The 56,672-nt window shown below is 59.5% G+C and carries 53 protein-coding genes (2 of these 53 only partly in view); 31 read left to right on the top strand and 22 right to left on the bottom strand.

Annotated features, from left to right (window positions below):
• The 12 genes from O7B34_RS03960 to O7B34_RS03905 form a co-directional block, all read left to right on the top strand.
• Window positions 1–480 carry the 3' portion of a hypothetical protein gene (locus O7B34_RS03960; protein WP_337144955.1) on the top strand. Its footprint begins 603 nt before the window's first position, so 480 of the gene's 1,083 nt are visible here — the last part of the coding sequence; its start codon lies beyond the left edge, outside the window; the stop codon is at window positions 478–480.
• Window positions 470–1,495 (top strand): site-specific integrase, encoded by a 1,026-nt coding sequence (locus O7B34_RS03955; RefSeq protein WP_337144954.1) that lies wholly within the window; start codon window positions 470–472, stop codon window positions 1,493–1,495. Before O7B34_RS03960 ends, O7B34_RS03955 begins: the two co-directional genes overlap by 11 nt.
• A 208-nt stretch (window positions 1,496–1,703) precedes the next feature.
• Complete coding sequence (locus O7B34_RS03950; RefSeq protein ID WP_337144953.1) at window positions 1,704–1,904, top strand: hypothetical protein; 201 nt, start codon at window positions 1,704–1,706, stop codon at window positions 1,902–1,904.
• Window positions 1,905–2,192: 288 nt separating this feature from the next.
• The gene (locus O7B34_RS03945; protein ID WP_337144952.1) at window positions 2,193–2,357 is read left to right on the top strand and encodes a hypothetical protein; all 165 of its coding nucleotides are present in this window, start codon (window positions 2,193–2,195) and stop codon (window positions 2,355–2,357) included.
• A gap of 127 nt (window positions 2,358–2,484) precedes the next feature.
• Entirely contained in the window at window positions 2,485–4,422 is a 1,938-nt protein-coding gene (locus tag O7B34_RS03940) for a GmrSD restriction endonuclease domain-containing protein (RefSeq protein WP_337144951.1), read from the top strand.
• 92 nt (window positions 4,423–4,514) lie between these two features.
• Window positions 4,515–5,204 carry an AlbA family DNA-binding domain-containing protein gene (locus O7B34_RS03935; protein WP_337144950.1) on the top strand — a complete coding sequence of 230 codons (690 nt, stop codon included), beginning with the start codon at window positions 4,515–4,517 and terminating at the stop codon, window positions 5,202–5,204.
• Between the two features lie 364 nt (window positions 5,205–5,568).
• A complete protein-coding gene (locus tag O7B34_RS03930; RefSeq protein ID WP_337144949.1) occupies window positions 5,569–6,915 on the top strand; it encodes an AAA family ATPase in 1,347 nt (448 codons plus the stop codon).
• 676 nt (window positions 6,916–7,591) lie between these two features.
• Complete coding sequence (locus O7B34_RS03925) at window positions 7,592–8,389, top strand: hypothetical protein (RefSeq protein WP_337144948.1); 798 nt, start codon at window positions 7,592–7,594, stop codon at window positions 8,387–8,389.
• A 14-nt stretch (window positions 8,390–8,403) separates the two neighbouring features.
• Window positions 8,404–8,667 (top strand): hypothetical protein, encoded by a 264-nt coding sequence (locus O7B34_RS03920; RefSeq protein WP_337144947.1) that lies wholly within the window; start codon window positions 8,404–8,406, stop codon window positions 8,665–8,667.
• 509 nt (window positions 8,668–9,176) lie between these two features.
• Window positions 9,177–9,830: a hypothetical protein gene (locus tag O7B34_RS03915; protein ID WP_337144946.1), complete on the top strand. Its 654-nt coding sequence runs from the start codon at window positions 9,177–9,179 to the stop codon at window positions 9,828–9,830.
• A complete protein-coding gene (locus tag O7B34_RS03910; protein WP_337144945.1) occupies window positions 9,827–10,438 on the top strand; it encodes a hypothetical protein in 612 nt (203 codons plus the stop codon). The genes O7B34_RS03915 and O7B34_RS03910 overlap by 4 nt, the downstream gene beginning before the upstream one ends.
• On the top strand, window positions 10,435–12,837 hold the full coding sequence (locus tag O7B34_RS03905) for a nucleoside triphosphate pyrophosphohydrolase (RefSeq protein WP_337144944.1): 2,403 nt from the start codon (window positions 10,435–10,437) through the stop codon (window positions 12,835–12,837). The genes O7B34_RS03910 and O7B34_RS03905 overlap by 4 nt, the downstream gene beginning before the upstream one ends.
• Window positions 12,838–13,258: 421 nt before the next feature.
• On the opposite strand, the gene O7B34_RS03900 is transcribed toward O7B34_RS03905, so the two are convergent.
• The 6 genes from O7B34_RS03900 to O7B34_RS03875 all read right to left on the bottom strand — a co-directional run bounded on the left by O7B34_RS03900 (window position 13,259) and on the right by O7B34_RS03875 (window position 17,507).
• Window positions 13,259–13,660, bottom strand: a complete 402-nt coding sequence (locus O7B34_RS03900) for a hypothetical protein (RefSeq protein ID WP_337144943.1) — start codon at window positions 13,658–13,660, stop codon at window positions 13,259–13,261.
• Window positions 13,661–14,162: 502 nt separating this feature from the next.
• A complete protein-coding gene (locus tag O7B34_RS03895) occupies window positions 14,163–14,390 on the bottom strand; it encodes a hypothetical protein (RefSeq protein ID WP_027142838.1) in 228 nt (75 codons plus the stop codon).
• A gap of 7 nt (window positions 14,391–14,397) precedes the next feature.
• Complete coding sequence (locus O7B34_RS03890; protein ID WP_337144942.1) at window positions 14,398–14,706, bottom strand: hypothetical protein; 309 nt, start codon at window positions 14,704–14,706, stop codon at window positions 14,398–14,400.
• Window positions 14,707–14,728: 22 nt separating this feature from the next.
• Complete coding sequence (locus O7B34_RS03885) at window positions 14,729–15,430, bottom strand: Crp/Fnr family transcriptional regulator (RefSeq protein WP_337141973.1); 702 nt, start codon at window positions 15,428–15,430, stop codon at window positions 14,729–14,731.
• A 230-nt stretch (window positions 15,431–15,660) separates the two neighbouring features.
• The gene (dgoD, locus tag O7B34_RS03880) at window positions 15,661–16,809 is read right to left on the bottom strand and encodes a galactonate dehydratase (protein ID WP_337144941.1); all 1,149 of its coding nucleotides are present in this window, start codon (window positions 16,807–16,809) and stop codon (window positions 15,661–15,663) included.
• Between the two features lie 8 nt (window positions 16,810–16,817).
• Window positions 16,818–17,507, bottom strand: a complete 690-nt coding sequence (locus tag O7B34_RS03875) for a FadR/GntR family transcriptional regulator (protein WP_337142276.1) — start codon at window positions 17,505–17,507, stop codon at window positions 16,818–16,820.
• 258 nt (window positions 17,508–17,765) lie between these two features.
• On the opposite strand from O7B34_RS03875, the gene O7B34_RS03870 reads away from it, so the two are divergent.
• The 4 genes from O7B34_RS03870 to O7B34_RS03855 all read left to right on the top strand — a co-directional run bounded on the left by O7B34_RS03870 (window position 17,766) and on the right by O7B34_RS03855 (window position 22,103).
• Window positions 17,766–18,755, top strand: a complete 990-nt coding sequence (locus O7B34_RS03870; protein ID WP_337144940.1) for an arabinose ABC transporter substrate-binding protein — start codon at window positions 17,766–17,768, stop codon at window positions 18,753–18,755.
• 71 nt (window positions 18,756–18,826) lie between these two features.
• Window positions 18,827–20,338, top strand: a complete 1,512-nt coding sequence (gene araG / locus O7B34_RS03865; RefSeq protein ID WP_337144939.1) for an L-arabinose ABC transporter ATP-binding protein AraG — start codon at window positions 18,827–18,829, stop codon at window positions 20,336–20,338.
• Window positions 20,339–20,348: 10 nt separating this feature from the next.
• Window positions 20,349–21,299 (top strand): L-arabinose ABC transporter permease AraH, encoded by a 951-nt coding sequence (araH, locus tag O7B34_RS03860; RefSeq protein ID WP_337144938.1) that lies wholly within the window; start codon window positions 20,349–20,351, stop codon window positions 21,297–21,299.
• Between the two features lie 24 nt (window positions 21,300–21,323).
• Complete coding sequence (locus O7B34_RS03855; RefSeq protein ID WP_337144937.1) at window positions 21,324–22,103, top strand: SDR family oxidoreductase; 780 nt, start codon at window positions 21,324–21,326, stop codon at window positions 22,101–22,103.
• Window positions 22,104–22,320: 217 nt separating this feature from the next.
• Here O7B34_RS03855 and O7B34_RS03850 read toward each other — a convergent pair whose 3' ends face one another.
• Window positions 22,321–22,995, bottom strand: coding sequence for a GntR family transcriptional regulator (locus tag O7B34_RS03850; RefSeq protein WP_337141968.1), 675 nt, complete (start codon window positions 22,993–22,995; stop codon window positions 22,321–22,323).
• A 268-nt stretch (window positions 22,996–23,263) separates the two neighbouring features.
• Between O7B34_RS03850 and O7B34_RS03845 the strand changes: the two genes are divergently transcribed.
• On the top strand, window positions 23,264–23,749 hold the full coding sequence (locus tag O7B34_RS03845) for a hypothetical protein (RefSeq protein WP_337144936.1): 486 nt from the start codon (window positions 23,264–23,266) through the stop codon (window positions 23,747–23,749).
• A 73-nt stretch (window positions 23,750–23,822) separates the two neighbouring features.
• Here the strand turns inward: O7B34_RS03845 and O7B34_RS03840 are convergent, their stop codons facing one another.
• Window positions 23,823–24,482: a TetR/AcrR family transcriptional regulator gene (locus O7B34_RS03840; protein ID WP_337144935.1), complete on the bottom strand. Its 660-nt coding sequence runs from the start codon at window positions 24,480–24,482 to the stop codon at window positions 23,823–23,825.
• A gap of 275 nt (window positions 24,483–24,757) precedes the next feature.
• On the opposite strand from O7B34_RS03840, the gene O7B34_RS03835 reads away from it, so the two are divergent.
• Complete coding sequence (locus O7B34_RS03835; RefSeq protein ID WP_337144934.1) at window positions 24,758–26,197, top strand: aldehyde dehydrogenase family protein; 1,440 nt, start codon at window positions 24,758–24,760, stop codon at window positions 26,195–26,197.
• A 64-nt stretch (window positions 26,198–26,261) separates the two neighbouring features.
• Window positions 26,262–26,837, top strand: coding sequence for a DUF1349 domain-containing protein (locus tag O7B34_RS03830; protein ID WP_337144933.1), 576 nt, complete (start codon window positions 26,262–26,264; stop codon window positions 26,835–26,837).
• Between the two features lie 345 nt (window positions 26,838–27,182).
• On the opposite strand, the gene O7B34_RS03825 is transcribed toward O7B34_RS03830, so the two are convergent.
• The 3 genes from O7B34_RS03825 to O7B34_RS03815 all read right to left on the bottom strand — a co-directional run bounded on the left by O7B34_RS03825 (window position 27,183) and on the right by O7B34_RS03815 (window position 31,023).
• Window positions 27,183–28,712 (bottom strand): mercuric reductase, encoded by a 1,530-nt coding sequence (locus O7B34_RS03825; RefSeq protein ID WP_337144932.1) that lies wholly within the window; start codon window positions 28,710–28,712, stop codon window positions 27,183–27,185.
• A complete protein-coding gene (locus O7B34_RS03820) occupies window positions 28,702–30,042 on the bottom strand; it encodes a glucoamylase family protein (protein ID WP_337144931.1) in 1,341 nt (446 codons plus the stop codon). Before O7B34_RS03820 ends, O7B34_RS03825 begins: the two co-directional genes overlap by 11 nt.
• Before the next feature lie 228 nt (window positions 30,043–30,270).
• Complete coding sequence (locus O7B34_RS03815; RefSeq protein WP_027142850.1) at window positions 30,271–31,023, bottom strand: SDR family NAD(P)-dependent oxidoreductase; 753 nt, start codon at window positions 31,021–31,023, stop codon at window positions 30,271–30,273.
• Window positions 31,024–31,344: 321 nt separating this feature from the next.
• On the opposite strand from O7B34_RS03815, the gene O7B34_RS03810 reads away from it, so the two are divergent.
• Complete coding sequence (locus O7B34_RS03810) at window positions 31,345–32,640, top strand: O-antigen ligase family protein (protein ID WP_337144930.1); 1,296 nt, start codon at window positions 31,345–31,347, stop codon at window positions 32,638–32,640.
• A gap of 361 nt (window positions 32,641–33,001) precedes the next feature.
• On the opposite strand, the gene O7B34_RS03805 is transcribed toward O7B34_RS03810, so the two are convergent.
• Both O7B34_RS03805 and O7B34_RS03800 read right to left on the bottom strand, forming a co-directional pair.
• Window positions 33,002–34,258, bottom strand: coding sequence for a polysaccharide biosynthesis/export family protein (locus O7B34_RS03805; RefSeq protein WP_337141960.1), 1,257 nt, complete (start codon window positions 34,256–34,258; stop codon window positions 33,002–33,004).
• A gap of 84 nt (window positions 34,259–34,342) precedes the next feature.
• Window positions 34,343–35,020: a sugar transferase gene (locus O7B34_RS03800; RefSeq protein ID WP_337144929.1), complete on the bottom strand. Its 678-nt coding sequence runs from the start codon at window positions 35,018–35,020 to the stop codon at window positions 34,343–34,345.
• 600 nt (window positions 35,021–35,620) lie between these two features.
• On the opposite strand from O7B34_RS03800, the gene O7B34_RS03795 reads away from it, so the two are divergent.
• Window positions 35,621–35,896 (top strand): exopolysaccharide production repressor exox, encoded by a 276-nt coding sequence (locus tag O7B34_RS03795; protein ID WP_337144928.1) that lies wholly within the window; start codon window positions 35,621–35,623, stop codon window positions 35,894–35,896.
• Window positions 35,897–35,919: 23 nt separating this feature from the next.
• Here the strand turns inward: O7B34_RS03795 and O7B34_RS03790 are convergent, their stop codons facing one another.
• The 6 genes from O7B34_RS03790 to O7B34_RS03765 form a co-directional block, all read right to left on the bottom strand.
• A complete protein-coding gene (locus O7B34_RS03790) occupies window positions 35,920–37,764 on the bottom strand; it encodes an ABC transporter ATP-binding protein (protein ID WP_337144927.1) in 1,845 nt (614 codons plus the stop codon).
• Entirely contained in the window at window positions 37,757–38,734 is a 978-nt protein-coding gene (locus tag O7B34_RS03785) for a serine kinase (RefSeq protein WP_337144926.1), read from the bottom strand. The genes O7B34_RS03790 and O7B34_RS03785 overlap by 8 nt, the downstream gene beginning before the upstream one ends.
• Window positions 38,731–40,653: a lasso peptide isopeptide bond-forming cyclase gene (locus O7B34_RS03780; protein WP_337144925.1), complete on the bottom strand. Its 1,923-nt coding sequence runs from the start codon at window positions 40,651–40,653 to the stop codon at window positions 38,731–38,733. Before O7B34_RS03780 ends, O7B34_RS03785 begins: the two co-directional genes overlap by 4 nt.
• Window positions 40,650–41,042 (bottom strand): lasso peptide biosynthesis B2 protein, encoded by a 393-nt coding sequence (locus tag O7B34_RS03775; protein ID WP_245262077.1) that lies wholly within the window; start codon window positions 41,040–41,042, stop codon window positions 40,650–40,652. The genes O7B34_RS03780 and O7B34_RS03775 overlap by 4 nt, the downstream gene beginning before the upstream one ends.
• A gap of 109 nt (window positions 41,043–41,151) precedes the next feature.
• The gene (locus O7B34_RS03770) at window positions 41,152–41,451 is read right to left on the bottom strand and encodes a PqqD family protein (protein WP_337104494.1); all 300 of its coding nucleotides are present in this window, start codon (window positions 41,449–41,451) and stop codon (window positions 41,152–41,154) included.
• A gap of 134 nt (window positions 41,452–41,585) precedes the next feature.
• The gene (locus tag O7B34_RS03765; RefSeq protein WP_084636520.1) at window positions 41,586–41,738 is read right to left on the bottom strand and encodes a lasso peptide; all 153 of its coding nucleotides are present in this window, start codon (window positions 41,736–41,738) and stop codon (window positions 41,586–41,588) included.
• Window positions 41,739–42,172: 434 nt separating this feature from the next.
• Here O7B34_RS03765 and O7B34_RS03760 point away from each other — a divergent pair, with 434 nt between their 5' ends.
• The 5 genes from O7B34_RS03760 to O7B34_RS03740 all read left to right on the top strand — a co-directional run bounded on the left by O7B34_RS03760 (window position 42,173) and on the right by O7B34_RS03740 (window position 47,479).
• A complete protein-coding gene (locus tag O7B34_RS03760; RefSeq protein WP_337144924.1) occupies window positions 42,173–43,303 on the top strand; it encodes a nucleotidyltransferase family protein in 1,131 nt (376 codons plus the stop codon).
• 65 nt (window positions 43,304–43,368) lie between these two features.
• Entirely contained in the window at window positions 43,369–44,391 is a 1,023-nt protein-coding gene (locus tag O7B34_RS03755; protein ID WP_337141953.1) for a glycosyltransferase family 2 protein, read from the top strand.
• A 297-nt stretch (window positions 44,392–44,688) separates the two neighbouring features.
• Entirely contained in the window at window positions 44,689–45,090 is a 402-nt protein-coding gene (locus O7B34_RS03750) for a hypothetical protein (protein WP_337144923.1), read from the top strand.
• A 148-nt stretch (window positions 45,091–45,238) separates the two neighbouring features.
• Window positions 45,239–46,099 carry a family 16 glycosylhydrolase gene (locus tag O7B34_RS03745; protein ID WP_337144921.1) on the top strand — a complete coding sequence of 287 codons (861 nt, stop codon included), beginning with the start codon at window positions 45,239–45,241 and terminating at the stop codon, window positions 46,097–46,099.
• Window positions 46,100–46,147: 48 nt separating this feature from the next.
• Window positions 46,148–47,479, top strand: coding sequence for a UDP-glucose dehydrogenase family protein (locus O7B34_RS03740; RefSeq protein WP_027142864.1), 1,332 nt, complete (start codon window positions 46,148–46,150; stop codon window positions 47,477–47,479).
• Between the two features lie 266 nt (window positions 47,480–47,745).
• Here the strand turns inward: O7B34_RS03740 and O7B34_RS03735 are convergent, their stop codons facing one another.
• From O7B34_RS03735 to O7B34_RS03725, 3 genes are read right to left on the bottom strand one after another with little or no spacing between them, the layout of a single operon-like run.
• Entirely contained in the window at window positions 47,746–48,894 is a 1,149-nt protein-coding gene (locus tag O7B34_RS03735; RefSeq protein ID WP_337144920.1) for an acyltransferase family protein, read from the bottom strand.
• A 34-nt stretch (window positions 48,895–48,928) separates the two neighbouring features.
• Window positions 48,929–49,903 carry a glycosyltransferase family 8 protein gene (locus O7B34_RS03730; protein ID WP_027142866.1) on the bottom strand — a complete coding sequence of 325 codons (975 nt, stop codon included), beginning with the start codon at window positions 49,901–49,903 and terminating at the stop codon, window positions 48,929–48,931.
• Window positions 49,900–51,405 (bottom strand): lipopolysaccharide biosynthesis protein, encoded by a 1,506-nt coding sequence (locus tag O7B34_RS03725; protein ID WP_337144918.1) that lies wholly within the window; start codon window positions 51,403–51,405, stop codon window positions 49,900–49,902. The genes O7B34_RS03730 and O7B34_RS03725 overlap by 4 nt, the downstream gene beginning before the upstream one ends.
• A 61-nt stretch (window positions 51,406–51,466) precedes the next feature.
• Here O7B34_RS03725 and O7B34_RS03720 point away from each other — a divergent pair, with 61 nt between their 5' ends.
• The 5 genes from O7B34_RS03720 to O7B34_RS03700 form a co-directional block, all read left to right on the top strand.
• Window positions 51,467–52,675: a polysaccharide pyruvyl transferase family protein gene (locus tag O7B34_RS03720; protein ID WP_337144916.1), complete on the top strand. Its 1,209-nt coding sequence runs from the start codon at window positions 51,467–51,469 to the stop codon at window positions 52,673–52,675.
• Window positions 52,672–53,526: a glycosyltransferase family 2 protein gene (locus tag O7B34_RS03715; RefSeq protein ID WP_337144914.1), complete on the top strand. Its 855-nt coding sequence runs from the start codon at window positions 52,672–52,674 to the stop codon at window positions 53,524–53,526. Before O7B34_RS03720 ends, O7B34_RS03715 begins: the two co-directional genes overlap by 4 nt.
• Window positions 53,527–53,613: 87 nt before the next feature.
• Window positions 53,614–54,537, top strand: coding sequence for a glycosyltransferase family 8 protein (locus O7B34_RS03710; RefSeq protein ID WP_337144913.1), 924 nt, complete (start codon window positions 53,614–53,616; stop codon window positions 54,535–54,537).
• A 303-nt stretch (window positions 54,538–54,840) separates the two neighbouring features.
• The gene (locus tag O7B34_RS03705; RefSeq protein ID WP_337144912.1) at window positions 54,841–56,013 is read left to right on the top strand and encodes a glycosyl transferase family 1; all 1,173 of its coding nucleotides are present in this window, start codon (window positions 54,841–54,843) and stop codon (window positions 56,011–56,013) included.
• Window positions 56,014–56,028: 15 nt separating this feature from the next.
• Window positions 56,029–56,672: the 5' portion of a glycosyltransferase family 2 protein gene (locus tag O7B34_RS03700; protein ID WP_337144911.1), read on the top strand. 346 nt of this gene lie beyond the right edge of the window; only the first 644 of its 990 coding nucleotides appear in the window; its start codon is at window positions 56,029–56,031; its stop codon lies beyond the right edge, outside the window.

Here is a 56,672-nt window from a genome sequence, read left to right as displayed (position 1 = left end):
ACAGGTCATCCCCACACGCTGGTGGAGGTTGCGCGGGAAGGTTTTCGAAGAACCGGGCAGGTCCTGTGCCCGCTGGTTGTTCTGTTGGCATCACTTAAGCCCTCGCAGCCAGCGGTGATCGGGGAAGATGACTTTCCTCCCGAAACCTTGTGCGGCCCGCTGCCGAGTTGGGCGCTGGACGTGTATTCGCGTGAAGGGCAACAGGCGCTAAGACAGTTTGTCGGACGCGACTGCGACACGGCACGCTGGGTTCGAAGTCACGTCCCGCCTGCGCAGCGGATCAAGTTTATCGGCAATGTCCTATTCGCGGCGGAGGGTGGGCTGCTGCAGAACCACTATCGCTGGCCGTTGGCGGACGAACTACGGCGATCTTGGGAAATCGAATGTCAGGGACCGTTCTGCCCAGACGCAACCGAAATCATCTCACTGCTGCGTAGCGACATCCCGCTTCTGAACGAGGAGCGCCAACATGTCCTATAACCGTCTAACTCGTGATAATCCCCTCTTATCGCGATCTAAAACTGGCAAACCTGATCTAAACGAAAGCCAATCGACAGGAGCTGAAACGCCTTTAGATTTTTGTGAAATTAACTTCACAAACGGGCTGTCAGAAAAGGTCGCCGCCTATGTCGAGCAGGGATTGGCAGAAAACACGAAGCGCGCTTATGCAGCCGATCTAGCTCATTTCGAGAGCTGGGGCGGCAGCATCCCGGCAACCGACACTGTAATTGCCAGCTACCTGGCAGAACACGCCGAAACGTTGGCCGTGGCCACACTTTGTCGGCGTATGGCAACTCTCTCAAAGGCTCACGCTGCGAGGGGTCTCACCAGTCCAACATCGTCCGAACTCGTCAAAGCGACGATCAAAGGGATTAAACGCAGTCTGGGAACCGTCCAAGCTGAAGCAAAGCCTCTCCTGCGCGAGGACCTGTTCGCAGTGTTGGATCGCACGAGCGATGACATAAAAAGCATTCGAGACCGTGCCTTGCTTCTGATCGGTTTCGCGGGCGGGTTCCGACGATCAGAGCTGGTCGGTCTCGACGCGGAGGACATCGAGCATGTCCGGAAGGGGATTGTCGTCCACTTGCGGCGTTCGAAGACAGACCAAGAAAGCGTTGGCCGGAAGATCGGCATTCCGTTCGGTCGAACCCGATGGTGCCCCATCAATGCTCTCGATCAATGGGTCAACCGGGCCGGCATCGAGGCGGGGCCAATCTTTTTGCGTGTTGACCGACATGGCAGCGTCAAGGGCCAACGTCTGTCTGGTGAAGCTGTATCACTCGTGTTGAAGGACCGGATGGCGGCGGCGGGTATCGCTCCTGCGGGCCATTCTGGCCACAGCATTCGGGCCGGTTTTGTCACCAGCGCGGCCATGGCTGGGGCATCAACCTGGAAAATCAGGGCGCAGACAGGCCATGCCAGTGACGCAATGTTGGCACGATATATTCGAGATGCAGAAATTTTTGAGAATAACGCGGTAGGGCTCTTGTTGTAAGATTTGTGCTGGCCGCACCGTCAGCTCCGCCAGAAGGCTATACAGAGTTCTGGCGGTCTTCCCTCCAAGCGATGAACAATTCTTGCTAAGTTGCGGTTGATAGCCTTGTAGTGGTTTTGATCGCTTGTTTTACGGCTTCTGAGGTGCACGACTGACAGCGCGAGACCGACCTAGGCTATGACGTGTTTGACCGCGAGGAGATTAGAGAATGAGTGGAATACCGCTAGGAGAGTGGAGTGGCAGCAGTGCAACTCGCGAATTGCACGAAACGATCAAGCAGTTCACGGAAAGCTCTGACAAACAGGCGCAGGCTATGATTAAGCTCACGTGGGCCATTCTTCTCCTGACAGCGCTCATGTTCGGAGGTCTTATCGTTCAGATTGGTCTTGCCATGTCGCATTCGCGCTGAGAGCGGCGGGGGTTGCTTCTGTAGGTTTTGCGGAAGAGACCGGATCGCTTCCAGCTGGCAACGGCCCCCCTCAGATTTGTTGGCGGCCGCGAGAACAGGGTGCGGGGAGACCAGACAGAATATGCTGATCGTCCTGCGGGACATCGCTGACGCAGCCAAGAAGCATGACCATACTGGCCTGCGCGATGGAGGCCGGCATGACGGCTGGCGGTTCCTCCACATTGGCAGGTCCAGGATCGACGGGTACGGTAGGTCAAGACGTGCGCCGGCGGTTCTCCGGGGCGATCGATGAAGGTCTCTCAGGTCTTCGAAAGCGTCGTTGCAGAACTCAACCGCGCCAAGGGAGTGACCTTCCGCATCTTGCTCGAAATTCAGGCAGAAAGCGACGGTTTCCCGAAGGATGTCGAGGACGATGTGCTCCTTGGACACCATGCCCGCAGTAGCTGCCCATGAAGAATGCTCAAAGCACCCTATTGGAGAGTTCTTGGGGGCAATTGCAGCAGATGGTGGAGAAAGTTTGCAGATGGTCGCGTCGTGTGCTTAAGACCTAGATCAATTCTGACGGGGGATTTGGGCGGGAATGGGTGCGATTAGGATCGTAGAGCTCGGCATTGCTGAGGTGCTCGAAAACTTGAGGAAAGGCACTTGGCAGGTCCCAAAATTTCAACGGGAGTTTGTTTGGGATACGTCCGCTGTTGCTGAATTGGCGACCTCAATTATTGACGCCTATCCAATCGGCATGGCCACTCTGTGGCAGCAGTCGCACCTGAACCCGCTTGATCTCGAACGCGTATCGATAGCGGACTACGATGTTGTCAACAAAAAACACAGCATAGCCTACTTTGGCAAAGATACAGGTGATCCCAATCTGCTCGCCATTCTGGATGGTCGCCAGCGCTGTACGGCAATTGCGATGGCCTTTGCTGGCTTCGCTCCCTCCTTTGGTCGGAGTAAATACTGCGGCTCGTACTTTCTCAATGCATCGCAACCTGACCCCCTTGAACGGGTGATTTTCATAAAGCGGTCCGATCTTCAGCGCAGGGGGCTCACCAGCACTTCTAGCTGCATCGGCCAGGGATTGTTCCCCCTCGCTAGCGATCAGTCCGATGAAAGCGTTATGCGGCAATGGTATCGATATGCGCAGGAAATCAAAAACCCCGCTAATTACCCGCACGGTCAGCTGCCCGAGCCGGGTGAGCTTGCGCGTCGAGACGCGATAGTCCAGGCCGCCTTCGACGGAATAACTTCCACCAAATTGGCTGCCTGCATAGTACCTGAGGACTATGATCTCGGAAAAATATGCGAGATATTTGAAACACTTAATTTATCGGGCATGAAGGTCTCAACTGTCGATCTAATCAACGCCTGGGTATACCGTGAGACTGAGCATCTTGGTGACGAAGCCATCCAAATCAGAGAATGGATGAAAGAACTGGGCGACCTCGATGGCGCGGCAGGCTGGGCAGTTCCAGAAAAGCGGCCTGAGCTAATCGCGCAGATGGTTACTGCGTGCTTTGTCGCGGCGGACGACTTGGCCGATAAACCGAAGCCGCGCGTATTTAGCGGCACGAGAAAAGTCGGAAAAATCACCTCGGTCAAATCCCCCGATCTTTTGGCTACGCCCTATCAGCATTGGCAAAATGTAGTTAGAAACGACGCCAAATTTGCACTGTTCATCGGCGAATTTCAAACCTGTGTTGCTGGTGGAATGTTTCCCTACGACAGCGCTCCCTATCCAATTTCGGGCGCGATCTATGTGGCCCTGAGATGGCACAAGGAGTTCGACCCCCCCGCAAGCCATTCGGGGTGGAGTGTCGAAAATTTGCATTCCCTGTTCCGAGGCTTTTATTGGCGCAATGCGCTTTCTCGCAGGTACGACCAGGGTTTCCTTACTACCTTGGGATCAGACCTATCATTTTTGAAGGCTCTTCTTAATCGCCGGACTTCCTTCCCATCGACGTCGAAATGGCTTGAACACTGTGAGGCACGCATTTCGGAAGATCTGATCGAGAAAGACGATCTACCCACCAAGGAGGACCTTGTAGAGCTATTGACTAACGGGAAACCGGGGGGCGCAATTCAAGCTGCCTTGCAGCTTCCGATGGTAGCTGGAACCAAGCGAGACGTCGACGGTATCGATATATCCTACAAAACGGAAAAGACCGCAGAGCTTCACCACATTTTTCCAAGGAAGTGGTGTGCAGACAACGCGTTCGGGCAGCTCAAAGAATACCTGGACCGAGAACAAGCGGCTCGAGACTGGGTTAATGGGATTTGCAATCTCATGCCGCTGTCGCGCGAAACAAACAATAAATGGAAGAGCCAGTATCCGGCGCAGTACTTGGGCGACAGCGGCATAAGCTATTCTAGCGCAAAGGCCTATTTTGATAGCGTGTTTATTGGGCCCGAGGAGTTCACGTTGTTAACCGGCGGACCAGAAAACATCCCCTACTTCTGGCGCTCCCGCGCCAATAAAATGGCTGAAAAGCTTGTGTCGCTGATGACGTTTACCATCTAGGTCGCCCAATGGGACGGTTTAAGTCCGAAGTAGAATTCGTCGCAGCGGCGCTGACGCGGGGCGCGGAAAGCTCAATCGATGAGCTTAGGCAGATGAAAGAATACGAGCATCTAAGCTCGCTTCCTGCAGTCGCCAAGCTGGTTGCATTTTGTGAAGAGCATCAGATTTGCGTCGCGCCTGCGCTTACGGAAGGGGAGCTAACGGACAGTCGTGTATTTAGTCGTCTCCCAACTGTCGATGAGATTTCCATTGGCGTGGACGATGCACTGACACGTGGCGAATGCCTCAACGTCGAGTTCAAGCAAACCTTATTCCTGAATGTCAGACGACTTGAAAAAGACCCGACATTTTCCGCATCGGCAGCAGTGGACCATGAAATATCGCACGAAGTGGTGAAGACCATCAACGCGTTTATGAATTCGGGTGGAGGGACACTACTTATCGGCGTCTGTGATAATGGAGATTGCTACGGTCTTGAGAACGAGTTCCCATACCTTCCCGGAGCAAAAAAGGACCGAGACGCATGGGAGCTTTTTTTTTGGCAGACAATTGAGAACTGCTTGGAAGAATTTGGCCGCTTCAGAAGCTCAATTACCGGGACTTTCGTAAGGCGCAGCGAGAGAGACATTTTTGCTGTAATTATGAAGCCAATCGGCGCACCGATTTGCGTCTGTAAGGAAAGAGGTGGGCAAGAGCACGTTTACGTGCGGAGCGGTAACAGGTCGAAAAAGTTGAAGCTGCGTGAGATTGTCGACTTGATCCGCGAGAGGATGAACCCCTAGTACGGGAACCTTTGGTAACCGCGAGAAACCGCTTGCCATTCTCTTTCCGCAATCGGCAAAAAAGCATGGCGATGGCTAGGAGCGCTCGTGTGGTTCCTGGACTAACCATCAGCCGAGAGACCGCATTCCCGAAATAGGCGGGCGTGACGCGCTGTGGTCTCCGTGTTCCCACAATCCCTCCCAAAATTGAAATGCCGCTCTATGACCCGCCGAGATTGTCATACAGGTCGCGCAGAATTTCGGGTGGGGAAGCAAGGCCGCTCTATCGCCTGGAAGCTTGGTGGGGAATTTTGATGGAAGATAGTCTCAGTCGGATCCAGGGTCCAAACTTGTGTGGGCGATCTTTCAACGATAGCGTCGGCTTATGATCACAAAGATTGAAATTAACGGGTTTAAGAATTTCGAAAATTTGGTACTCGATCTCAGGCCGTTTACGGCAATCGTAGGCCCAAACGCCAGTGGCAAGTCGAACCTTTTCGATGCCTTGAAGTTCCTATCGTTGCTTGCGCAGCACGATGTTAGGACCGCTATGCAGGACCTTCGGGGCGAGCCTGAGGAGCTTTTCCGCAGGACATCTAGCGCAAACAGTAGCCGCATGCAGTTTGCTGTGGAGGTCGTTCTCGATCCGAAAGGGGTCGATGCGTTTGGCACGTTGTATGAAGTGAAGTCTCAGCGGCTTCGCTATGAGCTGGAGATCGCATTTAAGTACGATGCGAAAGGAAATGTGCGCGGCATTTTTGTCAGTCGGGAAAATTGCTATGTTATACCAAAACATAGCGAAACTGCCGCCTACATTCGGCGAGACAAGTCTCTCCGATATAGCGGCCAGCTCAAGCCTTTTATCCGGATGAAGCAGGGACCGGGGAGCGAGTATGAAGCGATAGAGATACGACAAGATGGAGCAACTAAGCGCGGGCGACCGGTTACCTTGTCTGCCAATGAGGCTTCACGGACTGCGCTTTCGACTGTGAGCACTGCGGAGTTCCCACACCTGTACGCGCTTCGTGAACTGTTTATTTCGACCAGATTTTTGGAGATAAATCCCCAAGCAGCGCGAAAGCCGAGTGGGAGGTTTGAGGATCGTCATCTGCGATCCGACGCGTCCAATCTTTCGGCCGTCCTAGCCAAAATTAGAGACGAAACTCGTAGTGAAAGCCAACCCGATGGCGTTCTCTCGGACATTTCCGCCGACCTATCTTCGCTCATACCCTCGGTTAGGGCAATTGTTCTGCGCGACGATCCCGGTGCAAAGGAGTACTCATTTAGCCTGGCGCTCGATGACCTTGCTTTCAGTTCTCGAGTAATAAGCGACGGCACGCTTCGGCTCCTAGCCCTGCTAACTGCCTTAAACGATCCGCTGCGAAAGGGCATTTTGTGCTTTGAGGAACCTGAAAATGGGGTCCATGAAGGCAGGATTGAGCTTCTTGTCGATTTCCTGCGCAGTGCCGCAACCGCTCGGGACCAACTTGGAAAGGGAAAATTGTACCAGATTTTGGTGAATACACATTCCCCAGCCGTTATGGCAGCACTGGAGGATGAGGAAATAGTGGCGGCGGACATGGTCACGACTATTGATAGCAAGACAGGCGGCAGAACGCAGCGCACTAGAATGCGGACTGGAGTTACCGTCCCTGATTTATTCGATCCTGAAACAACTCTCACGCGCTCCGAAGTTATTCGGTTGCTCAAGCGGTCCGCTGACGCCGCATGACGTATCTAGCTTGGGCTACATTTTACGAGGGGAATTCGGATCGGGAATATTTTGATGTCCTCCTTCCCCGTGTGATGGAAGACTTTTTACTCCGGCAGGGAGTTGGGGTTCATACGGTCCCAACGATGCCAGCAATTGACCTCGGAGTGCGCGGTCGCGAGATCGCAAAGGTGGCCAAGGAGGCGTGTGATGGCCGAGACGCATTTCACATCCTGTTTGTTCACTCAGACACCGGTGGAAGGGCGCAGGAAGATGCCATGGGGGCGCGTTCTATTGCTTATCGAGAGGCAGCATTCGCGGAGTGCGGCCTCCCACTAAATCGTACTGTTGTCATCGCCCCGCGGCGAGAAATGGAAGCTTGGGCCATTTCAGAAAGAGAGGCTGTGGCCGCAGCCCTTGGGTTTCGGGGAGACCTGGATATCCTTCGGCTTCCGCCCACGCCACAAGCGGCAGAAGTCGAGCCGGACCCGAAGGCCATTCTTATCCGGGCAGTCGAAGCGGCTCGAGGCCACAGGCGTTCTGCGAGAAGACAGCCCCCTTTCGCGGCAATCGCCCAACGTCAGGATCTTGCAAGGCTGCGCCTATCGGCATCGTTTTCGGCCTTCGAGAATGAGCTCAGAGAGGCGCTGGCAAGTTTAGGATGCCTACCGCACGCGCTGGTCTGAATGGGCATGTGATGATCTTCACCCGCCGTGCACTTGAGACGGAAGGATTTGTTGGCTGGCTGCCGTTCGCCGCCCTGCGTTCAAGCATGTGCCCTGTCACTGCGGGTGTGTATGTAGTTACCCACGATAGCGGAAACCCCGCCGCGTTTGCAGAGAAGAATTGTGGCGGCTGGTTTAAAGGCAGGGATCCGTCGATTTCGCATGAAGCCCTCGCGGCAAACTGGGTCGACGGTTCGAAGGTCGTTTACATTGGCAAAGCTGACGTGCTGCGTCGCCGACTGCGACAGTTCGCGGACTTCGGTGCTGGGAAGGCTATCGGCCATTGGGGTGGCCGGCTGATTTGGCAGCTTGCAAATGTGGCTGACCTTCGCGTCGCGTGGAAAGAAACGCCCCACGAGGTTCCACGTGCTGTCGAAGCAAACTTATCCAGCAGTTCCGATCAGTTTACGGAAAGCCGCCTTTCGCCAACGATCCTCACCGGCTCCGTCTGTAGAAGGAGGGCTGCCTTCGTCGCATTCAACCCCACGCCAAAGGCCGGCAAAGGCACGCCACTCGCCGATTTTGACCAGCATCCAATCCATCAGCCCACCTTGACCAAGGCCGCCCAGAGCGAAATCACGTCGGTGTATGCGATCTTTGGGCCGTTTGGCCTCATCGGGCTTGAGGTATCCCGACGCGCCGAAGTTCTAACGGCACCGGCCCACTTCCCTCGTGGACAGCGGGATTTGCAGACCGCCTTTGCCCCAATCTTGGCTTTCAGCATTTGTCGCACGACAATAGGTGCCTACTACGCGACGGATCATCGCTAATGAAGGAAAGTCGAATGCTCTTTCACGCGACTAGCTCCAAAAGGGCCTACGCGATCTTGCGCGACGGCTTTCGGGATGGCCAGGGCCATTACATGACTGACATCTCGTTGCGCGGGGTTTGGCTTTCAGATCGCCCCTTGGACGCCAATGGGGGTGTCGTCCTTGCCGAAGAGACAACGATCCTGGCCGTTGAACTCGGCGTTCCCCTGTCGAAATGGTGTGTGCCGTCAGACCTCATTAGCCAGTTCGCGACAATACGGGTTGCGCAACAAGGATGAAGCGCTGGCTGAAGCAGAAGTCTGACACCCGCTCCCCGTTTTCGCGGGTCAAGTCCAGCAGCCGTCTACAACGGGACGACAGGGATCGCCCCGTCCGGCTATTCTGGCCAGAGCCTTCGCGCCGGTTTTGTAACAAGTGCCGCGATGGCAGGGGCATCAACATGGAAAATCAGAGCCCAAACCGGGCATGCCGCTACGCGATGCTCGCGCAGTGTATTCAAGACGGTGAAATGTTCACCGACAACGCCGCACAGATCCTTTGATCTCCCTCGGCAACCGTTCACTGGAGCCGGACACATTGCGCCGAAACTCCGCCCGAAGACCGTGTAGGGGGCGACAGGTTGTTCGAGGAGATCGCGAAAACGAGCGTTCGCGGGCTCCGGCGCAAGAAGAATGCCGTTCTAAGCGTCCGAGAAAATCAAGGGCGCAGCGGTCTTATTCGACCAGGGAATTTAGTGTATCGTATCGTCGAAGGTGGTCGGTGACGACCGCAACGCACGGGTGCAAAAATGTCGCAAACTCTGGATGGTACAGTGAGGCGTTTCTCAGGCTTGCTGGGTGGGAACTGTGAAAGTCACGAGCCGTGGGATGTCCTTCTTGAGCAAGCCCCAGGTTTTGTGGTCGCTCCCACAAAAGGTGCGATACTGCCGTACTGGCTTCTCGTGATCCCGAGGATGCCGCACCTCAATTTCGCGACTTCGTTTCAGGAAGAAGACAAAAACCCGGTCGAGATAGTGCGGGAGGTGGCAGGTAAATTCACACCTTCGAAACAATGGATTTGGTTTGAGCACGGCGCTGCTATTTTGGGAAATGATGTGGGATGTGGTGTGGATCACGCACATATTCATCTTTTGTTATCGCCGCCGTTTTCACTAGAAGAGTTCCGATCTGAGGTGGTCAGAGCGAGCAGTAGTGAATGGACACACTCGGGTTCTGGGCAGGTCTATGAGCAAGTCAGCGGCAGGGAGAACTATTATATGTTTGGCGGATTGGAAGACGCATATTTCACATCCGGTCACAGTCTAGGTTCTCAGTTCTTCCGGAAGACAGTTGCCTCGCTAGTTGGCAAGCCTCAGGAATGGGACTACAAGCGCTTTGATGGAAAGCACAACGTACTGAAAACGCTAGACTATTTAGCGCCCATGAATATGAAAGCGGCATGACTGTAACGCCGCAGAATGATACGCCGTCCGACAAGGGGCCAGGTGATGAGGGCGATGGATTTCGGGGAGTAACTAACCCATCAAAAGGCTTTGACGACGGTCGAAAACTCTGGGAGTGGCGAACCCGATACCCAGACGAGGCGCAGGGGCTTATTCATAAAGAGGCCTGCATCGCTGGAGGTTACCTTGTAGTGTTCCTGGTCCTGACCTTTATTTGCGCTGGGTTTGCGGGAAAATCGTTTCAGATCAATGTTGGGATTAGCGCATTCTATAATCTCGACATAAACCTACTTGCAGTCTTTTTCACTGGCGCGCTAGGCGGCACGACGTTCTCGATTAAGTGGCTAATGCACTCTGTCGCGACAGGAAAATGGCATGTTGATCGATTTTATTGGCGCGTGTTCGTACCGCTTGTTGGTGGCGTCTACGCAGTTATCGTTCTAAATTTGCTTGCCGGGGGACTAATTGGCGGCGGGATGCAGCGGGAGAACGCCTCTGCCGGCACGACGTGCGCTTTGGCCTTCTTGGTAGGCTACTTTTCGGACGGTGTCAGTGGCCTGTTGACCAACGTCGCCAACGCTGTTTTCGGCACCGTCGAGAAGAAATGAGTGACCAGGTCCTTGTATCTCACGATGTCCCTCTTCAGTCATGGAGTGATGCTGAAGCCTTAACTCCAAGCTTTGGAGCGAAGGGAGCGAGGCTATTTGCATTGCCGCGAGCATGGTGCCCGCCATTCGCCGTTGTTTCTGCAAAGACCGTAGCGTGGCTCGCAGCGAGCGGTGCGGAAACATCTCGGTTCTTCGCCGACGTTTTGTCCCCTATTGCCCAGCGTCTTCGGGTGGAGACGGACGAGATCATCGTTCGTTCAAGCGTAGTTGGTGAAACGATCTGGGACCGGGGCACGTATAAGAGCATCGTCCTGAATGTCGCTCGCCGTGACGATCTTGACGCGCCCCTGCTAGATGCTATTCGCGAAGTATCGAAATCCGCTGGGGATCACGATTGCGCTATAATTCTGCAAACGCACGTTTTCCCCGAGGAAGCAGGTGAATTTGGCAATTTACTCCGTGTGTCGCGCACAAGGGATCATTGGGAATATTCGATTAGAACGACTGATCCCGTAATACAGACCGAACGCTTCAACTCCCAACGCGATATCGCACCCCCTGCCGATAAGCCCTTGCGCGCTCGTGTTGGGTTGCCGCGAGAGCGACTTTTTGGATCGGTTGCGGCCTGGATCAACAACGAACTTTTGCGTGGTGTTCGCACCCGCGTGAATTGCGAATGGGTTAGGCGCGGAGAACTCTTTTATATTGTTCAAATCGACGCCGAGGACGATGACCTCTATGGAGTAAATCCCATGCAACTGCATATCGAGCCTTCCGTATCGGCACGAAATGACAGTGGACAGCTACTGATAGCAGCCGATGTGGACCGCCGCGGGGATTGGGACAAACTTCTGGTTCTTGATGAGCTTTACGAAGAGAACTCGGCGGTCGCTCCAAAGTTGTTTTTTCTTCCTGTACCGACCGCTAGTAAGGGTAATCTGGAGCAGCTGGAGAGCGAATTCACCGTCTTGCTCAATAAAAACATTGTAGTCAGAACAAGCGTTGCGGCGGGTCAGGAGAAAGTGACCAATCTCCCGAAAACGGACTGCATGACACCCAAAAAAGCTGCTGACTGGTGTGTGGAACAAGCTGCGAGGTTGGCCGAATTACACCCTGAGAAATCCCTCGCGTTTGTAGCTCATCGATATATCGCCTCACGGTCTTCCGCCTGGGTAAGGGCTGACCCCGATAGCCCGATCGTGGAAATGCACGGGACGTGGGGGCTGCCGGACGCTCTTCAGTTCTGCCCTTATGACATCTGGGATGTTCATATCCCAACTGAGGAGGTGACTGAATATACGAATTACAAATCGAACGTCCTTCTTCTTCAAGCCGACGGGACTTGGAAATACGAGCGCGTCAAAAATGAGGTTGCTCGCTTTCAGAGTATCAATAGGAATGACGTTCTTGATGTCGCTAAGAGGAGTTTCGACCTGGCGACAAGGTTGGGTAAGGCATGCCACATTATGTGGTTTGTCGGCTGCCGGACAGACGACGAGAACTCGATCAATCTTCCGTGGTACTGGACGGAGGCCCACGATACGGAGAACCCAGATCGCGGCAACCTTCAGATCATGACCATTCGCAATACCGCTGATCTAAGCAAGATTGCGGAGATGAAACGCCGGTACCCCCGGTTGGCAGTGTTGCTTCAGCCTACGTCGGTTGAACTTCTTCGTGACAACGGGTTCCTCTTTGCGGTCGCGGAAATTGTGCGCCCAATGTCCGTGCCAGTCATTCTATCAGGATCAACACTAGCGCATGCTTTCTTCCAGCTCCGCAAGCATGGTTGCGTCGTCATTTCAGAAGTCGAGAAAGACCATCTTCGAACACGCCGGCAAACGAATTTTGGCAAGCTGGTTCGAGACAAGATCCCCGAAAAGATTGCCAGGCAGCAAGAACAGCAGAGTGTTGCAACGATACCCAAGTCGGCACGTGTCGGCTTCTTGATCGGGAAATTCTTGGAGGAGATTTTAGAGGCCCGTGAAGCCACTGAAATGAAGGACAGGCGCACTGAGCTTGCAGACGTGTTTGAAGTATTGCGCGCGTTCATTACCATTTCCGACGAGACCTTAGAAAACGTGGTCGGCGAGGCAGACAAAAAAAGGAACAAGGTTGGAGGTTTTGACGGTGGCAAGCTGCTTCTTGAGACCAGCTTGCCGAAAGCTCAGTCCGGCACCCAATCAAAGGACGCGATCATTTCTTCGGGCACGTTGGCAGAGCCATCCGGCCCTCGGACCTATCGGGTTCCTTTCAGTTATTTTGGGTTCGCAGAAATCGGCCAATTGCGAACATTGCGGTTTGCGGGAACAAACAGCTACATCCAACTTTCACTGCAGAGAGATTGTATCGAGATAAGCCTTCTTGAAGAGCCTACTCAACTCTCACTCGGAGTTTAGTCGCTTTCGGAACGCTGGGTTTCGAGGTTGATGAGTGGTTCTGCTGAGCTTTCGCGCGGGCTACGAATTAGTCCTTCCCACTACCGCCGGATCGGCTGGCTTCCGAAATTAAAGGGACATACAGCGCCTTAGGCCGCATTTTCTCCCAATCCCTCCGAGAAAGTGAAATGCGGCTGTATGGCCGCCAAAATAACCACAAAGGTCTTGGCTGAATTTCGGGTCCAGTTCGGAATTGGCGGAGGACAAAGCCGCTCTATCGCCTGAAAATTGGGTGGGAAATTTTGATGGCAAATAATTCCATCAGCGCACATTCCACTGGCTCTGGTACAGACTTCTGGTGCATTTTGAGGAGCTTCCAGGTCTGCTCGCAAAAATGAGATCTTTAGGTCGAATATAGATGCTCCGCCGTCGGGCGAAGGAGCTATCTGTAGCCGTTGCCACGATATACGTTCCCTATCGAGGTCATCGCCATGGTCCACATTTTAAAGACCGAACCGACTGCCCACTCGTCATCATCGAAGGAATTAACATAGGCGGTATAGACGGCTTTCTGATTGCCGAAGAGGGATCGTCCTGCGTCGTTTTTGGTGAATAGGAAGCTCGCATTCAACTGATGGCGCGAGGTAAAGACCACTATCCCCTTGCTAGCGAGCTCGAGGAATTCCTGACCGTTTGCCGCGATGCCTGATGCTCCCATTACCAGGTCACGACCCTTCTCCCTTCCTGCCTTCAACACCGATGTGGCCACGGTGAGGTCATTTTCAGTGAAACTTATTCGGGTAGACGTACGGATGATGTCGTCGAGACTTACAAATCCTTGCATAGGGGTTCCTGAGTTGGGCTCTGACAAGCTTCAGAACGGTCGGTTCGAATGATTGAGCGAACGGCAGCCCGCGCCCAAAGCCGAATGCCGCGCCAGCATACACCCCGACCGCATATCTGAAGAACATATCGGAGGTCACTATGCCAATGGCGAAGATGACTAGCGGCCAAGCTTCCCTGTGCCCGCATCCTTCCGGGAACATTGGTGAATTTTGGAACAAAACCAAATGTCACTCTGGATCATGATGCAGTTCGGTGTTACAAAAATGCGCGTATCGGAAGAGTTAAGTCATTGATGTTGCTTATGTTATGGGGGGGTTGGTTATTTCCCGATTGGCTCCACCAAACAGTCTCCGGGGTGTTTAAGACAACTCTTTGATTTCAAGGCATTACTTTGAAATGTACTGATCCGGCGTGACGTCTCCAGCTTCGCGGTGACGTCTGACTTGGGTTGCGCATCCGGATGCGCATTCAACAAATCAGGGACGACCGAGCTCGAACAGTCACGGAACGTCGGCGTCGAATTCGATGGCAAATCCCGCATCGATTGCGCTTCGCGCTATGTGGTCGCCAAGTTCCCAATCCGTGAGCTCGCAAAGCGGAAACATCTTTCTCACGGCGCGGATAACCCCGGATAGCGAAACGCTGGGGCTGTCGACATTGTCGATCAGGTAGCGGACAATGGCCTGGCGAACGTCCGTGGAAGCAGTCCTCTGCGCCAGCGCGGACATCTCCGGCCTACGAATGGAGACGCGGTGCCGAGCCGTCCGGCTCGGCTGCGTCGAAAGCGACGGGCACCATGTGAGCGATGCAGGCCGCCGCCAGCATTTCCTCCAATTCGTGATCGGTGGCCTTGCATGCCGGCATAAGAGTTCGGATGGCGCGGATTGCTTGTGCAATGGAGAGAAAGCGGGCCTTGCCCCTGGAAAGGACATAGGCTTCGGCCGCTCCTTCCACCGTGATGGTGTGAAACGTGTTGGTCATCAAGAATGCCTCCCTGAAATCCACGCCAAATACGACTTTCGACCAACATGCGGCGGTCTTCAAGCCTATGTCCGATTCCGGACATTCAGCCGGAGGCGATACCGAAATGACGCTGCTCCTCCTCGCCATATGCGCCGTGCGTGAGTTTTATCATTCCCGTGCGGTCGACAATCGTGATCTCGCCGCGCTTGGCGTGTACCAGCCCTCGATATTCAAGCATCTGGAGAGCCGTGGTAACGCCGGGGCGTCGGGAACCAAGCATGGTCGCCAGAAATTCATGCGTCAGATAGATGATGTCTCCTTCGGCGCGGTCGTTGACCATGAGCAACCAGCGGGCCAGCCGTTCCTCGATTTTCGAATGGCCATTGACCAGCGCCGTTCGCGACGACTGGATAAGGAATTCGTGGGCGTAGCGAAGCAGTGACGGGCGAAGGGTCTGGCTCCCGGCAATCGCAATGCGAAGCGGTTCAACCGGCAGGGACCAGCCTTTGCTGGCGACCTGGATATAGGTTTCATTGGGAGACCTGTCCTGGCCGAGGACGACCGCAATGCCCGTCATGCCGTCATAGCCGATCAGGCCGACTTCGCTTTGCCGCCCTCCGGTCATGGCGGCGACCACCGATGCGATACCGGTCTCGGGGAAATACACCTGCTCGATCGGCTGATATGCGATCTCCAGCCGGGCTTTGATGGCCAGTTCGACGTGATGCATCGATGGCCGTAAAAGCGCGAAATCCTCAGGCGTGAGGGTTTTCAAAACATGGTTGCGAAAAGTGGATTGAGGCATGGCTCTTCTCCCTGACGGGCAAGAGCGCGTACCTCTCACGTCGGCTGCACCCGGATAAATGGCGGCCGATGGTTGAGTTTACGCTCCACAGGCGGGCTTGGCAAACAATTGCGCCCGCGTCGGGCGGGGCCAGCCCAAGACCATTCTTCCTGCGACGGAACGCCATTCCTTTTCGACGGAACGCCATTCCTTTTCGACGGAACGAAGGAGCGGCTTTGGGCGCCGTCCCGTCACCACTCGGCGAAGGAGCCGTCCTTGTGGCGCCAGATCGGGTTGCGCCAGTGGTGGCCTTCCTTGGCTCGCTCCTTGACATAGTCCTCGTCGATCTCGACGCCCAGCCCCGGGCCGTCGGGAATGGCGACATAGCCATCCTCGTAGCGGAAGACATCCTTGTTGGCGGCGTAGTCGAGCAGGTCGTTGCCGGCGTTGTAGTGGATGCCGAGGCTCTGCTCCTGGATGAAGCAGTTGTAGCTGACCGCGTCGAGCTGCAGGCAGGCGGCGAGTGCGATGGGTCCGAGCGGGCAATGCGGCGCCACCGCCACGTCATAGGCCTCCGCCATCGCCGCGATCTTGCGGCACTCGGTGATGCCGCCGGCATGCGACAGGTCTGGCTGAATGATGTCGACGATGCCTTCCTCGAACACCGACTTGAAGTCCCAGCGGCTGTAGAGCCGCTCGCCCAGCGCGATCGGCGTCGAGCCGAGGGCGGCGATCTCCTTCAGCGCCTCGCGGTTTTCGCTGAGCACCGGCTCCTCGATGAACATAAGCCTGTAGGGCTCCAATTCCTTGACCAGGATGCGCGCCATCGGCCGGTGCACGCGGCCGTGGAAATCGACGGCGATGCCGATATTGGGCCCGACTGCCTCGCGCACCGTCGCGACGCGCTCGACGGCGGCATCTATTCTGTCGTGGCTGTCGACGATCTGCAGTTCCTCGGTGCCGTTCATCTTGAGTGCCAGGAAGCCGCGCGCCACCATTTCCTTCGCGCCCGCCGCCACCTCCGCCGGCCGGTCGCCGCCGATCCAGGAATAGACCTTGATGGTGTCGCGCAGCCTGCCGCCGAGCAGTTCATGCACGGGCACGCCAAGCGCCTTGCCCTTGATGTCCCACAGCGCCTGGTCGATGCCGGCAATAGCACTCATCAGGATCGGCCCACCGCGGTAGAAGCCGCCGCGATGCATCACCGTCCAATGATCCTCGATCAGGCGCGGATCCTTGCCGATGAGATAATCGCCAAGCTCCTTGACCGCCGCTTCGACGGTCAATGCCCGGCCTTCGACCACCGGCTCGCCCCAGCCGGTGACGCCGGCATCGGTCTCGATCTTCAGGAACAGCCAGCGTGGCGGAACGATGTAGGTGGTGAGCGAGATGATTTTCATGCGCGGTCTCAGTTGTTCTTGAGTTTCTTGGCGCTGACGAGGTCGCGCGCCGCAAGGTCGAGGATAAGGTTGGCCGCACTCCGCGCCGCCTCGGCATCGCGCATGCGCAGCGCCTCCACCACCTCGCGGTGCGCGGCGACCGCTTCCATGCGCCGTTCGAGCGAGATCGTCGCCGAGGCTTCCAGCGAGAATTTCAGGCCGGTGTCGATCAGATTGCCGATCTGGCGGAAGATCGGGTTGTGGCTGGCGGCATAGACGATCTGGTGGAAAACTATGTCGCTGCGCGAGAAGGCGGCGAGGTCTTCGCCGGCTCCGGCCATGCCGCGCCATGCGGCTTCCAGATCGGCGATCTCCTGCAGTGTCGCGCGCGTGGCGGCAAGCTCGGCGACCAGCGGCTCGATGGCCCGGCGCGTTTCCAGAATGGCATCGAACAGCTTATCGTCCAGTGCATGCGGCGCATGCCAGGCCAGCACCTGGGGGTCGATGATGTTCCAGTCATCCTCGTTGCAGACGATTGTGCCGACGCGCGGCCGCGACAGCACCAGGCCCTTGGCGGCGAGAACCTTCAAGGCTTCGCGGATGACGGTGCGGCTGACGCCATACTCGACGCCGAGTTCGTTTTCGGTGGGCAGCGAAGAGCCGGCCGGATAGCGTCCGGAAAAGATGTCGGAGGCAATGGCCTTCGTCACATCGGGCATGACGCGCGGGCGGCGCGGGGCCGTATCGGCTGAAGCCTTCTTAGACGTTTCAGTCACCTCAGCCCTCCTCCAAGGCGGCGAACCCACTGACTTCGCACAACCGGCCCGGCCTTACCGGATGCGGATGATTTGCGCCAGCGATCCTTGGTCGGAGCATGTAGCTTAATTATCATACCAGATCAATTGACGAGTATGATAAAACCGAATACAGACTCCGGCACCCGGGCCGAGCGCCCGGCCTATCGCTGGGAGGTAATCATGCGACTTTTGAAGACCGCGCTCGTCGCGGGCGCGCTTGCCGTGCTGTCCGTCACGACCATCGCTGCATACGCTCAGGACACCAAGATCGGCTTCATCGTCAAACAGCCCGAGGAGCCGTGGTTCCAGGACGAATGGAAGTTCGCCGACCAGGCCGCCAAGGAGAAGGGTTTTACCCTCGTCAAGATCGGCGCCGAGGACGGTGAGAAGCTGATGTCGGCGATCGACAATCTCGGCGCGCAGGGCGCCCAGGGCTTCATCGTCTGCACACCCGACGTGAAGCTCGGCCCAGGCATCGTCGCCAAGGCGGCCGCCAACAATCTCAAGCTGATGACCGTCGACGACCGTCTGGTCGGTGCTGACGGCAAGGCGCTGGAAGACGTGCCGCATATGGGCATCTCGGCCACCAAGATCGGTGAGGCGGTCGGCCAGGCGATCGTCGACGAAATGAAGGCACGCGGCTGGAAGGCCGACGAAGTCGGCGCGATCCGCGTTTCCTATGACCAGTTGCCGACCGCCGTCGATCGCGTCGAAGGCGCCATCTCGGTGCTGAAGGCGAACGGCTTCAAGGCCGAGAACATCTTTGACGCCCCGCAGGCCAAGACCGACACCGAAGCCGCGCTCAATGCGGCGACGGTGGTGCTCAACGCCCATGCCGACATCAAGAAGTGGGTCTCTTTCGGCCTCAACGACGAAGCGGTGCTCGGCGCCGTGCGTGCTTCCGAAAGCGTCGGCATCCCTGCTGACGGCATGATCGGCGTCGGCATCGGCGGCGCGGATTCGGCGATCAACGAATTCAAGAAGCCGACTGCCACCGGCTTTGTCGGCACGGTGATCATCTCGCCGAAGCGCCATGGCTACGAGACGGCGCTCAACATGTATGACTGGGTCGCCACCAACAAGGAACCGGAGAAGCTGATCCTGACCTCCGGCGCGCTCGCCAAGCGCGACGACTACCAGAAGGTCCGTCAAGGCCTCGGCATCGAATAATCCTCCATGTACAAACAGGCGGCGGCTCATGCCGCCGCCTGTTTGCCGTGGCATAAGAAGGATCGACGCCCGTGTCCTTTCTCGAATTTTCGCACATCACCAAGACCTATCCAGGCGTCAGGGCGCTGTCGGACGTCTCGTTCGGCATCGACAGGGGCGCCGTGCATGGGCTGATGGGCGAAAACGGCGCCGGCAAATCGACCCTGATCAAGATCCTGTCCGGCGACCAGCATGCCGATGTTGGCGAGATAGGCATCGACGGCAAGGTCCAGGCCTATGCCTCGACAAGGGATGCCTTCGACAATGGCGTCATCGTTATCCACCAGGAACTGCAGCTCGTCCCGGAACTCACCGTCGCCGAGAACCTCAGCCTCGGCCGCTTTCCCGCCAGTGCCGGCGTCATCGCGTGCGGCAAGATGCTGGAAGACGTCGGCGCCAAGCTGAAATCGGCCGGCATCGACATCGATATCAGCCGCAAGGTCAAGACGCTGTCGATCGGCGAACGCCAGATGGTCGAGATCGCCAAGGCGATCATGCTCGATGCGCGTGTCATCGCACTGGACGAGCCGACATCTTCGCTGTCCTCGCGCGAAAGCGAAATCCTGTTTGCCCTGATCGACCGCCTGCGCGGCGAGGGCAAGGTCATCATCTATGTCTCGCATCGGCTCGACGAGGTGTTCCGCCTCTGCGACAGCCTGACCGTGCTGCGCGACGGCAAGCTCGCGGCGCACCACGCATCACTGAAAGGCGTCACCCGCGACCAGGTCGTCGCCGAAATGGTCGGTCGCGAAATCTCCGACATCTGGGGTTTTCGGCCACGCAAGGCCGGCGGCATCAGGCTGAAAGTCGAAGCTATCTCCGGGGCAAAACTGAAGACGCCGGCCAGCTTCGAGGCCCGCGCTGGCGAAATCGTTGGCTTCTTCGGCCTCATCGGCGCCGGGCGCTCGGAACTGATGCGGCTGGTCTTCGGCGCCGACCCGCGGTCGGGCGGCACCATGACGGTGGATGGCAAGACGATCCATGCCAGCGACCCGCATGGCGCGATCCGCGCCGGCATCGTCTTGTGTTCGGAAGACCGCAAGCATGACGGCATCATCCAGGGCCGCTCGATCGAGGAGAACATCAACATCTCGTCGCGGCGCCATCACGCGCGCTTCGGCATCTTGAACCGCGCCAGTGAGATCGCCACGGCCGAGACCTTCATCAAGAAGCTCAAGGTGCGCACCCCCTCGCGCAAGCAGGACATCATCAATCTTTCTGGAGGCAACCAGCAGAAGGTCATCCTTGGCCGCTGGCTGTCGGAGCAGGGTGTACGGGTCCTCATCGTCGACGAGCCGACACGCGGCATCGATGTCGGCGCCAAATCCGAGATCTATGAACTGCTCTACCAGCTTGCCGAGGACGGCATGGCGATCGTCGTCGTCTCGTCCGAGCTGCCGGAGGTGATGGGCATCTGCGACCGCATCCTGGTGATGTGCGGCGGGCGCATCAGCGCCGAACTTTCCCGCGACCAGTTCGCCGAAAGGGCGATCCTGGCCGCCGCTCTTCCCGACAAGAAAACTCCCGACGCGATCGCATCCTGAGGACTTTGGCATGACCCAACCGTTGAAGAAGATCCTGCTCGGCGAACAGGGGCTCGTCGTCATCTTCGTCGTTGCCTTCGCGCTGGTCTCACTGCTGGTTCCCAATTTCCTCACCGACCGCAACATGCTTGGCCTGCTGCAGTCGGTGGTCACGGTCGGCATTGTCGCCTGCACCATGATGTTCTGTCTCGCGGCGCGCGATTTCGACCTGTCGGTTGGCTCGATCGTCGCCTTTGCCGGCATGGTCGCGGTGATGGCGTCGAACTACACCGGCTCGATCCTGCTTGGCCTCTTGGCGGCGATCGCCTGCGGCGCCTTTGTCGGCTTCATCAACGGTGTCGTCATCGCCAAATTCCGCATCAACGCGCTGATCACGACGTTGGCGACCATGCAGATCGTGCGCGGCCTGGCCCTGATCGCATCCGACGGGCGCGCCGTCGGCATCAACAGCCCCGATTTCTATCAGCTCGCGCTGTCGAAATTCTTGGGCATACCGACACCCGTCTGGGTGCTGGCCGTCCTGTTCGGCATTTTTGGCTTCGTGCTCAACCGCACCGTCTTCGGCAAGAACACGCTGGCCATTGGCGGCAATCCCGAAGCCTCACGGCTTGCCGGCGTCAATGTCGACAGGACACGCATCTGGATCTTTGCCCTGCAAGGCGTCGTCTGCGGCATCGCCGGCATCCTGCTGGCCTCGCGCATCACCTCGGGCCAGCCCAATGCGGCGGTCGGGCTCGAGCTGTCGGTCATCTCGGCCTGCGTGCTCGGCGGCGTCTCGCTTGCCGGCGGCCGCGCGACGATGTCGGGCGTCATCGTCGGCGTGCTGATCATGGGCATCGCCGAGAATGCCATGAACCTGCTCAACATCCCGGCCTTCTACCAGTACATCGTGCGCGGTGTGATCCTGCTGCTCGCCGTGCTGCTCGACAATCTGCGCTCGTCGGCTTTGGGCCGGCGTTGATCATCTTCGACTGGAGGGACACCCATGGCTGAGCGCCTGTCCGGCAAACGCATCTTCCTGACGGGTGCCGCGCAAGGCATCGGCCTCGCCATCGCCGAGGCTTGTCTTGCCGAGGGTGCGAAATTGTTCCTCGTCGACCAGGACGGCACGTTGCTGGGCAAGACCGTCGCTGGCCTAGCGGCACCCAAGGGGCATCTTGGGCATGCGACGGCCGACATCAGCGACGGCGCGGCGATAAAAGCAGCCGTTCATCGGGCGAACGCCGAGATCGGCCCGATCAACGCGCTGATCAACAATGCCGGCATGAACGTCTTTTCGACGCCGCTCGAGGCCACCGAAGAGGAGTGGAACCGCAATTTCGATGTCAACGTCAAGGGCGCCTGGAACTGCAGCAAGGCGGTGCTGCCGGGCATGCTCGCAAATGGCGGCGGCGCGATCCTCAACATCGCCTCGACCCACAGCTTCACCATCATCCCGCACACATTCCCCTATCCCGTCGCCAAGCACGCCCTGCTTGGCCTGACCAAATCACTGGCACTTGAATATGCCGGGCAAGGCGTGCGCGTGAACGCGCTCGCGCCCGGCTATGTCGCGACGCAGAAGGCCATCGATTACTGGAACAGCCTTCCCGATCCGGCGGCAGCGCGCGCCAACACCATGGCGTTGCATCCCGGCGGTCGGATCGCCTCGGTGCGCGAGATCGCGCTGGCCGCCGTGTTCATGATTTCCGACGAGTGCCCGTTCATGAACGCGGCGACCCTCGTCGTCGATGGCGGGCTGAGCCAGCTTCAGCATCCCGCCTGAAATCCCGGGCGCGCGCCATCAATCTGCCGGCCGGCCGTTGATGGGTGCGCCGAAGCCTGCGCCGCGCTTTAGTAGGTTGTCCGACCGCCCGACAGATCGAAGGTCGAGGCCGTGGCGAAGCTGTTTCCCTGGAGAAGAGCCAGCTGATCGCCTCGGCCTTCAGGCCTATACAAAGCCTCATTCTCTTCACGTGCTGATCGTGTCCGGTCGCGGGTTTTCAGCCGAGAAGGTCGGCGGCGACCTCGAGCGTGTTGCGGAACGACGTCTCGAGGTGGTTTTCCATCGCCTGTGCCGCGCCCTCGGCATCGTGTCGCTTCAGGGCGTCGAGAATGGCTTCGTGCTGCTCGATCGTCTGTTCGCCATAGCCGGGCTTTGGTATGGCGAGGTAACGGCCGCGGTCCATCTGCGCCTTCGAGATGTCGACCGCCCGCCAGATCATCGGCAGGCCACAGATTTCGGCAATAGTGCGATGGAAGACATCGTCGAGCTGGATCGCGGTCGCGTATCTGCCGCGCGATATGGCAAGCTTGTGCGCCGCCATATTGTCCTCCAGCAGTTCGGCGGACGCCGGCGTGAGCTTGACGGCCGCGCGCCTAGCGCTCTCCATCTCCAGGGCTCGGCGGATGACATAGGCTTCCTCGAGATCGGCGCGGCTGATCGGCGCGACATAGGTGCCGGTCTGCGCCAGGATCTTGACCAGGCCTTCGTCGCTGATGCGCTTGACCGCTTCCCGCACCGGCGTGCGCGAAACGCCGAGCGCCTCCGCGATGGCCACCTCGTTGATCACTTCCCCCGGCTTCATCTGTCCGACAACGATCAGGTTGCGGATCTTCTGGTAGATCTGATCGCGGAGCGGCAGCGCCCGATTGAGGGTCGAAGGGTCCAGGTCCATGGCAAATCCATAGCTTCGTTCACCGGGAATGGTCAGATTATATTAGAATGTAAATCGGAATGCAGCCAATGAGAGGTTGGTCTCTGTCGACAAGCGCGCTCGATCTTTTCGGGCGCCTGGAGCTGATTTATCACCGGCGGCCGGGACGAGCGGCACCGTCGAGCTAAGTGGCTTCGCCCCTGTCGGTTATCCCGGGTGAAAGCTTACCCGCAATTTACGACCATCGGTTACATCAGTTCCTGTCTGATTCGCCCGGGACAGGAACATCATGAGCAAAGCCCTCACATCCTTCGCACTGGTCGCGGTGCTGACCGCCTTGCTCATGGCGCTGAGCCTGGCGGTGGCAAGGCACGGTTATCCCTATGGCGCGATCGGTGTGAGACGGCTAGACGGCATCGCCGATGCCGGCACGTTCATTCCACTTGCAGCGGTCTATTTCTTCAGCGCCCTGCTGATGATGATCCTGCCGATCAGGGCAGCCAGCATTGTCCTGACCAACGCCGCGGACGCGGTCTTCTGGACCGTCATCGTGCTGTTCGCGGCCATCCTTGGCTGCCTCGTCGCCAGGTGGGCGTTCGGTCAGCGGGATGTCTTGTGGGCGGTGTTGAACTGGCGCTTCCTGTTTGCGGCCGCGATCATCGGCTGCCATTTCGTCATGAACGAGTTGCGCCGCAATGTGCTGCTGCGCAGCCTGTTCTTCGTGGTCTTTGCCGCCGCGACGCTGGCCTGCCTGTTCTGGTCGTTTACGCTTTGAGCATGATCAGCGCTGGCTAATTTTCGGCGGCGATGTTGCCGACATGGATGCGCAGCTTGCTTCCAGGGGATGGCTACCGGGTGCGGGGGACGGTCTTCTCGACGTAGCGCGAGAAATCCTCGATATCCTGGGGCGAGGGCTCCCGGCCGGTGAAGCTGCGCAGATAGGCGGCAACATGCGACAGGCGGCTGCTCATCGGCTCGTTGAGTTCCAGCGAATAGTAGCCGATCTGCATGAAATAGAGCACGCGAGCACGCACGAACGCGTCCTCTTCTTCATAGCCATGACGCATGAACATGTCGCGTATGGCATTGACGCGTTCTTCGTCGGCCTCATCGAGCGCACGCCGGATGGTCGGGGAGCGGCGCGCCCAGGCCCGGATCGCGAAATCCAGCCGGGGGTCGAACAGCTTTTCGTCCACCCAGCATTCGAAAATGCTCATCACCCCGCGAATGACAGTCGCGGAAGGGCGTTGGGCGCGCTCGACGATGAATCGGGTATTGGTCTGTCGCCAGTGGTCCAGCAAATGGTCGAGCAGGTCCTGGCGGCTCTTGAAATACCAATAGAAGCTCGAGCGCGAGACGTCGAGCTGCTGGCCTAGCGTCAGCACACGGACGCGTTCGACGCCATCCGAGATCAGGGTTTCAAGCGCGAGCTTCAGCCAGTCGTCGCGAGTGGCCTTGATGTTGCCGGTGGCGCCGGCACGCTGGATCGTCGTCTCGGGTGCTGCCATCAGCACGACGCTTGACACGCCGCATCGGGCAAATCAAGGTCGTGGACATATCTGTACAGGGCAATTCAACCTTGACCCGGAGCGCTATCCACCGATGTTAACCGGATTGGTGTCGACGCGGCACTGTCGCCGCTGCACCGAAGGCATGAGCGCGGGCCCGGGGACTTTTGTCGCGGCCTTCGAGCCCAGTGCGTGCTTTCCCGCAGCGCAATTGTCTGGCAAATACCACTTCAGACGGATGCGGCCGCGCGGCCAGCAAGCAGGAAGGCAAGGACATGACAGCGTTTCGAAAGAACCTCATCGATGGCGAATGGGTCGGCGATGCCGGGTCCCGCAACATCAATCCTTCGGATACCGGCGACGTCGTCGGCGAATATGCCTCGGCGGGCGTCGAACAAGCGGGCCAGGCGATAGCGGCAGCCAAGGCGGCGTTTCCGGCATGGTCGCGCTCCGGTCCGCTGGCCCGTCATGCGGTGCTGAAAAAGGCGGCCGACGAGATCATGGCGCGCAAGGACGAACTCGGCCGCAATCTTGCGCGCGAGGAAGGCAAGACGCTGGCCGAGGGCATTGGCGAGACCATTCGCGCCGCCCAGATATTCGATTTCTTTGCCGGCGAAACATTGCGCCTGTCGGGAGAGGTGGTGCCAAGCGTGCGGCCGGGCGTCGGCGTCGAGATCACGCGCGAAGCGGTCGGCGTGGTCGGCATCATCACGCCATGGAATTTCCCCATCGCCATCCCCGCCTGGAAGATCGCTCCGGCGCTGGCTCACGGCAACACCATCGTCTTCAAGCCGGCCGAACTCGTTCCCGAGAGCGCTTGGTCCATCGTCGACATCCTGCATCGCGCCGGGCTGCCCAAGGGCGTGCTGAACCTCGTCATGGGCAAGGGCTCGGTGGTCGGCCAGGCAATGCTCGACAGCCCCGACGTCAACGCCATCTCCTTCACCGGCTCGGTGGGAACCGGCAAGCGCGTTGCCGCGGCAAGTGTCGAGCACATGCGCAAGTTCCAGCTCGAAATGGGCGGCAAGAACCCGCTGGTCGTGCTCGACGATGCCGATCTCGCGGTCGCCGTCGATTGCGCTCTGAACGGCGCCTTCTTCTCGACCGGCCAGCGCTGCACGGCCTCGTCGCGTTTGATCGTCACCAACGGCATCCACGACCGTTTCGTCGACACGCTCAAGGAGCGCATGGAAAAGCTGGTGATCGGCGATGCGCTCGACGCGCAGACCCAGATCGGCCCGGTTGTCGACGCGACCCAGCTCAAGCAGGACGAGGACTATATCGCCATCGGTGTCCGGGAAGGCGCCACGCTCGCCTTCGGCGGCGAGCGGCTCGACCGCAAGACGCCGGGTTTCTATCTTAAGCCGGCGCTGCTGACCGAGGCCACCAATGCCATGCGCAGTTCGCGCGAGGAGATTTTCGGCCCCGTCGCCAGCGTCATTCGCGTCCAGGACTATGACGAGGCACTTGCCGTCGCCAACGACACGCCGTTCGGGCTGACCTCGGGCATCTGCACCACGAGCCTCAAGCACGCCACGCATTTCAAGCGCAACTCCGAAGCCGGCATGGTGATGGTCAACCTGCCGACGGCGGGTGTGGACTTCCACGTTCCCTTCGGCGGGCGCAAGGGCTCGAGCTTCGGCCCGCGCGAACAGGGCCGCTACGCCATGGAGTTCTACACCACGGTAAAGACCGCTTATACGTTCGCGGGATGAGTTGGTTCGCCGGCTGACCGGCCGGCGAACCGTCACCACACCAGAAACCGGACCGGTGCAAGCGATGACGTTGCAGGACCTGACCTGGCTCAACCCGCCGCCGCACCACGCCATCGAAGGTGATGGCGTGCGTGTGCGCACCGGCAAGGAGACCGATTTCTGGCGCGAGACCTTCTATGGTTTCTGGCGCGACAACGGCCACTTCCTGTCTCGGCGGGCCGAGGGCGACTTCACCGCCGAGGTCACCGTCAAGGGCGACTACAAGGTGCTTTACGACCAGGCCGGGCTGATGGTCCGGCTGAGCGAAACACACTGGATCAAGGCCGGCGTCGAATACACCGATGGCCTTGCCTATGTCTCGGTCGTTGTCACCAACGACACCTCGGACTGGTCGCTGGTGGCCATCGCCGCTGGCCCGGACGGCGTCAGGATCCGCCTGACCCGCCACGGCGAAGCGATCCGTGTCCAGTATCTCGACGCTTCCGACGGTCATTGGAAGCCGGTGCGGCTCGCCTATTTCCCGATCTCGAAGATGGCTGATGTCGGCATGATGTGCTGTTCGCCGCAGCGTGAAGGTTTCGAGGTCACGTTCTCCGGATTTTCGGTCGGCCCACCGATTGCGCGGGACCTGCACGACTGACGCCCGCAAACTATCTGGAGCCTCTGCGCGAGGCGCTTCGGCGGGCGGCCGCCCCACCACCGGACGTGTAGGATTTCCAGCTTGGGCAGGCCGACCGGCCGGATGTCGAGGTCGTTGGCAAGGAGGCGCCACGAATCGAGCAGCATCCGGTCGCTCCTTTCGGGATTTTCGACGAGCTCCACACCAGGCAATCCGGCAGCGTCCGCACGGTTGCCTCGGGGATCGTCGGATAGACGCTGTCGGTCGCGGCTTCGGCGGGCAGCACGTTGGGAATTCCATTGGGAGCGACATCGATCGGCACCTTGTGCCGAAAGACCGATCAGCTTGTCGCAGCGGTTTTTGGGGTTATCGCCTGGACCATGCCAGCCAACGCGCCGCCAGGCGCCTGCGCATGGAGGTGAACCGTGTCCGCCTGTAGGCGTCGCCCGCCATCTTGATGCCTTGCGTCTGTGTCGGGAAGGGATGGATGACATCGGCCAACGCATGCAATCCCATGCCCGATCGGATGGCGAGGGTCACCGTGTTGATCATCTCGCCGGCATGGCTGGCGACGACCGTCGCCCCCAGGATGCGGTCGGATCTCTCCCTGACATGGATCTTGACGAACCCTTCCTCCTCGCCGTCCATCACGGCGCGGGCGACATCGTGCATCAGCACGGTGTAGGTCTTGACCGGAATGCCGTTGCCGCGCGCCTCCAGGGGGTAGAGACCGACATGGGCGATCTCCGGATCGGTATAGGTGCACCAGGGAACGACGAGTTCACTGAGCCTTTCGCGGCCGCGAAACAAGGCATTGCGCACGACAATGCGCGCCGTTGCCTCGGCGGTGTGGGTGAACTTGTATTCGAGGCAGACGTCGCCCGCCGCGTAGATGTGCGGGTTGCTGGTTCGCAGATAATCATCCACCTTGATGCCGCTGGCGTCATACGCCACGCCAGCTTCTTCGAGGTCGAGACCCGCGATATTGGGTGAACGGCCGACACCGGTGATGATCTCGTCCACCGAAATCGTCGTCGTGTCGCCATCCCGCACCAGGTCGGCGAACTTGTTTGCCCCTTCCCTGCGCACCGCCACCACTTCGGTGTTCAGGCACACCTCCACCCCCTCGCGCGCCAGCGCATCCGAAAGGATCTGCGCGGCGTCGCGTTCCTCGCCGGGCAGGAACATCGGATCGCTCTGCGCCAGGATGACTTTCGCGCCGAGCAGGCAGAAGGCCTGCGCCGTCTCGCAGCCAAGCGGCCCGCCGCCGATGACGAGGAGCCGCGGCGGGCATTGCGTAAGGTCGAACATCGTCTCGTTGCTGAGATAACCGGCTTCGACCAGTCCCGGAATGGCAGGGAAGGCCGGATGCGCGCCTGTCGCAATCAGCGCCTTCTTGAAATGCAGCGTGCTGTCCGCGACCGTGACCGTATCGCGTCCGGCAAATCGCGCCTCGCCGAAATACAGATCGATTCCTTCCGAAACCAGGCTCGTGGCGGAATCGGCACGGCTGATCCGCTGCCGGATCTGCCGCATCCGTGTCATTGCCCGTTGAAAATCGACACGAAGATGGTCCGGCGGGTCGCCGCCAAAACTCTCGGCATCGCGCATGTCGGCATAAAGCCTGGCTGTACGGATGATCGACTTCGACGGAATGCTACCGACATTGACGCAGGCGCCGCCGATCAGCCCACGCTCGATTAGCGCGACCTTCGCTCCAAGGCTCGCCGCGTCACGCGCGGCGGTCAACCCTGCCGGCCCGGCGCCGATGACGACGAGATTGTAGGGGCCGTTCGGGATCGGGTTCTTCCAGTGCGGGGGATGCGCGCCCCTGATCAGTTCGACGTCGTTGCGGTCGACGGGGAAGGCGGCGGCTCTCGTCGGTTCACCTGACATCGCGCCCCCCGGTTGCCGGCCGCGACAGCCACCCGCCGGTGAAGCCGGCCTTGCCCAAGCCGCGACGGATATGGGGATTGGAGCGCATGAGCTCCCAGATCAGGCCGGAACGGTGGTTTTCGATCATCATCACCGCAATACCCTGGTCCAGTCCGAAATGGCCTTCCGACACCCAGCCGTTGCGGCCGAATTTTCGCCGGTTCGCCAATGTCGGGTTGAAACCGCTCGGCAGCCGGAAATTGTCGATCACGTCCGGGTAACGATCGACGAGGTGGCGTAGCGCCGCCAGGCAGATATCCGGCGCGAAAGGCAGCGACGCCGGATAGGACCATGGCGCGATCGTGCCGTCATCCGGACCGAAAGGCGCGCCGCGCGCCGCATAACCGGAAAACCGGTGGCGCCGTCGCTCCACGCTGGCGCGGAAGCCGCCTGGTCCGTCGCCTGCCGAAAGGCCCCACAGGTTCTCGCCATAGCCGTCAAAGCCGTAAGGATTGTGCCGGGCGTAATCGCGGTGAAGGTGTGTCGAGCGGCGGCTGTTTTCGAAATAGTCCGAATTCTTCTCGCGCATGAAAGCGTCGCGGATGCCGGCGAAATCGATCCAGGCATGTGAGAACTGGTGCATGAACAGCGGTCCGCCATAGAGCACGTCGTGGCCGTAGATGTTTTCCCATTGATAGGTCGCCGTCCAGGCCTCGTAGCTGCCGTCGGAACTCGGGCGGTCCGGTGAGGCCATGGACAGCACATAGAGGATCGTCGCCTCGTTGTAGCCTTCCCAGCCATAGTGCAGAAAGCCGCTCCTGGCCTTCCAGCCCTGGCGGAGCGTCGGGCTGCTGCCTTGCGCCCATCGCCAGTCGACGCGCCTGTAGAGCGCCTCGGCCAGTTGGCGGATTTCGGCCTCGTCGTCATTGTCCCCGGAAAAATAGGCGCCCGCCACCAGCATGCCGGCGATCAGCAAGGCGGTGTCCACCATCGACAGCTCGCAGCGCCAGACGCGCAAACCAGTCCTCATGTCGAGGAAGTGGTAGTAAAAACCCTTGTGGCCGGTGACGTCGTGGCCGCTGCCTTGCGTGCTGGTCTGGAAGAAGCGTAGCGCCGCAAGGGTCAGCCTGGCAGCCGCGTCGCGCGCTATCCAGCCACGCTCGACGCCGATCGGATAGCAGGACAGGGCGAAACCGACGACGGCGATGCTGCACGGTGAATTGGGCCGCGACGTGTCGGCGACCAGCCCGTTGCCGGGGTTCACATTCTCCAGGAAATAGCCGAAGGCGGCGCGTTGATAGCGGTCCAGAAGCTCGTCATCGGCCAGCGCGGCGGGATCTGCTCTAAGCAAACGATGCAAACTCCAACATGATGATCGCGGCTCCCGTCGATCGCACGCCACCGGCACGGTGGCCGGGGGGCGTCGCACCTGCCGGGCTCTCTCGTCGTGACATGGCATCTCCCTGTGATGGCACGTTCATTGAGACGTCAGCTACCATAAGCCTGTCCAGCTCCAATCGTTGCTTCGTCACGCGGAGTTGTAGTTGGCTCGCGCCAACTCGGAACTGCCTCGATCGGCTCAATAAGTGGCGCGGCCGCCCGAAACGTCAAACACGGCGGCCGTGGTGAACGAGCATTCCTCCGAGGCGATCCATGAGATCAGCGCCGCCACCTCCTCGACCTCGCCGAAGCGAGCCATCGGTATCTTGGACAGCATGAAGTCGATGTGCTCCTGGCTCATCTGCTTGAAGATCGCTGTGCGTACGGCGGCCGGCGTCACGCAATTGACCGTCACCTTGGTCTTGGCGAGCTCCTTGCCGAGCGACTTGGTCAGGCCGATCACCGCCGCCTTCGATGTGCTGTAGGCGGAAGCGTTGGGATTGCCTTCCTTGCCGGCGATCGAGGCAATGTTGACGATGCGGCCATAGTTGCGCTCGAGCATGTGCGGCACCAACGCCTTGTTGCAGTAGAAGACGCCGTTGAGGTTGATGTCGATGACCCTTTGCCAGTCCTCGGCCGAATAGGACCAGGTCGTCATGTTCGGCCCGGTGATGGCGGCGCTGGTGACCAGTATGTCGACGCCGCCGAGGGCTTCGATAGTCGATTGTGCGGCGGCCTCCACACTTGCCGCATCCGCAACATCCATCATCACCCCATGCAGGCCGGGAATAACGGCTTTCGCCTGTTCGATCTGTGCGGGATCGCGATCCCAGACACTGACGCGCCCGCCTTCGTCGACGATCCTCTGCGCCACCGCCAGGCCGATGCCCGAGGCGCCGCCGGTAATCACCGCCGCGCGGCCGGCGAAGCGTCCCGCGAAATTCATCGGCATGTGATTCCCCCCTGTCCATCTTGGCTGAAAGCCGATCTATGTGATGGCCTTTCCATCCGAGACTGTGAGGTTACCGCTAGCCGAGTTCAAGTCGGTATGCGGTCGGATCGTCTGGGCCAACACCGGCCGGATTGTGGTTGTGATCTCTCGGCGATCGCCGCGCTGTAAGACAAGGTGACCGGATTTGCCATTGAGCATGGGGTGCGATAGGTTATATTGCACTGCACAATGGAGACGCCGTTTCTTGCACGCCCTTGTTTGCGGATATGCCGGCTGGTTTGCGACCTGCCGGTCCCGGGTCGTGTCGACGGGACCCTTTAGATGAAAATTCCCAAATCCCTGATCGTCGATCCCGAGAAGAATTCGGTCTATGGCAGCTTTGCCGTTGCCGTCTCGATCTGGGCGTTTTCCTATTCCGTCATTTTCGGCCAGGTGCTGATCCTGGCCTATTATGCCGTCTGGCTTCCGCTCATCCTGGTCGACCACCGCCGGTTCCTGCGGCAACTGTCCAGTGCCTGGCTGCCGCTGCTCTTCGTGGCCTATGTCTGCTTCTCCGTGTTCTGGTCGCAGGCGCCCGGCGTCACCGCCAGAACGGCGGTCCAGTACTTTTCGCATATCGCCTGCGCCTATGTCGCGGCGCGCACCGTCAGCGTGCGCACCCTGACGATAGGCGCCCTGGTCGGCATATTCTTCGTCCTGATCTATTCTCTGAAGGTCGGTGGCTATTCCGAGGACGTGCTCGACGGCACCTATAATTTCGTCGGCGCCTTCGCCTCCAAGAACCAGATCGGTTTTGTCGGCTCGCTCGGCATCTATTTCTCCGTCGTGTTCCTTGCTTTTCTGCGGCGTGGCCGGCTGAGCTTCATGCTGACCGTGCCGGTCGTGCTTTTGTCGGCCTATGTGCTGGTCGTCTCGCATTCCGCCACCTCGATGGCCTCGATACCGGCCGTCCTGGCGCTTATTGCGCTGCTTGCGATGAGCAAGCTTTTGTCGCGGCGTTATCGCCGGGTGATCTTCCTGATCGGCGCCGGCATGATCGTCGTGGTGGCTATTGTCGCCCTCAATCTCGGGCTCATGGATTTCGTGCTTGGCATCTTCGGCAAGGATTCGACGCTCACAGGGCGGACCTATCTGTGGGAGCAGGGCTGGGACGCCGCGCAGCGCTCGCCGATTCTCGGCGTCGGCTATGCCGCCTATTGGGTGCAGGGTTTTGCCGAACCCGAGCGGCTTTGGAACGAATTCTACATCGCCAGCCGCACCGGCTTCCACTTCCACAACACCTATGTCGAGGCCCTTGTCGAACTCGGCTTCACCGGGGCGGTGCTGATATCGCTGATCTTGCTGCGCACGCTCTATGGCCACGTCGCAGCGGTGATCTTCAAGAGGTGGCAAGCCGAATCGGTGGTTCTCTTCGGCGTGATGGTATTGCTGCTCATCCGTTCCTTCGTCGAGGTCGAGACCCTCAACCCTTACATCATGGGCTCCTTCCTGATGTATTTCAGCTACTTCAAGCTGGCGCGGCTGCCTGTTACCCGCACGCGACGGTCCCCGGCCATCGAGCCGGCGAATGCGAAGGGCGGAGAGGCCTGGCCTCACCGTCCGACGGCGGCCGAGTAACGATGAGGTTCGCTGGATAGAGCCGTTCCAGGAAAGTGCGTAGCGGTTTTCCGTCCGGCGCTAATGAATGTCGCGCAAAGTGACCTCGGCTTTGCGACAACGGCATGCATCAAGCAACAGCCTAAAGCGCCGCATGAATCCGTTTCGACGCGACACGCTTTGGGTAAAGCTGGAGCGGGCCAGAGCCATTCCAGGAAAAGAACGTGAGACGGTTCTCCGCCCGGTGTCGCGTCAACAGCCGTTCTGGTTTCCCGGTGTAGGAAATCCTGCCAGCAAAAACCTCCGCCCGGCAGGCCAGGCGGAGGTTCAAAGTCTTTGCGTTATGGATCGGACGCGCCCGGCCGCGCGAACTTCCGCTTTCCTACTGGCTGGCCAGCGGTGCCAGCTTGATCTTGATCACATCGCCAGGCAGCACCGGTGTGTCTTCCTTGGCGGCGATTTCGCTGGTCTTGCCGTCGACATTGCGCACCAGCGAATAGAGCAAGCTAGGCTGCTGGTCGTTGGTGATGGCGGCCGTCGTCGCCGGATCCGTGGCCTGGGTTATCAGGCCTTTTTGCATATTCACCTTCAGCGCGGCCTCGTTCAGGTCGGCTTCGGTTTGCTGCCGGTCGACGGCAAGCTTCGAGCTCAAGGTGTTCTGGGCGTCGATGGCGTCCTGCGTCGCCTTGCTGATCGCCTGCTTGGCGGTGAGGATGGCCGTCTCATAATCCAGGATCTTGCCCTGCAGGTCGGTGACGGACTGCTGAGAATCCAGAAGTCTCGCATTGGCGACCAGGCCTTTCTGGGCAAGCGGACCGATGCTGGTCAGCTGTTGCTGCGCCAGGTCGACCTGCTTCTGCTGGTTGACGATCTTCTTCTGCAGCGATTCGATTTCGGCCTGCAGCACACCCTTGAGATCGTCCAGCGCCTCGAGCTTCAGCTTCAGCGCCTTCTGGTCGGCTGTCAGGATCGTCATCTCGTCATTGACGATGGTCGGCAGCCGCGGATCGCCCTCGACCTCCTTCGGCGCTTCGAAGCTCGTCTTGCCAGCCATATCGGCGTCGATGCGGGCGCGCTTGACGAGCAGTCGCACGCGCAGGTCGTCGGAGATATCGAAATTGCCCTTGGCTGTGACCAGGTCCTTGCCGAGCTGGGGACCGTAGTCGGCGTTGCGCCTGATGCCGCCGGCGACGCTGATCGCCTTCAGCACCGTAAGGTCGGGCACATAGGGAAATTGGCCGGGGTTCTGCACTTCGCCCGAAATGTAAAACGGCCGGAATTGTGCCATTTCGACCGAGGCTTCGGGCTTGTCCGACAAAGCGAGCTTGTGCTGCAGCGCCTCGCCGATCGCCGCGGCGATCTCCGCCGTGGTCTTGCCGGCCGCCGGCAGTTCGCCGACGAAAGGCACCGACAGCGTGCCGGCCGGACCGACCGTGTATTGGCCATTGACCGACGACCAGTCGCGGAACGCGCTTTCGACGGTCTGCCATTCGGCAATGCGGATGGTGAGCTTGTCCTGGGAACCCAGACGGTAATCGTCGGCGGCGGCCAGCTGGGGGAAAGCGAGCGACATCGCAAGGCACGTCGCCACGAGCCGCGAGCGGCCGGAAAATGGGCCGCTGCCAAAGGCTTCCAACATGTCTATCTTCAACTGAACATTCCGATCCGTTTTAGCCCCATCGCCCAATGAGCTTGCCGCCGGATGCCTGGGTCAGCCGGCCGATCAATAAGAGCCGCGTGACATCCAGACGGCCGGTACGGTCCTGATGATGATGCGAACGTCCTCGAACAGCGACCAGTTCTCGACATAGTGGCGATCGAACGCGACGCGGCTGTCATAGGAAACGTCGTTGCGGCCGCTGACCTGCCACAGGCCGGTCAGGCCGGGCCGGGACTTCAGATAATAGACGGCCGCGCTGCCGTAGATTTCCAGTTCGTCACGGACCACCGGGCGAGGCCCGACCAGGCTCATGTCGCCCTGGAGGATGTTGATGATCTGCGGCAACTCATCGAGGCTGAGCTTGCGCAGGACCGCTCCGACGCGGGTGACGCGTGGGTCGTTCTTCAGCTTGCGGGTCGCTATCCATTCCGCATTGGCCTCTGGATTGGTCGCAAGATAGGCAGTCAGCACCTTGTCGCCGTTCGGAACCATGGTGCGGAACTTGAGGCAGGAGAACAGCCGTCCGCCGCGCCCGATTCGGCGGTGACCGTAGAAAATCGACCCGCCATCGGAGAACTTGACGAGCAACGCTATCATGATGAACAGCGGGCTGAGCGCGATCAACCCAGCCAGCGAGCCGGCGATGTCGAAGCTCCGCTTGATGAGGCCGCCGATCGGCGGCGGAAAGTCGGTGTCAGCCTGCGAAAAGTCCGCCGTGGCCGACTTGGCAATATCCCTCATACGGAAACTCCATGCGTTGAACGAATGGTTTACCGCACGATACCAAAAAAATGCTGCAGCGCAACACACAATTTCCAACCCTCTTGAAATAGTCGCGTCATGAATTGACTAAATAATAAGCTCGCCCTGCACAAATTTCGAAATCTTTAGCACATTTGTGACAATAAATGGGCAAGGATAAAAAAATCGGGACATTTTTGAGGCGATTCCTAGGCGACGCGTTCTCGGGGCGAGGGCCTGGAGCATGTCAGTGCTTTAGGAAGATGCCATATTCGAAACTATTCACCTAAAATACTGCTTAATATTATAGATTGTACTCGCAGCTTATGGCGGCTGCAGGTTGAGTGAATTGCGATCGTGTGCGTTGCAGCATGGCAGAGTCGAAGGCGTAAGCTCAATCAAAAATATGTGCGGTTGGCCTTGCCGCCTTCTGCTCGCCTTAATAGAATTGCAAATTATACCTGTCATAGTGACGACAGGTTGAAAGGCCGGAAGCAACCGGTCGGCAGCGGGTGACTCAACAAGCCCGCATGACAAGGGACGGCGCTCGGGTGGGGCTATCGTTGGATATGACCCGAGCCGGTTTATGGGCTATTGGGTATGTCGCTTCCAAAATTCATCGTTGGGATGCTCTTCGCGCTCGCGATCGTCGTTGCCTGGTCCTGGCTAGGTGGGGCTTCGCTTGGCACGACACTGATGCGCATCATCATCTGCGCCGTGGTCATCCAGGCCGGTTATTTCGCGGTTGTTTATGCCATGATCGCCAATAGCGCGCCGACACCAGCCGACAGGCTGCGCGAAGCCGAGAGAAAGCAGAACTCCACCGAAGTGCCCAAGGGCGAGAAGCTTGGCAGCGCTCGGCGAGGCCTGCATTAGATCCCACGGGGATATCACCGTCCTCAGGCCACATCGGCGGGTTCAGTCTCCGATTGTTCTCCCGACAGCATCCGGGACAGCCGGCTCCCCGGCTTCGCCTTCAGCCGCTGATATTGCCCGACTTCCACGACACGGCCCCCTTCCATTGCCACCACCCAGTCGGCGAAGGCAATCATCGATGGCCGGTGCGCGATGGTCAGGATCGTCATCGCGCCGCGCAGGCCGTCGATCGACCGGGCGATAAGCGACTGGTTCTGCCAGTCGAGCGCGCTTGTTGCCTCATCCAGGATGAGCAGCGAGGGTTTGCGCAGCAGCGCGCGCGCCAGCGCGATGCGCTGACGCTCGCCGCCCGAGAGGCGTACGCCGCGGTCGCCGACCACCGTCTCCAGTCCCAGGTCGAGCCGTTCGACGAATTCGCCGGCGTGCGCGGCGCGCAGTGCCGTCCACAATTCGTCGTTGCTGGCCTGCGGGGCGGCAAGCCGCAGGTTCGCCGCGATCGTGTCATGCAGCAGGAACACGTCCTGCGGCACATAGGCCACCCGATCGCGCCAGCGGCGGCGATTGCCGGCATCGATCTCGACGCCATCGACGAGGATCTTGCCGGCGGTCGGCTCGAGCAGCCCGAGCAGCATGTCGGCGATCGTGCTCTTGCCTGATCCGGACGGGCCGATCAGAGCGGTGACCTTGCCGGCCGGGAGGCCGAAGGTGATGTCGCTCACCACCGCCTTGCCGGCGCCGTCGTCATAGGCGAAGGAGACATCACGAATGTTCAGCCCCGTATCGAGCGACAGCTTGCGGGCGTCCCTGGGTTCGATATGGCCCGGTTCGCGCTCGGCGTCGAAACGGGCCTGCAGGCTACGCATTGCTGTGTAGGCGGGCAGGTTGATCAGCAGCTGCTGGGCCTGCGTCTGCATGTCCATGAAGCGCGGCGCGATCCGCATGAAGACCAGGAGCAGCACGACGATCTCGGCCAGCGACAGGTGGAAGCGGACCAGCGCCACGTAGATGAAGACGCTCAAGCCCACGACGCTCGCCACCTGGAACACGGCTGTGCCGATCGAAGAATTGCGGACATAAGCGATGTTGTCGGCCTTCATCTTTTCGAGCGTGGCCTGCAGCTGCGCGAAATAGTTGGCCTCGACATTCAGGCTCTTGGCCACCTTGATGCCGCCGAGAAATTCCGAGACCGTGCGGTACTGATCCTGGCGGTTGGTCGTCAGGATCCGGCCGAACGCGGTGGCCCGAGAGCGGAACGGCTGCAGCGCTATGAACATCACAATGCCGATGACAACGGCAAACGCCGTCATGACCGGCGAGATGAACATGGAAATCACGAGATAGCCCGCCAGCAGCACGGCGATCTGCACCAGCATCAGCAGGGAAAAGGCCGCCCCCTGGACGCGGTCTATGTCACCGGTCAGGGCATGGTCGAGATCGGAGCCGCGCATGCGCGTGAACACGCCCCACCGCGCCTTGCCGATGCTCTCGAACAGGTTCATGCGCAAGCGGTTGATGAAATCGAAGAGCAGCCTTGCCATATAGACCGACTTGAAGCGGTTGAAGGCTGCCTGCACGGCAACAAGCCCGACCAGCGCACAGAGCACCGTGGTCAGCTGCAGCGTTCCGCCTGGCACCAGCCAGCGCACAAAATCAATGTTCGGCAGCCTGACCGCGAAATCCTGGTCGGCGCGGCCGACCAGATGCAGCAGCGGCACCAGCAGCAGGATGGAGATGCCTTCCGTCAGGCTGCCGAGGATCAGGAACAACAGCGCCGTCCAGGTTCGCCGCCCGCCGATCTGGGCAATGACGGCACCGAACGCCGCGACATCGCGAAACAGCGACAGGCTGAAGACCGATGACCTAGGCATCTCCAGCCAGTTCCTTTTCGATCAGCGCCACGGCCTCGCCGATCCTGTCGATGCCCGTCGGAACGTCCAGCCGGCACACGCCGACATGGTTAGCGATTGCTGAACATTGGCGAAGATGCATCGCCGCGAAATCGCCGGAGAGTGCGGCGCGGCCAAACCGCGTCACGTAGGAGAATTTGATGATGGCAGGCAAGGCGGCGATGTGAGGCAAGGGGGTGATCCCAGCCCTTTCGCCGCGCTCGAGGATGTAAATCCTGGCCGTCGGCACCTTGTTGCCGGAGAAGGCGCCGTGCAGGCGATGCTGCAGCTTCTCGATCGCGGGATGCACTTGCGGCCGCACGTGCGCCTGCCCAAGCGAGATCGCCGCCGCGGCATCGGCGGCAAGCTTGATCTGCGGAAACCCCGGAACGATCATCGGCTGGTTCGGGTCTGCCAGGTCGATCGCCACGACGTCGTCGGTAAGCAGATCGTGTCCGGCCCGGACCAGCGCGCTTGCCGTCGTCGATTTGCCGGCGCCCTTGTCGCCCATGAAGATGGCGCCCCTGCCGGTCAGCGCAATGGCGCTGGCATGCAGAACCAGCAGGCCGCGCTGGTGCAGAAGCAGCGCCAGCACCGGCCCCAGCAGCGGGAAGGCAAGCAAGGCGTCGTCGACGCCGGGCGCCGGCTGGACATCGATGCGGCGCGCGTCGCTGATCAGGAATGCGCCGACGGCCTCCCAGGCCAGATACTGCCGGCCGGGCTCGAAGCGGAAGACGGTCGCGGCCTCCGCCGAGGGCTTGGGCATGTCGATCGGGCCGATGGCGATCTCGATGTCGGCCGCCGCCGGTTCCGCCGGCTCTAGTTCGGGCAGTGACACATCGGATGCGATGATCAGGCCGTAGGCGCGGTAGTAACGTCGTTCTCCCGCGATCCCGCCGCGCTGGGCAAGATGGTCGAGATCGCCGCCGAACGGCTCATGGCGAGACATCATGCGGGGCTCCCGCCATGCTGGACCTGCCGCAGCCACAGCGACAGTGACGCCGAGCGCCAGACATACTGGACATCGAGCGGTGCCGCCTGGTCCGGCTGGCGCAGCAGCCGCGCATAGGCGGCGTTTACTTCCGGCAGGTTGACATAGGGCGCGATGCGACCCGCATCGCTAACCAGCAACTGCTCCAGCAGGTCGCGATGATTGCGCACCATGCCGTTGACGAGATTGGCGGTGAAATCGATCTTGTCGCGCCGCCATTGAACCGCCGCCGGCAGGATGCCCTCCATGGCCTGGCGCAACACGTAGCGGCCAAAGCCGTGACTGAGCTTCCGCTCGCCCGGCAGCCCCAAGCAGAATTCGACCAGCGGCTTGTCCCAGAACGGATAACGCGGCTCGACGCCGAAATTGGCGGCGGCCTTGTCCAGAACCTCGAAAGAATGCGGGACATATCCGTTGGACAGGATCCAGCGGTGGCTGAGCGCGTCGCTGGCCTGGATGCTGGGCGGCATATAGGCGGCTCGGTGGAACCGGTCGATGAGCTCCGTTCGCCGGGCAAGGTCCGGATTGATCAGGTCGCGCCAGCTCCGGCCACGCTGCGATTTGGCAGGCCTGCGTATCCTGTTCAGGGCTCGGTTCCCCAGCTGCCTCAGCCTGGCGATGCGCCAGGCCGGTCCGTAAATGGTGAGAAACTGGAAATAGAGGCCGAGCGTGCTGCCGCCATAGGTGTTGGAGGCGCTGCGGACCTCGCGCCAGAGGTCCAGCCATCGGCCGCCGTTGGCAAGCTCGTGCAGATGGCCATGTCCCTGCGAAACGACTTCGTCGCCGCCATGGCCGTCGAGCAGCACCTTGATGCCCTTGGCGCCCGCCGTCCGGTAGATGCCGCGGGTCAGCGTCAGGCCCGGCGCCAGGAAGGTGCCTTCCTGCTCCTCCAGTACTCGTTCGAACTCAGCGAAAGGCGCATAATTGCCGACAGGGATCAGCGTCGGATCGGCCTTCTGCTGATCCAGCACCGCATCGACGAAGGAGCGCTCGTCCATCGACGAACCCTTGTCGAAAACCAGTGAGAAGGTCGGCAGCTTCGGCTTGCGCCCGGCCGCATTTTGCAGCCCGGCCACGCAGGCGATCGAGGAGGAATCGAGGCCGCCGCTCAGCATCGCACCGACCGACGAACTTCCCCGCATGCGATTTCGGACCGCTTGCGAGAACAGATGGGCGAATTCTTCCGCGGCATCAGACCGCGGCGCTCGCTGCGATGGCTCGATCTGCCAATACCGGCGCAGCAGCAGACGTTGCGCGGTGACGGTGAGGCTGTGACGCGCCGGCAGGGCGAAGATGTCGCTGTAGGGCGTGGATTGCGGGCCGTCGGCAAGCCCGGCCAGGAATCCAGAAATCCGGTGCTCGCTAAGGCGCGCATCGACCCCGTCGAGGTCGAGCATTGGCCCGATCTCGGAGGCAAAGGCAAAGCGTCGCTCCGCGGCGTGGTAGTAGAATGGCTTGACCCCGAAATGGTCCCTCGCGCAGAACAAAAGTTGCCGCTCTGCATCCCAAACGGCAAAGGCGAAATCGCCTTGCAGATGCACGGGGCAGGCTTCACCCCAGCGCAGATAGGCCCGCATCAGCAATACCGCATCGGCGACTGAGCTGTCCCTGATACCGAGCCTGGCGAGCAACTCGTCGCGGTTGTCGAGCCGGCAGTCGGCGGTGATGGCCAGCTTGCCGCCGGCCATGGTCAGCGGGCCGGGGCCGGGTTCGTCGGTCGTGTTCAGCCAGGCGTGGCCAAGCGCGATGCCGCTGTCCTGCCACCATGAGCTTCCGTCTGGGCCACGATGGCGCATGCGCGCCAGCATCTGCTGGATGCCGCTCGCCGCTTCAGCCGGCGCGGGGCCCTGTCGCAGCAGGATTCCGGCCACGCCGCTCATCGGCTGCCGTGGTCGACCAGATGGGCGAAACCATCGACGGATCCGCCAAGCACGATGTGGTTGTCGCTGACCAGCCAGGCATGCGCCTTCAATTGCTCGCCCGTGCCGCGCTCGATGCCGATGCGGACATTCGAGGCATTGCCTTGGCGCGCCAGGAGGTATTGGCCCGAAAGCGCCTGGGTCAGGCATGTGGCGCCCGGCACCAACCGTGCGGCCGCTGCAACCCCCCAGGCGACAAGCCGCAACTCGCCCATGCTGGCACATTGGCGCGCGTTGAGCCGTGTCACCATCCCGCGGACGCGGTTGTAGGAGAACAATGTCAGCCCGAGCCGGACGGCCGCGACCACCAGCAGGCAGCGGCACAGGAAAAGCGCTTCCGAGCCGCTCAAGGACAAAATCCTGGCCAGGCGCCGCCCGCCAGGCCGCTGCTTCATCGGCCGGGGATGTCTCTGTGTCACAGGTCTTTGCTGCGGAACCATGGCCATTTGCGACACCTGCCTAGACGAGGGCCTCATGCTCAAGCCTCGCAAGCCCGTTTTCCATTAAGCCTTTCAGCAATGCATCGACGTCGGCCTTGCAGCGTTCGGCGTCGACATTGTAGCGAGCGAGAACCGCGCTGCGGATATCGGCGATCGATTTGGATTCCTGGATCAGTTCCCAGATGAAGGCCCCGACACCGTTGAGGCTGTAATAAATATTGGATTTCAGGTTGAGAAGCGCGAGGCCATTGCCGAATTCGCAAGCAACGGCGTCCTTGGTGGCCCTTACGCAATCGTGCTCGGAGGGGTTCCAGTTCATCCTAAAACCTCGTTTGCAACACACGGCTTACACGTCGTCGGTTCAAGGCGGAAAGTCGGGGATTTTCATCCCCGGCTCCATTTTGGTCTTGGATGCTGGAGGCCCAACGTCACTCCTCCAGCATCAGGCTGGTCTCAGGAGAAAGTCAGGTCGCCGATCGGGGTGTGCGCGGGAAACGACGCGTCGAGTGCCGTGCTGCCACCGCCGCCCTGCGTAATGGTTTCAATTGAACCATGTACCGTCAGGTTTGGCGTTTCATACTCATGCTTTTCAACATTCTGTTCCATTTTACTCTCCATTAGGACTTGAAACGGCCTGTCGATTGCCGTCAGCACTTTAATGCTGCATTGCAATAGCTGCACGGCAACATTTATGAGTCAAGCCTCATTTACCTTGCGTTAATCAATTATGGGTTGCGGACGTCACCCGGTATAAGAGACTCGCCTCTTTTGATATAAAGCCGCGTGCAATCGCCGCTTGCTGCTACAAGCCCTGTAAACCTTTGATTCTACTGTTTTAAGGGAAAATAACGCAGGCGATTGATTTTAGACAACACTAGACTATATCCCTCTTTGAACTGACCGCCGCCGATAGCCCGGCGGTCGCAAAATTTTGCACTGCGAAAGGAAAGGCTTTACGGCGCCGCGGTTTTTAAGGATGCTTTGCTTCGCAGTTGCAGCATAGCGCGACGCGCAAACCGTTTTTGGAGACTGTGCGCTCAATGGCCTTGCCGGAAAGCTCTTATGAAAGATTGCGCGCCACGGACTGCGCCAATGAGATCGCCTATGTGCAGGCCTGCTTACGATTGTATTTCGCAGGAACGGCCGCCTCGGCGGGCGAGGTATCGCCGCCGGGCCTTTCCGTCGCTGTCGTCACCGATATCGCCAGGCTCAACAAGGTCGGTACCTTCGTTCTGAAGGTGCTGTCGCGTGCGCCGGCGAATGAGAGGCCGGCCGAGCTCGTCCAGTGGCTTGAAACCTATCGTAGAAGGACGGTTTCGATGAACGCCGCCTGCCTGATGGATTCGATGGCCGTCAACGAGGCGCTGCTCGACAGGCGGATTGATTTCGTCTTCCTGAAAGGGCCGTTCCAGCAGCATCTGCTTTACGACGATCACTTCATGAAGCCTGCGGGCGATGTCGACATCCTGGTCTCGCCGGCCGGGTTCTCGAAGGCACGCGACGTGTTGCGCTCGATCGGCTACGAGGTGTCAGGCAAGTCACGTTCGGTCTGGTGGGTCCGCTTCCTCGGCGAACAGCACATGGTTCGCGGCAATGGGCCGAAATCATCCACGGTCGATCTTCATTACCGGCTTCAGCAGCCCGGCTCGCCCAGCCCCCGCGATGCCGACGGGTTCCTGCGGCGAAAACGGCTGGTCGAGATCACCGGCGCCGAAGTCCCCTTCACGTCAGCCGCCGACACCTTGATGCTGTCCTGCATAAGCGTCGCCAAGGCCCTGTTCAACCGCGAGCCCTGCGCCGGCTATGTCTGCGATATCAGGGCCAGCGCCAGCCGACTCGACGAGGCTGATCAGCAGCGTGTGCTCGATGCCGCGGTGAGCCAGGGACTGGAAGACACCTTGCTGCTCGGCCTGCGCGCCGCCGATGTGCTGCTGGGCGGCACCGGCACGCTTCTGTCGGAGCGGGCCAAGCCGATCCTGTCGCGCATCGGCAATGAGGATCTGCTCAACATGGTCATTGCGCCATGGCTGTTGTCGCTGCGCTGGCCGCAGCGGCGGACGGTGTTGTGGGAATTGTGCGGGCGGGCTCCCGTCCGCTATCTGGCTGAGGTTGGCTGGGCCGCGTCGGCGGACATCAGCCGCCGCATCTTCGAACGGCCGGCCAGTCCATGATGGCAGTGGGTATCGAACGGGTACAGGGCGAGGGCAGAACGGAACCTGTGCAAGAGGCAAATTCCATGTCGATGACGAAATCCCAGGTCTGCGTGATCATCGCGGCCAAGAACGCGGCGCGCACCATCGCGGTCGCCATCGGATCCGCGCTGCGCGAGCCGGAAGTGGCGGAGGTCGTCGTCGTCGACGACGGCTCTACCGACACTACGGCCGAGGTTGCCCGCTCCGCCGATGATGGCAGCGGTCGGCTTACCGTCATGCGCCTCGACGTCAACCGCGGCCCGTCCTTTGCCCGCAATGCCGCGATCGCCCGCTCACGAGCGCCGTTCGTCAGCATTCTGGACGCCGACGATTTCTTCCTCGAGGGCCGGTTTCGCAACCTGTTTGCCGGCGCCGACTGGGATTTCGCCGCCGACAACATCATGCTTATCAGAGATGACGCGACCGGTGACGCGACCAAAATCGTCGCCCCGGATTTTGCCGCCGATCCGGAATTCCTGGATTTCGAAAGCTTCGTGGAAGGCAACATCTCCAGACGCCGGGTGCAAAGAGGTGAACTCGGCTTCTTGAAGCCCGTGATCAGCCGTGCCTTCCTCGACCGCCACGGATTGCGCTACGACGAAAGCCTGCGACTGGGCGAGGACTATGAGCTTTACGCGCGGGCGGTCGCCCACGGGGCACGGTTCAAGGTCATCCGCTCTTGCGGTTACGGCGCCATCGTGCGCGCCGATTCGCTCAGTGGCCGCCACAAGACGCAAGACCTGAAGCGGCTGGCCGATGCCGATCTGGCGCTGCTGGCCATCGACAGCCTGCCGGAAGGGTCCAAGGCGGTACTGCGGCGGCACGAGCGGCATGTGCGCGACAAATACCGGCTGCGCAATTTCCTCGATGTGAAGGCCGAGCGAGGCCTGGCTTCGGCCGCGGCCTACGCCTTCGCAAGCCAATCCAACCTCATTCCCATCGTCCAGGGGGTGGCATCCGACAAGCTCGAGGCGCTGTTTCGCAGTGTTGGCCTCGTGTCCAGGAACAAGCGCGTGCCGACGCTGCGTTTCCTGATGGACGGAACCAGCACGGGCAAGGGACGGTAAGGCGCGGGACCGTCCGGTGTTGCCTGCCGCCCGGGAGCGTGCCACGCAAACCATTTCGATCGGATTTATGAGTTTACGAATTGGGTGGTTGCCTCGCGGCTCCGGGGATGGCAGTCTATGTTGCGGTGCAGCAAATTGAACGGCCAGCCGAATTGGCCCCCGGTCGGACTGGTCCGAAGTCTCTCTTCTTCGGAGAGGTGGACGCGGTACGAGTTTTTCAGCCCCGGTTGCGGGGATCGGCCAGTGGCCCGGCCGGAAGCCGGCCCGGAAAGCCGGCGATGACGGGAATTTAAGCTCATGGCCTCGATATTCGGCTTCAGATCAAGGGATCCTATCCGCGACAGGCAGACAGACGTTGCGCGTCTCGACCGGCTGGCGAAGCTGTTCGAGCAGGTCGCGGCTGAAATCGATGCCGAGAAAACCAGCCTGGAGAGCCGCTACCGCAAGGAGGCGACCAACACGGCCTTCCCGGTCGAAGCCGTGGAAAACGGTTCCGCCTCCGACCGCCGCTCGTCCGAGGTCAGCGCGCTGACGCAGTCGATCTTGAACAGCGAGCGCCGTATCGCGGCACTGTCGCGCCAGGGCGGCATGATGCGCGAGCTCCGTCATTCGCTGGATGCGGTCTTCGACGAGAATGCGGCCACCGATTCGCTGGCCACGGTCGCATCGGCCTGGCGGGCAGGAGCCGGCCGGGGGTGAAGGCGGCGGCGCGGGACCGTCACGACGGAGGTGATGCAAGACTGGAGGAAGTCGGGAGGGTGATTGAAGAGGTCAAGGTTGGCCCGTTTGGAGGCAGTTCAAACGTCGACTTTGGGTTGGGGACGCACAGCGCAAAGGTGAGTTTGTCATGAATTCGGATCCCAAAATCATGTCCACGACAGCAATCGACGCCCCCCTGCATTTCGGCTGGTGGTCCGGCCTGGCCGTCGCTTTGCTGCTCGCCGCTCTTGGCAGCCTGCCGGCAACCCCGTCTCATGCGCAGGATGTCCAGTCCGCGCCCTCTTTCGTCGACGACTTCAAGAGTTTCGACCACGAGCGCTGGTACGTTTCAGATGGCTGGACAAACGGCAGCCATCAGAATTGCACCTGGTCGAAAGGCCTGGTCCAGCTTTCCGACGGCGTTCTTTCGCTCGGCTTCGCGAAGCAGAAGACCAAGGATCGTGAGTTCGCCTGCGGTGAGGTACAGACCAAGCAGCGCTTCGGCTATGGTACCTATGAGGCGCGAATGAAAACCGATACAGGCGCCGGCCTCAATGCGGCCTTCTTTTCCTATATCGGCCCGTCCGACAAGCAGCCCTGGGACGAGATCGATTTCGAGGTCCTCACCAAGGACACGTCCAAGGTGCAGGTCAACGCCTATATCGCCGGCAAGGGCAAGAACGAGAAGCTGGTCGACGTGCCCGGTGGCACCGACAGTGCCTTCAACGACTACGCCTTCGTCTGGGAGAAGGATAGTCTGCGCTGGTACCTCAACGGCCAGCTTGTGAACACCATCACCGATCCTGCGAAGCTGCCCAGCCATGCGCAGAGGATTTTCTTCAGCTTTTGGGGCAGCGATACGATGAAGGGCTGGATGGGAACGTTCGCCGATCCGGGCCGCAAGCTTTCGCTGCAGGTCGAACGTGTCGCCTTCACCGCGCTCGGCCAGCCCTGCCAATTTCCGGAATCGCTGGTGTGCAGTATAAAGGAGTTGGGAAAGACGAATTGAACCGGCAGGGCCGAGAAGAGGCCCGCTGCCTGATGGGAATCAAACCGCATGAACTTGACGGTGTTTGGAATTGGCTATGTCGGCCTCGTGCAGGCGGCGGTGCTTGCCGAGGTTGGACACCAGGTCGTTTGCGTCGACATCGACGCAAGCAAGGTGGAGCGGCTCAACCAGGGCCTCGTCCCGATCTTCGAGCCAGGCCTTGAAAGCATCGTCAGGGAGAATCACGCCGCCGGCCGCATCAAGTTCACCACCGATGCGGCGGCCGCCGTCAGGCATGGCGAAATCCAGATGATAGCGGTCGGCACGCCGCCCGGCGAGGACGGTTCGGCCGACCTCAAATACGTGTTGACGGTCGCCGAGACCATCGGGCGCGAGATGGATACCGCCAAGATCGTCGTCGGCAAGTCGACCGTGCCGGTCGGCACCTGCGAAAAGGTGAAGGCCAGGATCGCCGAGACGCTGAAGAAAAGGGGGCGCGAGGATTTGCGCTTCGATGTCGCCTCCAATCCCGAATTCCTCAAGGAGGGCTCCGCCGTTGCCGACTGCATGAAGCCCGACCGCATCATCGTCGGCACCAGCAGCGAGGACACCGAAGCGGTGATGCGCGAACTCTACGCGCCCTTCAATCGCAACCATGAGAAGATGATCGTGATGGACGTGCGGAGCGCCGAATTCACGAAATACGCCGCCAACTGCATGCTGGCGACCAAGATCAGCTTCATGAACGAGATGGCGAACCTCGCCGAGCAGCTCGGCGCCGATATCGAGGAGGTGCGCAAGGGTATCGGCAGCGATCCGCGCATCGGCTACCACTTCATCTATCCGGGTCTCGGCTATGGCGGCTCGTGTTTTCCCAAGGACGTCCGCGCTCTGATCAAGACCGCCGAGGGCGTCAAATTCGACGCCAAGCTGCTGCGCGCCGTCGAGGAGCGCAACAACGACCAGAAATCCGTCCTGTTCGACAAGGTGCACCGCTATTTCAAGGGTGATCTCACGGGCAAGACCTTCGCGCTGTGGGGCTTGGCCTTCAAGCCCAACACCGACGACATGCGTGAGGCGCCGGCGCGTGTGCTGATGGAAGCGCTTTGGAACGCCGGCGCGACCGTGCAGGCCTATGACCCCGAGGCCATGCAGGAATGCCAGGCCATCTATGGGCTGCGCGACGACCTGATGTTGTGCGGCACCAAGGAAGCGGCATTGCGCGGCGCCGATGCGCTGCTGATCGCCACCGAATGGAAGAATTTTCGCGCACCGTCCTTCGATGCGCTGAAGGCTGCACTGACCACGCCGGTCATCTTCGATGGCCGCAACCTCTACGATCCCAAGGTCGTGGCGCGCCACGGCATCGAATATCACTCGATTGGCAGGCTGGTGGCGTGAGCAGCTGAATGCAATCACGACAGCTGTTAACCCGGCGTTGTGCGCTCCGCGCTCTGGGCAGTTTGCGCGACATGCATCAGGTCGACGGAAAATAGGCCAGCTTGATTGGATAGCCGGCTTTGAATTCGTGTAACCCCGTGCAACGTCACCAACACGCCCTCACTCCAGCTGAGCAGCGCGTCATCGTGGTGTGTGAATTGAGGCGATCATGTCGATCGCTCGACGCTCACGGGGCTGGCCACCACGCCACTTCAATGCGACGCGCTTTAGGCGGTTCGGGGCTTGGCCGAAAACATCTTGTTGAGATTTTGCACAGGGCTATCGACCATTCTTCGGAAAATGTCAGCTACCAAAAGCGACACTACAAGAACCATGGGCAGGACGATCCACACAGGAGCACCAATCAACGTACCTATTTTCGCGACAGCGATGAGCACAGTGAAATGAGTGAGGTACAATGGGTAAGATATATCCCCCAGCCATATCAGCGCCGGCTTATCGAGGAAACGGCTACTCCCGAGCGAAGCGAACGCCATAAGAATTATGAGGCCAGCACCAACCCCGGAGGAGATGTGGCTGAAAAGTAACCCGTCATAGATGATCCATCGAGCCTCCAGAAGAAGAATTCCCATGGCCCACATCAACGCAACGACAACGATTGGATATTTGGCGATAGCTGTTTTCAGTGTGTCTCGATAGACGGCCAGGAAAGCTCCGCCGACAAAGATCGGGATATAAATGGAGGTCTGCAGAAGAGACTGCGTTACGCTGCTGGCGGTAAGGCTAAATGCTTCGGGCCAGATCGCCCCGGGCACCAAGAGGACCAACGACAAAGTTATCATGGCCTTTGGAAATTTCAGAACGCCCCAGACTATGAATGGCATCGCGATGGATATTCTTATCTCGTGTACGAGAGACCACATTATGGGCGATAGCGTCATATGTTGGGTCAGTCCTGTCATCAACAAATGACCCACGACGGACTTGATTGAAATCGCACCAGGTGGCATGTGCTGGAGCCATTCGCTGTATCCATCTCCGATGGGTTGAACGAAAAGAGCCTTTGATGCAATTATTGCCAGCAACAATGCGACGGCAAAGGGCATCCAAATTCGCACTATTCTCTTTGCGGCATAATTGGCAAAAGAATCCCGTGCCTTGAGAATAGCCAACGTCAAGACAAAGCCGCTTAATATGAAAAACACCAATACCGCTTCGTGCCCGCTCCAGAAGATGTGGAGCGGAGAATAGGTAATTGCGTTTTCCCAGCGCCAGGTGAAATGGCGTGTCGCGTTTGGGTCTGCCCACACAAGCAAATCGATACCTGGAATGGCCAACACCAAGTGGCTCGTTAGTACGACGATAGCTGCAATTCCACGAATTGCATGCAGGGAATTGAAGCGGTCTTGAGTCAATATTCGCGCCCTGAATTAATCGACATAGCGGCGGTTATCTAACTGCGAAGAAGTCCCGCTTGACATAGGCACGAAATGCCCGGCGCTGGGATATTCGAGTGCGAGCGCCCCGAAGGGTTGAAATTCTCGCACGCAGGCCGGGTGTCGGCTGCGGCGCGTAAGGTTCGACTTTGAAGACCGACGCAAGCTCCGGAAAGCGCTCCATGAGATCGGTATAAGGCTTGTGGAAACGCCATCCCCATGGCGGGACGGCAGCCTTCCAAGGTTTGGCGGGGCCGGTGAAATGGATGATCTTTGGCGCGAGAATTCCGTGGCACTTGAGCTTGGCGTAGACATTGTGGAAATTATAGGCCGGCGAGAGCGGTTCGACATTTTGCTCAAAGACGGCATTGAGTGCACTCTGGTCGTGCCGAATGAATGTGTCGCCGTTGCTGAAGAATGCGTTTAACGCTTTGGGACCATAAATGGCCCAAGTGTCCCGGTTGCATGCCAGCACTCCGGAGTTGAAGTAGCTCTGACGCGTGGCTCCCGCCAACACATCGAAATAGCCTTTAGGATTAAGCCCCAATCTATCGTCGGGATCGAGCCAGGCGCTACCCCTGCCGGCCGCGATCCAACCGTCCCGGACCCGATGCCGAACGAGCGGCGCAATGTCTCCAACGATTTGGATATCGCCATCAAGATAAACGATGTTGCGATACTGCGACGGCAAATGGTCGGCTATCACGAGCCGCGCCAAAGCGGTGACTGGCACGTGGTTCTTGGCAAACGCCACGCCATCCGGTGGCACATAGGACGTGTCGGGCAGCGCGATGAAGGATATCGCCCGACCTGCACGGTTCTGAAGTGTGTCGATCAGTGCTGGATCGACACCGACCGTGTAGATCATGATGTCGGCCAACGCGTCGATGCCTTGCGCCGTCAACTGAAGTGCCGCCAGGAGTGACGGACCGAGATATCCGTTGTCGGTCACGAAGACGACCGCGGTGTCGTGCTTTTTCCCTGTCATGCCCACCGTCCAAGCAGGCGTGCGCCCCTGCCCATCAAAAGCCGCTTGCCCAGGGCAATCAGTTCAGTTTCGGGTCCTACAGGTCGTCGCATCAAATTCCACTGCAGCAATTGCGCTGCGGCAAAAGAGATCGCTCCAATGGCGATCTGTGACGCGAGGTTCAAAATCATCTCGGACGTTTCGACGCCGGATGGAAGCGCCGACCGAGAGACGAGCACGGCCGCGATCATGACTCCGGCACTTGCCAGGCTTCGCAGATTTGGGCGCACCTGTGCCAGGTAGCCAATGCCGGTGAGTTGCCGCACGACCTGAAGATTGAAAAAGATGCCGATGACCCCCGCCACCGCTCGCGCGATTGCCACGCCGGCAAGTCCACCAAGCCAAAGTCCGACGATGACCGAGGGGACGCGCAGGATGAATGCCTGAACGTCACGCTTGAACAGCAATCGCGTGTCGCCCGTCGCCATCGCCAGCGGTTGCGCCAGGCTTCCCAGGGTTTGAATGGCAAACACGGCAGACAACGCCTGGATCACGATTACGGCGGGAAGCCACTTGTCCGTCATCGTCAGCCGGACCAATGGTTCGGCAATCAGCGCCATTCCGACACCGACGGGCAAGGCGATCATCGTGACGAGCGCTTGCGACGACTGGTAGACTTTCTCCAGGCCGCCGTCGTCACGGTTCTTCACATGGGCGAATGCAGGAAACAGCACCGAGGTCAAAGGAGCGATCGCCTCGCGCGTCGGCATGGCGGCGAGATTGTCGCCCACCGAATAATATCCAAGCGGGGTCTTGCCGAGGAAGGCCCCGATCAGCAGGTGGTCGAACCGCCAGTTCAGTGTGTTGATAGCCTGTGCAAGAGTCAGCCAGATGGAATAGCCGAACATCTCGCGCCAGTGCCGCAAGCCGGGCTTTGGCTTGAAGGGCGCGACTACATAGGAAATGACGAGGCCAGTGAAATCCGATGCCAACGTTCCCGCAACAAGCGCCCAGTAGCTTTTGAAGATGAACGCGAACACGGCCGACACGATGAGCCCGACAAGCTTCTGGGAAACTTCGACCAGGAATTGCTGCCAGAACACCAGGTCGCGCGTGAGGAGAATTCGACGCGGACTGCCAAGCCCTGCTATCAGTGTCGAAATTGCCAACGCCGCCAGCACCGGCGGCAAGCGCGGTTCCGCGAACGCCGATTCGGCCGGCATCGCGACGACCATAAGCATCGCGGCGACCGCCGCGGCACGCACCGCGCTTAGCGTCCAGGCGGTATCAAGATGTTCCTTGGTGGGATTTGGATGATGGATGAGCACAGCGCCGATCGAAATTTCGGTGACTGAGTTCAAGATCGCGAGCACGGTCCAGCCGAGGGCGACAATTCCGAAATCGCCGGGAGTGAGCAGCCGCGCTAGGACAAGCGTGCTTACCAACCCCAGGAGATTGGTGATGAGCCGAGCCGCGGTGATCCATGCCGCGCCCTTGGCCAGTCTTCCCTTGATTCCATCCACGCGCCGGCGCCTCCAGTACACTCAGAACCGACACATCCCGCCCGCGATCGATATTCGATCAATGTCCGATGCGACCGTTTTTATTCCCCGTCGGGTCAGGGCGCAAGCATTTATGCCGCAGTGCAGCATTAAAACGGATGTGGCTATTGTGCACCGCAGTCGGTGGGGCAAGATGGAAAAGAGCGACACACAAAAGGATCGACTTCTGATGACGCACCAGAAATGGCTGGAAGACCCTCCGCAAGGGAGCCGAACGACCGAAGATCTTCAAATTGCCTTGCGGCATCGTATCAGAGAAGTCTTGCTCCCGCTGATAGCCGGACGCGGCGAGCGCATCCACCTTATTGATCCACCGGAGCATCCCAACGTCGGCGACTGCGCGATCTTGTTGGGCGAATTGGATTTTTTTAAACGCGAGCTTCCCGGCAGCCAAGTGGCATTCCACGACTGGAGTACCTACAGCCCGTCATCTGACCGACACATCGAGCGCGCATCCGTTCTCTTGATGCATGGCGGGGGCAATTTCGGGGATATATATCCTCACCACCACGAGTTTCGTTTGAAAATCCTTCGGCGCTTTCCCAATCGACCGACCATCCAGCTGTCTCAAAGCATCCATTTCGACTCACCGGCAGTGTTGCAGGAAACGCGTGACGCCATCGCCGCGCATTCCGATTTCACATTGCTGGCTCGTGACACAAAAAGTGAAGCCTTTGCCCGGGCGAATTTCGATTGCCAGGTGGTGCTCTGTCCGGACATGGCATTCGCCATGGACCGGATCGTCCGCAAGCCGGCAAATGTGGACGCGTTCTGCCTGTTGCGCACTGACAAGGAAGCGGTGGCGCCGCATGAAGAAATCAAGAGGCAGCTGAACCAGATGGGGCTTTCCGCGGAGGCGAGAGACTGGTTGGATGATCCCAGAACCGCGGCTCGATTGGCGGACATATTGTTCTCCAAATTCACGCGTAAGGTTCCTGTCGCCTATCCGCTGCTGGCACCCTTGGCGCTTATCGCACGCCGACGCTACGCGGAGACCCGGCTGAGGGTGGGTATCGATCTGTTGAGCCGCGGGCGTATTGTGGTCACCGATCGGTTGCATGCTCATATTCTGAGCACGCTTCTCGGAATCCCGAACGTCGTTTTCAGATCCTTCGATGCCAAAGCTGCTGCTTTTTACGACACCTGGACACATGCGGCGCCCATCTGCCGGCTAGCTGATGGTCCCGCCGACATGGTCCATGCTGTCCAAGCCGTGATGCCGCCGAAATGAGCCAGGTCATTGGAATGCCGGATCGCAGCTCTTCGCCGCATTACGCGGCGGTGATCCGCGCATATCAATGCACGCCGCTCCTGATCGAAGTGATAGAAGCGCTGCGAAGACAAAGCGTGCCTCCGAAACGGTTTATCATCGTGGATTCGTCGCGCGATCCGGCCGTATCCAGCGCGTTTGAAGAGCTTGGTGCGGATATCGTGACATATCCTTCCGAGGACTTTAATTTCTCGAAAGCGATCAATCTCGGTGTCGCAATCAACGACCAGCCTCTCACGCTCATCATCAGCAGCCACATGCTCATTCGGGCGCCTGACCTGATAGCGAAAGGATGGGACGCTGGTCTTGGTGGGGGCATGGAGATTGTCTACTGGAGGCATCCACCAGCACAGGATGCCCCACACGAGTGCCACACCGTTATGACCAATCACAACTTCAACGGCAGAAATGGCCTGTCCAATACCATGGCCATGATCCCCACTCGACTGCTACGAGAGCGTCCCTTCCGGGAGGAGGTCTTTTCGGCCGAGGACCAGGAATGGACCAAGTACTATTTGGCATCCCACCGTCACGCGATGTTGCGCATCGACACCAGGGATGTCAGCTACAGCAATCCCAACCACAATGCCGAGACATGGAGCGAGACCAAGCTTCTGCGGGAGGAATTGGCGATTGGATACTTCGTCAATCGGCGGCTACTTTTGCCGGACAGGATCATCGCTCGGCTTCTGCGAGGTATTCTCGCCACCTTGCGCCGCCGACCAGAAAAAGCTCGAGTGCATTTCGGCTTTGCCTGGGCCATGACTAAAGCAAATTTCAAGCAACCAAGTGCAAAGTCGCGATATTTTTGAGCCGTGGAGCGTCTCCCGGGGCATGGCGGCTGGCACTTTTGGCGTTCAAAAGATCAGAACGGCTTTTTTTGAATTTAAGGAGCGGTGATGAGCAATTCTGTTGATGAAAATATCAACATAGTATGCGTGTCCGACACAAACTATGTACCGCATCTGGTTACACTATTGAAATCAGTCCAATCAAATTCCGATCAGGATGACACCTTCAAGGTGCATATTATACATGACGCTATAAGTGAAGATTTGCAAAAATTAATATCGGCCGAATTGAGAGCGATGGAGGTTCGCTGGTATTCAATTGTCGGCCACGATGCTTTGACGTTGCCTCCTCTTCTGCAAATAAGCCGCGCTACATATTTGCGTCTTATCATGGACGAGGTTCTGGATGAATCGATATCTCGTCTCATATACCTGGATATCGATATGGTTGTGACGGGCAGCCTGAAAGAGCTTTGGCAGTGTGATTTGGGTGACTGTGTTTGTGCGGCTGTTCCTGATCCTGGTATAAATATCGAAGCGTTCGCGCAGAAGTATAACTTCACCCTCCCCGGTCAATATTTTAACGCGGGGATGATGGTATTTGACATGCATCGCGCTCGTATTGACGGAATTCTGAGAGGTGCATTGAATCTGTTGCTGGAGCATCCATCCAAGTTTGAATATGCCGATCAGGACGCCCTGAATGTCGTGTTGTGGGGTAAGTGGAAGCAGGTGGATGCGACTTGGAATTTCCAGAGAGAGTTTATGTACGATGATCTAGCCGCATGGCGCGTGATGTCGAGAGATAGGCATACCGTGCCGAAAATCATCCACTTTACGGAGAGCGTTAAGCCGTGGAAGGCTGGAGAGTGGCACCCGTTTGCATGGCTTTATTGGAAGCACCTGCTCCGGTCGGGATTTGCCGGGGAGGTCATGCGAAAAGAGAACATCAGGTATCGAGACATTATCAAAATGTGGCTTAAGTACCTATTCAAGAAACCGAATTTGGCTCGGGGCTCGGCCAATCCGTAGGGCGCCATCCTGCTTCGTCTCGATCCACGCATTTTATGCTGCAGCGCAATATGCACTGTGGACAAATTTATCGCCAGTCGATGGTCTTCAGCGGCCTGACTCCCCAAGGGAAGCTTTCCGGGCTGGCAAGCCTTTGAAACGACGTGATAAATCCATTCAGAGCGTGTGGTTCTCCTGACTCCCGGGCATTCGCCTTGATCAACGCGCCGGGTCGATTTTTGCTACGCCGCAGCAAAAATGTTGCGATGCAGCAAGAGCTGTACTAGGCTTCCCTCGGGTGGGTCAAACAGCGGTCGAGTTTTCATGCTGCATGTCTTGTACCTTGTACACGATGTTTCCGATCCGGCGGTTCGCCGGCGGATCACGATGCTCCGGACAGGTGGCGCCCAGGTCACCCTGGCTGGCTTCCGCCGTACCGCCACCCCGGTTGCCGATATCGAAGGATTGCGGCCGGTCGATCTTGGCGCGACGCGTGACGGCCGATTCGCGCAGCGTCTGGCGGCCGTGGCGAAAACAGCAGTTTCGATAGGTTCGAAGCTCAAGGGCATGCCGAAGCCCGACATCATCATCGCGCGCAACCTGGAAATGCTGGCGTTGGCGCGCCGGGCAAGGTCGGCTTTCGGCGCCGCGGTCCCGATCGTCTATGAATGCCTCGACATTCATCGCCTGGTGCTCCGCGACGATGTCCTGGGCAAGGCGCTGCGCGCCACCGAGCGCCATCTGGCGCGGGACGTAAAGCTGCTGGTGACCAGTTCGCCCGCCTTCATCGCCAATTATTTCAAACCCTTCCGCCAGGTCGCGGCACCGGTGGAACTGGTCGAGAACAAGTATTTCGAGGCAGCGGCTGTTCTGCCTGGCGAACGCGAGGCGGTGGAAGGACCTGGCGCCCCGCCATGGCGCATCGGCTGGTTCGGGGCGCTTCGGTGCCGCCGCTCGCTCGAACTTTTGGCCGGCTTCACGCGCCGTATGGAAGGCCGGTTCGAGGTCGTACTGCGCGGCCGCCCGGCACTTTCCGAATTCCCGGATTTCCATGCCTTCGTCGATGCCGAACCTTACCTGTCGTTTCGCGGGCCGTATCGCAACCCGGAGGACATGGCGGCGATCTATCAGGACGTCCATTTCTCCTGGGCGATCGATTTCTTCGAGGAGGGACAGAACTCCGAATGGCTGCTGCCCAACCGCCTTTATGAAGGCTGCCGCTTCGGCGCGGTGCCGATCTCGATGGACAACACCGAGACCGGACGGTTCCTGCGGCATCGCGATATCGGCGTTTTGTTGCCGCAGGCCACGCCCGAGGCGCTGGAAACAGCACTTGGCAGGATGGAACAACACCGCTTCGGCAGGCTCAAGGCGCGCGTGCTGGCCCACAATCCGAGGATGTGGAGCTACGATCGCGGCGACTGCAGCGCCCTGGTCGAGAAACTTCGCCGACTGACCATCGGGCGCGAGCCTTTCACAACCGAAGTTTTGGCCTAGGAGAAACATCGCCCGATGACGCAAGCGCCTGCCGCCAGCCTGATCGTGATCCCGTGCCTCAACGAGGCAACTCATATCGGTGCACTGCTCGACCAGCTCTGCCCGGCGGCGGAACGGCTTGGCGCGCGGATCCTCGTTGCCGATGGCGGCAGCACCGACGGTACGCTGGCAATTGTCGGTGAGCGCCAGAAGAACGATCCGCGCATCATCCTGCTTCACAATGAAAGGCGCATCCAGAGTGCCGCGATCAACCTGGCGGTGTCCAAATTCGGCGAGGGCGCGCAATATCTGATCCGCATCGATGCCCATGGCGGTTATCCCGACGACTATTGCGACCGGCTGGTCGAGGAGGCGCAGGCCACCGGCGCCGATTCGGTGGTGGTTTCGATGCTGACCAGCGGCAGCGGCACCGTGCAGAAGGCGGCGGCGGCGGCGCAGAATTCCAAGCTCGGCACCGGCGGCTCCAAGCATCGCCACCTCTCCGCCGGCGAGTGGGTCGACCACGGCCATCACGCGCTGATGCGGATATCGGCCTTCCAGGCCGTCGGCGGCTATGACGAGACGTTCAGCCACAACGAGGATGCGGAACTCGACTATCGGCTGAGGCAGGCCGGCTACAGGATCTGGATGAGCGGCAGGACGCAGATGGTCTACTATCC

It is taken from the genome of Mesorhizobium sp. Cs1299R1N3 (genome assembly GCF_037179625.1).
GTDB lineage: Bacteria > Pseudomonadota > Alphaproteobacteria > Rhizobiales > Rhizobiaceae > Mesorhizobium > Mesorhizobium salmacidum.
Note: the sequence above shows the minus strand (reverse complement) of the source record. Positions and strands in the feature narration are given on the sequence as shown.

What these genes read in the sequence shown, in the direction of transcription:
- O7B34_RS03765 (WP_084636520.1), bottom strand. Translation starts at nt 41,738, where the DNA reads ATGGAACAGAATGTTGAAAAGCATGAGTATGAAACGCCAAACCTGACG.
- O7B34_RS03950 (WP_337144953.1), top strand. Translation starts at nt 1,704, where the DNA reads ATGAGTGGAATACCGCTAGGAGAGTGGAGTGGCAGCAGTGCAACTCGC.
- O7B34_RS03710 (WP_337144913.1), top strand. Translation starts at nt 53,614, where the DNA reads ATGAGCAATTCTGTTGATGAAAATATCAACATAGTATGCGTGTCCGAC.
- O7B34_RS03900 (WP_337144943.1), bottom strand. Translation starts at nt 13,660, where the DNA reads ATGCAAGGATTTGTAAGTCTCGACGACATCATCCGTACGTCTACCCGA.
- O7B34_RS03760 (WP_337144924.1), top strand. Translation starts at nt 42,173, where the DNA reads ATGGCCTTGCCGGAAAGCTCTTATGAAAGATTGCGCGCCACGGACTGC.
- O7B34_RS03815 (WP_027142850.1), bottom strand. Translation starts at nt 31,023, where the DNA reads ATGCCGATGAATTTCGCGGGACGCTTCGCCGGCCGCGCGGCGGTGATT.
- O7B34_RS03795 (WP_337144928.1), top strand. Translation starts at nt 35,621, where the DNA reads ATGTCGCTTCCAAAATTCATCGTTGGGATGCTCTTCGCGCTCGCGATC.
- O7B34_RS03755 (WP_337141953.1), top strand. Translation starts at nt 43,369, where the DNA reads ATGTCGATGACGAAATCCCAGGTCTGCGTGATCATCGCGGCCAAGAAC.
- O7B34_RS03810 (WP_337144930.1), top strand. Translation starts at nt 31,345, where the DNA reads ATGAAAATTCCCAAATCCCTGATCGTCGATCCCGAGAAGAATTCGGTC.
- araH (WP_337144938.1), top strand. Translation starts at nt 20,349, where the DNA reads ATGACCCAACCGTTGAAGAAGATCCTGCTCGGCGAACAGGGGCTCGTC.
- O7B34_RS03730 (WP_027142866.1), bottom strand. Translation starts at nt 49,903, where the DNA reads ATGACAGGGAAAAAGCACGACACCGCGGTCGTCTTCGTGACCGACAAC.
- O7B34_RS03805 (WP_337141960.1), bottom strand. Translation starts at nt 34,258, where the DNA reads ATGTTGGAAGCCTTTGGCAGCGGCCCATTTTCCGGCCGCTCGCGGCTC.
- O7B34_RS03885 (WP_337141973.1), bottom strand. Translation starts at nt 15,430, where the DNA reads ATGCCTCAATCCACTTTTCGCAACCATGTTTTGAAAACCCTCACGCCT.
- O7B34_RS03915 (WP_337144946.1), top strand. Translation starts at nt 9,177, where the DNA reads ATGTCGCAAACTCTGGATGGTACAGTGAGGCGTTTCTCAGGCTTGCTG.
- O7B34_RS03840 (WP_337144935.1), bottom strand. Translation starts at nt 24,482, where the DNA reads ATGGCAGCACCCGAGACGACGATCCAGCGTGCCGGCGCCACCGGCAAC.
- O7B34_RS03745 (WP_337144921.1), top strand. Translation starts at nt 45,239, where the DNA reads ATGAATTCGGATCCCAAAATCATGTCCACGACAGCAATCGACGCCCCC.
- O7B34_RS03935 (WP_337144950.1), top strand. Translation starts at nt 4,515, where the DNA reads ATGAAAGAATACGAGCATCTAAGCTCGCTTCCTGCAGTCGCCAAGCTG.
- O7B34_RS03925 (WP_337144948.1), top strand. Translation starts at nt 7,592, where the DNA reads ATGATCTTCACCCGCCGTGCACTTGAGACGGAAGGATTTGTTGGCTGG.
- dgoD (WP_337144941.1), bottom strand. Translation starts at nt 16,809, where the DNA reads ATGAAAATCATCTCGCTCACCACCTACATCGTTCCGCCACGCTGGCTG.
- O7B34_RS03835 (WP_337144934.1), top strand. Translation starts at nt 24,758, where the DNA reads ATGACAGCGTTTCGAAAGAACCTCATCGATGGCGAATGGGTCGGCGAT.
- O7B34_RS03955 (WP_337144954.1), top strand. Translation starts at nt 470, where the DNA reads ATGTCCTATAACCGTCTAACTCGTGATAATCCCCTCTTATCGCGATCT.
- O7B34_RS03705 (WP_337144912.1), top strand. Translation starts at nt 54,841, where the DNA reads ATGCTGCATGTCTTGTACCTTGTACACGATGTTTCCGATCCGGCGGTT.
- O7B34_RS03875 (WP_337142276.1), bottom strand. Translation starts at nt 17,507, where the DNA reads ATGCCCGATGTGACGAAGGCCATTGCCTCCGACATCTTTTCCGGACGC.
- O7B34_RS03750 (WP_337144923.1), top strand. Translation starts at nt 44,689, where the DNA reads ATGGCCTCGATATTCGGCTTCAGATCAAGGGATCCTATCCGCGACAGG.
- O7B34_RS03785 (WP_337144926.1), bottom strand. Translation starts at nt 38,734, where the DNA reads ATGATGTCTCGCCATGAGCCGTTCGGCGGCGATCTCGACCATCTTGCC.
- O7B34_RS03830 (WP_337144933.1), top strand. Translation starts at nt 26,262, where the DNA reads ATGACGTTGCAGGACCTGACCTGGCTCAACCCGCCGCCGCACCACGCC.
- O7B34_RS03850 (WP_337141968.1), bottom strand. Translation starts at nt 22,995, where the DNA reads ATGGACCTGGACCCTTCGACCCTCAATCGGGCGCTGCCGCTCCGCGAT.
- O7B34_RS03920 (WP_337144947.1), top strand. Translation starts at nt 8,404, where the DNA reads ATGCTCTTTCACGCGACTAGCTCCAAAAGGGCCTACGCGATCTTGCGC.
- O7B34_RS03945 (WP_337144952.1), top strand. Translation starts at nt 2,193, where the DNA reads ATGAAGGTCTCTCAGGTCTTCGAAAGCGTCGTTGCAGAACTCAACCGC.
- O7B34_RS03770 (WP_337104494.1), bottom strand. Translation starts at nt 41,451, where the DNA reads ATGAACTGGAACCCCTCCGAGCACGATTGCGTAAGGGCCACCAAGGAC.
- O7B34_RS03825 (WP_337144932.1), bottom strand. Translation starts at nt 28,712, where the DNA reads ATGTCAGGTGAACCGACGAGAGCCGCCGCCTTCCCCGTCGACCGCAAC.
- O7B34_RS03910 (WP_337144945.1), top strand. Translation starts at nt 9,827, where the DNA reads ATGACTGTAACGCCGCAGAATGATACGCCGTCCGACAAGGGGCCAGGT.
- O7B34_RS03855 (WP_337144937.1), top strand. Translation starts at nt 21,324, where the DNA reads ATGGCTGAGCGCCTGTCCGGCAAACGCATCTTCCTGACGGGTGCCGCG.
- O7B34_RS03940 (WP_337144951.1), top strand. Translation starts at nt 2,485, where the DNA reads ATGGGTGCGATTAGGATCGTAGAGCTCGGCATTGCTGAGGTGCTCGAA.
- O7B34_RS03800 (WP_337144929.1), bottom strand. Translation starts at nt 35,020, where the DNA reads ATGAGGGATATTGCCAAGTCGGCCACGGCGGACTTTTCGCAGGCTGAC.
- O7B34_RS03870 (WP_337144940.1), top strand. Translation starts at nt 17,766, where the DNA reads ATGCGACTTTTGAAGACCGCGCTCGTCGCGGGCGCGCTTGCCGTGCTG.
- O7B34_RS03845 (WP_337144936.1), top strand. Translation starts at nt 23,264, where the DNA reads ATGAGCAAAGCCCTCACATCCTTCGCACTGGTCGCGGTGCTGACCGCC.
- O7B34_RS03895 (WP_027142838.1), bottom strand. Translation starts at nt 14,390, where the DNA reads ATGTCCGCGCTGGCGCAGAGGACTGCTTCCACGGACGTTCGCCAGGCC.
- O7B34_RS03715 (WP_337144914.1), top strand. Translation starts at nt 52,672, where the DNA reads ATGAGCCAGGTCATTGGAATGCCGGATCGCAGCTCTTCGCCGCATTAC.
- O7B34_RS03790 (WP_337144927.1), bottom strand. Translation starts at nt 37,764, where the DNA reads ATGCCTAGGTCATCGGTCTTCAGCCTGTCGCTGTTTCGCGATGTCGCG.
- O7B34_RS03930 (WP_337144949.1), top strand. Translation starts at nt 5,569, where the DNA reads ATGATCACAAAGATTGAAATTAACGGGTTTAAGAATTTCGAAAATTTG.
- O7B34_RS03720 (WP_337144916.1), top strand. Translation starts at nt 51,467, where the DNA reads ATGTCCGATGCGACCGTTTTTATTCCCCGTCGGGTCAGGGCGCAAGCA.
- O7B34_RS03740 (WP_027142864.1), top strand. Translation starts at nt 46,148, where the DNA reads ATGAACTTGACGGTGTTTGGAATTGGCTATGTCGGCCTCGTGCAGGCG.
- O7B34_RS03905 (WP_337144944.1), top strand. Translation starts at nt 10,435, where the DNA reads ATGAGTGACCAGGTCCTTGTATCTCACGATGTCCCTCTTCAGTCATGG.
- O7B34_RS03780 (WP_337144925.1), bottom strand. Translation starts at nt 40,653, where the DNA reads ATGAGCGGCGTGGCCGGAATCCTGCTGCGACAGGGCCCCGCGCCGGCT.